The sequence below is a fragment of the Streptomyces drozdowiczii genome (assembly GCF_026167665.1).
Classification (GTDB): domain Bacteria; phylum Actinomycetota; class Actinomycetes; order Streptomycetales; family Streptomycetaceae; genus Streptomyces; species Streptomyces drozdowiczii_A.
In genome coordinates this window covers 6,922,431-6,980,101 of sequence record NZ_CP098740.1, presented here as the reverse complement: position 1 = coordinate 6,980,101, position 57,671 = coordinate 6,922,431, and the positions used below count along the sequence as shown (strand labels likewise).

At 72.1% G+C, this 57,671-nt stretch carries 46 protein-coding genes and 5 pseudogenes (2 of these 51 cut by a window edge); 31 read left to right on the top strand and 20 right to left on the bottom strand.

What is annotated here, in order from left to right; translation table 11 throughout:
* The 5 genes and pseudogenes from NEH16_RS34025 to NEH16_RS31605 all read left to right on the top strand — a co-directional run.
* Positions 1-2,311 (top strand): annotated as a pseudogene (locus NEH16_RS34025) (SDR family NAD(P)-dependent oxidoreductase) (its annotated part extends 9,893 nt beyond the left edge of the window); the annotation flags it as partial.
* A 552-nt stretch (positions 2,312-2,863) separates the two neighbouring features.
* Positions 2,864-4,258: a beta-ketoacyl reductase gene (locus NEH16_RS34020; protein WP_430523784.1), complete on the top strand. Its 1,395-nt coding sequence runs from the start codon at positions 2,864-2,866 to the stop codon at positions 4,256-4,258.
* A gap of 186 nt (positions 4,259-4,444) precedes the next feature.
* A pseudogene (locus tag NEH16_RS33760) lies at positions 4,445-4,762 on the top strand (3-oxoacyl-ACP synthase); the annotation flags it as partial.
* A gap of 362 nt (positions 4,763-5,124) precedes the next feature.
* A complete protein-coding gene (locus NEH16_RS31610) occupies positions 5,125-5,316 on the top strand; it encodes a 3-oxoacyl-[acyl-carrier-protein] synthase III C-terminal domain-containing protein (RefSeq protein ID WP_265546552.1) in 192 nt (63 codons plus the stop codon).
* On the top strand, positions 5,310-6,146 hold the full coding sequence (locus tag NEH16_RS31605) for an alpha/beta hydrolase (RefSeq protein ID WP_265546551.1): 837 nt from the start codon (positions 5,310-5,312) through the stop codon (positions 6,144-6,146). The genes NEH16_RS31610 and NEH16_RS31605 overlap by 7 nt, the downstream gene beginning before the upstream one ends.
* A gap of 78 nt (positions 6,147-6,224) precedes the next feature.
* Here the strand turns inward: NEH16_RS31605 and scpA are convergent, their stop codons facing one another.
* From scpA to NEH16_RS31585, 4 genes and pseudogenes are all read right to left on the bottom strand, one after another.
* The gene (gene scpA / locus NEH16_RS31600; protein WP_265546550.1) at positions 6,225-8,420 is read right to left on the bottom strand and encodes a methylmalonyl-CoA mutase; all 2,196 of its coding nucleotides are present in this window, start codon (positions 8,418-8,420) and stop codon (positions 6,225-6,227) included.
* Positions 8,410-10,278, bottom strand: a complete 1,869-nt coding sequence (locus tag NEH16_RS31595; protein ID WP_265546548.1) for a methylmalonyl-CoA mutase family protein — start codon at positions 10,276-10,278, stop codon at positions 8,410-8,412. The genes scpA and NEH16_RS31595 overlap by 11 nt, the downstream gene beginning before the upstream one ends.
* Before the next feature lie 81 nt (positions 10,279-10,359).
* The gene (locus tag NEH16_RS31590) at positions 10,360-12,630 is read right to left on the bottom strand and encodes an AfsR/SARP family transcriptional regulator (protein WP_265546547.1); all 2,271 of its coding nucleotides are present in this window, start codon (positions 12,628-12,630) and stop codon (positions 10,360-10,362) included.
* A gap of 176 nt (positions 12,631-12,806) precedes the next feature.
* Positions 12,807-13,004, bottom strand: a pseudogene (locus NEH16_RS31585) (AfsR/SARP family transcriptional regulator); the annotation flags it as partial.
* A gap of 244 nt (positions 13,005-13,248) precedes the next feature.
* Between NEH16_RS31585 and NEH16_RS31580 the strand changes: the two are divergent.
* From NEH16_RS31580 to NEH16_RS31540, 9 genes are read left to right on the top strand one after another with little or no spacing between them, the layout of a single operon-like run.
* Positions 13,249-15,033, top strand: a complete 1,785-nt coding sequence (locus tag NEH16_RS31580; protein ID WP_265546545.1) for a fatty acyl-AMP ligase — start codon at positions 13,249-13,251, stop codon at positions 15,031-15,033.
* Positions 15,027-16,775, top strand: a complete 1,749-nt coding sequence (locus NEH16_RS31575) for an acyl-CoA dehydrogenase (protein ID WP_265546544.1) — start codon at positions 15,027-15,029, stop codon at positions 16,773-16,775. Before NEH16_RS31580 ends, NEH16_RS31575 begins: the two co-directional genes overlap by 7 nt.
* Positions 16,776-16,811: 36 nt before the next feature.
* Positions 16,812-17,102 carry an acyl carrier protein gene (locus tag NEH16_RS31570; RefSeq protein ID WP_073969425.1) on the top strand — a complete coding sequence of 97 codons (291 nt, stop codon included), beginning with the start codon at positions 16,812-16,814 and terminating at the stop codon, positions 17,100-17,102.
* On the top strand, positions 17,099-19,849 hold the full coding sequence (locus NEH16_RS31565) for a type I polyketide synthase (RefSeq protein ID WP_265546542.1): 2,751 nt from the start codon (positions 17,099-17,101) through the stop codon (positions 19,847-19,849). The genes NEH16_RS31570 and NEH16_RS31565 overlap by 4 nt, the downstream gene beginning before the upstream one ends.
* A complete protein-coding gene (locus NEH16_RS31560; protein ID WP_265546541.1) occupies positions 19,834-20,085 on the top strand; it encodes an acyl carrier protein in 252 nt (83 codons plus the stop codon). The genes NEH16_RS31565 and NEH16_RS31560 overlap by 16 nt, the downstream gene beginning before the upstream one ends.
* Entirely contained in the window at positions 20,082-21,128 is a 1,047-nt protein-coding gene (locus NEH16_RS31555) for a 3-oxoacyl-ACP synthase III family protein (protein WP_073969423.1), read from the top strand. Before NEH16_RS31560 ends, NEH16_RS31555 begins: the two co-directional genes overlap by 4 nt.
* Positions 21,125-23,053: an HAD-IIIC family phosphatase gene (locus NEH16_RS31550; RefSeq protein WP_265546539.1), complete on the top strand. Its 1,929-nt coding sequence runs from the start codon at positions 21,125-21,127 to the stop codon at positions 23,051-23,053. The genes NEH16_RS31555 and NEH16_RS31550 overlap by 4 nt, the downstream gene beginning before the upstream one ends.
* Entirely contained in the window at positions 23,028-23,273 is a 246-nt protein-coding gene (locus tag NEH16_RS31545) for an acyl carrier protein (protein ID WP_265546538.1), read from the top strand. Before NEH16_RS31550 ends, NEH16_RS31545 begins: the two co-directional genes overlap by 26 nt.
* A 2-nt stretch (positions 23,274-23,275) precedes the next feature.
* Positions 23,276-24,136, top strand: a complete 861-nt coding sequence (locus NEH16_RS31540) for a 4'-phosphopantetheinyl transferase family protein (RefSeq protein ID WP_265547457.1) — start codon at positions 23,276-23,278, stop codon at positions 24,134-24,136.
* Here the strand turns inward: NEH16_RS31540 and NEH16_RS31535 are convergent.
* Together NEH16_RS31535 and NEH16_RS31530 are read right to left on the bottom strand one after the other, a co-directional pair.
* Entirely contained in the window at positions 24,116-24,964 is an 849-nt protein-coding gene (locus tag NEH16_RS31535; protein ID WP_265546536.1) for an AfsA-related hotdog domain-containing protein, read from the bottom strand. The two genes, NEH16_RS31540 and NEH16_RS31535, sit on opposite strands and share 21 nt — an antisense overlap.
* A gap of 184 nt (positions 24,965-25,148) precedes the next feature.
* Positions 25,149-26,105, bottom strand: coding sequence for a helix-turn-helix domain-containing protein (locus tag NEH16_RS31530; RefSeq protein WP_242442285.1), 957 nt, complete (start codon positions 26,103-26,105; stop codon positions 25,149-25,151).
* 206 nt (positions 26,106-26,311) lie between these two features.
* On the opposite strand from NEH16_RS31530, the gene NEH16_RS31525 reads away from it, so the two are divergent.
* From NEH16_RS31525 to NEH16_RS31500, 6 genes are all read left to right on the top strand, one after another.
* A complete protein-coding gene (locus tag NEH16_RS31525; protein WP_265546534.1) occupies positions 26,312-26,506 on the top strand; it encodes a hypothetical protein in 195 nt (64 codons plus the stop codon).
* A gap of 804 nt (positions 26,507-27,310) precedes the next feature.
* The gene (locus NEH16_RS31520; RefSeq protein WP_265546533.1) at positions 27,311-28,930 is read left to right on the top strand and encodes an acyl-CoA carboxylase subunit beta; all 1,620 of its coding nucleotides are present in this window, start codon (positions 27,311-27,313) and stop codon (positions 28,928-28,930) included.
* Between the two features lie 261 nt (positions 28,931-29,191).
* Complete coding sequence (locus NEH16_RS31515) at positions 29,192-30,949, top strand: acetyl/propionyl/methylcrotonyl-CoA carboxylase subunit alpha (protein ID WP_265547455.1); 1,758 nt, start codon at positions 29,192-29,194, stop codon at positions 30,947-30,949.
* 8 nt (positions 30,950-30,957) lie between these two features.
* Positions 30,958-32,856: a 2-oxoacid:acceptor oxidoreductase subunit alpha gene (locus tag NEH16_RS31510; protein ID WP_343299525.1), complete on the top strand. Its 1,899-nt coding sequence runs from the start codon at positions 30,958-30,960 to the stop codon at positions 32,854-32,856.
* On the top strand, positions 32,849-33,907 hold the full coding sequence (locus NEH16_RS31505; protein WP_265546532.1) for a 2-oxoacid:ferredoxin oxidoreductase subunit beta: 1,059 nt from the start codon (positions 32,849-32,851) through the stop codon (positions 33,905-33,907). Before NEH16_RS31510 ends, NEH16_RS31505 begins: the two co-directional genes overlap by 8 nt.
* A gap of 90 nt (positions 33,908-33,997) precedes the next feature.
* The gene (locus NEH16_RS31500; RefSeq protein ID WP_073969414.1) at positions 33,998-34,420 is read left to right on the top strand and encodes a MarR family transcriptional regulator; all 423 of its coding nucleotides are present in this window, start codon (positions 33,998-34,000) and stop codon (positions 34,418-34,420) included.
* 77 nt (positions 34,421-34,497) lie between these two features.
* Here NEH16_RS31500 and NEH16_RS31495 read toward each other — a convergent pair whose 3' ends face one another.
* The 5 genes from NEH16_RS31495 to NEH16_RS31475 form a co-directional block, all read right to left on the bottom strand.
* Complete coding sequence (locus NEH16_RS31495) at positions 34,498-34,719, bottom strand: DUF5988 family protein (RefSeq protein ID WP_265546530.1); 222 nt, start codon at positions 34,717-34,719, stop codon at positions 34,498-34,500.
* Positions 34,720-34,800: 81 nt separating this feature from the next.
* Complete coding sequence (locus NEH16_RS31490) at positions 34,801-35,127, bottom strand: hypothetical protein (RefSeq protein WP_265546528.1); 327 nt, start codon at positions 35,125-35,127, stop codon at positions 34,801-34,803.
* 8 nt (positions 35,128-35,135) lie between these two features.
* Entirely contained in the window at positions 35,136-36,254 is a 1,119-nt protein-coding gene (locus NEH16_RS31485) for a DHA2 family efflux MFS transporter permease subunit (protein WP_265546527.1), read from the bottom strand.
* 160 nt (positions 36,255-36,414) lie between these two features.
* Positions 36,415-37,644 carry a glycosyltransferase gene (locus NEH16_RS31480; protein ID WP_265546526.1) on the bottom strand — a complete coding sequence of 410 codons (1,230 nt, stop codon included), beginning with the start codon at positions 37,642-37,644 and terminating at the stop codon, positions 36,415-36,417.
* 200 nt (positions 37,645-37,844) lie between these two features.
* On the bottom strand, positions 37,845-38,162 hold the full coding sequence (locus NEH16_RS31475; protein WP_199879215.1) for a YciI family protein: 318 nt from the start codon (positions 38,160-38,162) through the stop codon (positions 37,845-37,847).
* Positions 38,163-38,350: 188 nt separating this feature from the next.
* Between NEH16_RS31475 and NEH16_RS31470 the strand changes: the two genes are divergently transcribed.
* Both NEH16_RS31470 and NEH16_RS31465 read left to right on the top strand, forming a co-directional pair.
* Entirely contained in the window at positions 38,351-39,796 is a 1,446-nt protein-coding gene (locus tag NEH16_RS31470; RefSeq protein WP_265546523.1) for a GMC family oxidoreductase, read from the top strand.
* A 188-nt stretch (positions 39,797-39,984) separates the two neighbouring features.
* The gene (locus NEH16_RS31465) at positions 39,985-40,413 is read left to right on the top strand and encodes an SgcJ/EcaC family oxidoreductase (RefSeq protein WP_073969408.1); all 429 of its coding nucleotides are present in this window, start codon (positions 39,985-39,987) and stop codon (positions 40,411-40,413) included.
* A gap of 47 nt (positions 40,414-40,460) precedes the next feature.
* Here the strand turns inward: NEH16_RS31465 and NEH16_RS31460 are convergent, their stop codons facing one another.
* From NEH16_RS31460 to NEH16_RS31445, 4 genes and pseudogenes are all read right to left on the bottom strand, one after another.
* The gene (locus NEH16_RS31460) at positions 40,461-41,777 is read right to left on the bottom strand and encodes an ATP-grasp domain-containing protein (protein ID WP_265546521.1); all 1,317 of its coding nucleotides are present in this window, start codon (positions 41,775-41,777) and stop codon (positions 40,461-40,463) included.
* Positions 41,758-43,227, bottom strand: a complete 1,470-nt coding sequence (locus NEH16_RS31455) for an AMP-binding protein (protein WP_265546520.1) — start codon at positions 43,225-43,227, stop codon at positions 41,758-41,760. The genes NEH16_RS31460 and NEH16_RS31455 overlap by 20 nt, the downstream gene beginning before the upstream one ends.
* 3 nt (positions 43,228-43,230) lie before the next feature.
* Positions 43,231-43,494, bottom strand: coding sequence for an acyl carrier protein (locus tag NEH16_RS31450; RefSeq protein ID WP_265546518.1), 264 nt, complete (start codon positions 43,492-43,494; stop codon positions 43,231-43,233).
* Positions 43,495-43,903: 409 nt separating this feature from the next.
* Positions 43,904-44,737 (bottom strand): annotated as a pseudogene (locus NEH16_RS31445) (condensation domain-containing protein); the annotation flags it as partial.
* Between the two features lie 298 nt (positions 44,738-45,035).
* Between NEH16_RS31445 and NEH16_RS31440 the strand changes: the two are divergent.
* A complete protein-coding gene (locus tag NEH16_RS31440) occupies positions 45,036-46,334 on the top strand; it encodes an MFS transporter (RefSeq protein ID WP_079193080.1) in 1,299 nt (432 codons plus the stop codon).
* 43 nt (positions 46,335-46,377) lie between these two features.
* Positions 46,378-47,799 (top strand): PLP-dependent aminotransferase family protein, encoded by a 1,422-nt coding sequence (locus NEH16_RS31435; RefSeq protein WP_265546515.1) that lies wholly within the window; start codon positions 46,378-46,380, stop codon positions 47,797-47,799.
* Between the two features lie 20 nt (positions 47,800-47,819).
* Here the strand turns inward: NEH16_RS31435 and NEH16_RS31430 are convergent, their stop codons facing one another.
* The 5 genes and pseudogenes from NEH16_RS31430 to NEH16_RS31410 form a co-directional block, all read right to left on the bottom strand.
* Positions 47,820-48,539: an SGNH/GDSL hydrolase family protein gene (locus NEH16_RS31430; RefSeq protein WP_265546513.1), complete on the bottom strand. Its 720-nt coding sequence runs from the start codon at positions 48,537-48,539 to the stop codon at positions 47,820-47,822.
* Positions 48,536-48,985 carry a cupin domain-containing protein gene (locus NEH16_RS31425; protein WP_265546511.1) on the bottom strand — a complete coding sequence of 150 codons (450 nt, stop codon included), beginning with the start codon at positions 48,983-48,985 and terminating at the stop codon, positions 48,536-48,538. The genes NEH16_RS31430 and NEH16_RS31425 overlap by 4 nt, the downstream gene beginning before the upstream one ends.
* A gap of 62 nt (positions 48,986-49,047) precedes the next feature.
* Complete coding sequence (locus NEH16_RS31420; RefSeq protein WP_265546509.1) at positions 49,048-49,866, bottom strand: AraC family transcriptional regulator; 819 nt, start codon at positions 49,864-49,866, stop codon at positions 49,048-49,050.
* Positions 49,867-49,935: 69 nt separating this feature from the next.
* Positions 49,936-51,809: pseudogene (locus tag NEH16_RS31415) on the bottom strand (vWA domain-containing protein).
* Positions 51,752-52,813, bottom strand: coding sequence for an ATP-binding protein (locus NEH16_RS31410; protein ID WP_265546507.1), 1,062 nt, complete (start codon positions 52,811-52,813; stop codon positions 51,752-51,754). Before NEH16_RS31410 ends, NEH16_RS31415 begins: the two are co-directional and overlap by 58 nt.
* A gap of 137 nt (positions 52,814-52,950) precedes the next feature.
* Between NEH16_RS31410 and NEH16_RS31405 the strand changes: the two genes are divergently transcribed.
* The 7 genes from NEH16_RS31405 to NEH16_RS31375 form a co-directional block, all read left to right on the top strand.
* Positions 52,951-53,316 carry a MerR family transcriptional regulator gene (locus NEH16_RS31405; protein ID WP_265546505.1) on the top strand — a complete coding sequence of 122 codons (366 nt, stop codon included), beginning with the start codon at positions 52,951-52,953 and terminating at the stop codon, positions 53,314-53,316.
* A 47-nt stretch (positions 53,317-53,363) separates the two neighbouring features.
* Positions 53,364-54,386 carry a zinc-binding dehydrogenase gene (locus NEH16_RS31400; protein WP_265546503.1) on the top strand — a complete coding sequence of 341 codons (1,023 nt, stop codon included), beginning with the start codon at positions 53,364-53,366 and terminating at the stop codon, positions 54,384-54,386.
* A 90-nt stretch (positions 54,387-54,476) separates the two neighbouring features.
* Positions 54,477-54,644 carry a hydrophobic protein gene (locus tag NEH16_RS31395; protein ID WP_073969395.1) on the top strand — a complete coding sequence of 56 codons (168 nt, stop codon included), beginning with the start codon at positions 54,477-54,479 and terminating at the stop codon, positions 54,642-54,644.
* A gap of 359 nt (positions 54,645-55,003) precedes the next feature.
* Positions 55,004-55,357, top strand: coding sequence for a PRC-barrel domain-containing protein (locus NEH16_RS31390; RefSeq protein WP_073969394.1), 354 nt, complete (start codon positions 55,004-55,006; stop codon positions 55,355-55,357).
* Positions 55,358-55,588: 231 nt separating this feature from the next.
* Positions 55,589-55,792, top strand: a complete 204-nt coding sequence (locus NEH16_RS31385; RefSeq protein ID WP_073969393.1) for a cold-shock protein — start codon at positions 55,589-55,591, stop codon at positions 55,790-55,792.
* Positions 55,793-55,923: 131 nt separating this feature from the next.
* Positions 55,924-56,346, top strand: a complete 423-nt coding sequence (locus NEH16_RS31380) for a hypothetical protein (protein ID WP_265546500.1) — start codon at positions 55,924-55,926, stop codon at positions 56,344-56,346.
* Positions 56,347-56,754: 408 nt separating this feature from the next.
* A protein-coding gene (locus tag NEH16_RS31375; RefSeq protein ID WP_265546498.1) for a DUF6531 domain-containing protein crosses the window boundary here: on the top strand, positions 56,755-57,671 show its 5' portion. 412 nt of this gene lie beyond the right edge of the window; only the first 917 of its 1,329 coding nucleotides appear in the window; its start codon is at positions 56,755-56,757; its stop codon lies beyond the right edge, outside the window.

Below are 57,671 nucleotides of genomic sequence, written 5' to 3'. Positions count from 1 at the left end.
TGCTGGAGCGGCTGTCCGATGCCCAGGCCAACGGCCACCCGGTGCTCGCCCTGATCAAGGGTTCGGCGGTCAACCAGGACGGTGCGAGCAACGGGCTCAGCGCACCCAACGGCCCCTCCCAGCAGCGCGTGATCCGCCAGGCGCTGGCCAATGCGGGCCTGACGGGTACGGACGTCGACGTCGTGGACGCGCACGGTACGGGGACCAAGCTCGGCGACCCGATCGAGGCGCAGGCGCTGCTCGCGACGTACGGGCAGGAGCACTCGGCCGACCAGCCGCTGTGGCTCGGCTCGCTGAAGTCCAACATCGGCCACACCATGGCCGCCTCCGGCGCCGCCGGCGTCATCAAGATGGTGCTGGCCCTGCGGGAGGGAATCCTTCCGCAGACCCTGGGGGTGGACGCGCCGACGTCGCACGTGGACTGGTCCCAGGGATCGGTGGAGCTGCTGACCGAGCAGCGGCCGTGGCCCGAGGTGGACCGCCCGCGCCGCGCGGCCGTGTCGTCGTTCGGTATCTCGGGCACGAACGCGCACATGATCCTGGAGCAGGCCCGGAGCTGGAGTCCCGGGTCGAGACGGAGGCGCCGGCGGATGTGCCGTGGGTGGTCTCCGCGAAGAGCCCGGCGGCTCTGCGCGAGCAGGCCGTGCGGCTCGCGGGCTTCGTCGAGCGCAATCCGCAGGAGCCGGTCGGGGCGGTGGCTGCCGCCCTGGTCGACTCGCGTGAGCGTTTCGACTACCGGGCCGTGGTGCTCGGCCGTGGGCGCGAAGAGCTTCTTGCGGGTCTCGGCGCACTGGCCGGGAGCGATGCGGCCGGCTCGGTGGTGACGGGTGAGGCGGTCACGGGCCGCACGGTGTTCGTCTTCCCGGGTCAGGGTTCGCAGTGGATCGGGATGGCGGCGGGCCTGTTCGAGGCGTCGCCGGCGTTCCGGGCTCGCCTGGAGGACTGCGCGCGTGCCCTGTCCGTGCACACGGACTGGGATCTGCTGCCGGTACTGCTGGAAGGCGATCCGGAGGGCCTGCTGGAGCGGGTGGACGTGATCCAGCCCGCGTTGTGGGCGGTGATGGTCTCCCTCGCCGAAGTATGGCGTTCTTACGGGGTGGTCCCGGACGCGGTGGTGGGGCACTCGCAGGGTGAGATCGCGGCGGCTGTCGTGTCGGGTGCGCTGTCCTTGGAGGACGGCGCGCTGGTGGTGGCGTTGCGGAGCCGGGCGATCAAGGCCCTGGCCGGCCGGGGCGGGATGCTCTCGGTCGCGCTGCCCGCCGACGCGGTGCGCCCGTATCTGACGCGATGGGCGGACGACCTGGGTGTGGCCACGGTCAACGGCCCGTCGTCCACGGTGGTCTCGGGCACGGACAGCGCCCTGGACGAGCTGGTCGCGGTGCTCGACGTGGACGGGGTGCGTTCGCGTCGTATCGCGGTGGACTACGCCTCGCACTCCCCGCATGTGGAGTCCATCCAGGCCGAGCTGGCGCAGCTGTTGGCGCCGGTTGCTCCCCGGATACCGGAGATCCCGTTCTACTCCACCGTCACGAACGAAGTGATCGACAGCGCGGCACTGGATGCGGAGTACTGGTACCGGAACCTGCGTCAGACGGTCGAGTTCGAGAAGACGACGTGGAAGTTGCTCGCTGACGGTTTCACCACGTTCATCGAGTCGAGCGCTCACCCGGTCCTGACGATCGGCCTCCAGGAGACCTTCGAGGCCGCCGGCGCGGTCGCCGCGCTCGCGGTGCCGTCGCTCCGCCGGGACGAGGGCGGCCTGGAACGGTTCCTGCTCTCCCTCGGCCAGGCATGGGCCCACGGCGTCCCCGTCGACTGGACCCCGCAGCTTCCCGAGGTCACCCACCCGGTCGACCTGCCCACCTACCCCTTCCAGCGTCAGCACTACTGGCTCTCCGCCTCCCGCGCCGCCGCCCCCACCGTCTCCGACCTGGGCCCCGGTGCGGTCCCGCACCCGCTCCTCGGCGCGGCGGTCGAGCTGCCGGGCTCCGGATCACTGCTCTACACGGGGCGCCTCTCCCTCACCGCCCAGCCCTGGCTCGGCGACGCGGAGACCCTGCCCGGTGCCACGTTCCTGGAGCTGGCCCTGCGGGCCGGCGAGGAGGCGGGCACCGGCCGGGTGGACGAACTCACGCTCCACGAACCCCTCGTCGTACCCCGCAGGGGCGGCGTGCAGCTGCGGGTCGAGGTCGGAGAGCCGGAGGACGACGGGCTGCGCAGGCTGTCCGTGCACTCCCGCCGCGAGGGCAGGGCTCCCGGCACCGCCTGGACCCGGCACGCCACGGCCGTCCTGGCCGCCGAAGAGCCCGCCCCGGGCTGGGACCTGGAGGTCTGGCCGCCGCTCGACGCCGAACCGCTCGACGCGGGTCCGCTGCCCGGCATACGGGCGGCCTGGCGGCGGGACGGAGAGCTGTACGCCGAGATCGTCTCCGGCGAGGGGCACGACCCGGCGGGGTACGCCCTGCATCCCGCCCTGCTGGAGGCGGCGCTCGGCTCCGCCGTCCTGACCGGTCTCCCGGCCGGGGCCACCCCGGTGCGGTGGCGCGACGTCACGCTGCACGCCGTCGGCGCCACCACCCTGCGCGTGCGCGTCAGGCCCACCGCCGACGAACCCCTCGGCGTCGCCGTCGAGATCGCGGACGGCAGCGGGGCGCCCGTCGCCACCGTCGGCGCGCTGCTGCTGGAGACCGGGGCCGACGACGGGACCAGGGCCGACGACCGGATCCGGCAGGCGGCATTCGCCCAGCGCGGCGGCCAGTACACCGTCGAATGGACCGACGAGAAGCCCGCCCCGGTGGCCGAAGCGGCCCCGCACAGCTGGGCGGTGGTCGGCGAGGACGTCTTCCGGGCCCGCTCCGGGCTCATGGCCGCGGGCACCTATGCCGAGGCCCACCCCGGCCTGGACGCCCTGGCGGCCCGGATCGAGGCGGAGGGCGCACCCGCGCCCGACGTCGTCCTGGTGTCCGTGGCGGCCACCGCCGACGGAGACATCGCCACATCCGTACGACGGGGCGTGGAAGAGGCGGCACAGCGCGTCCGCACCTGGCTCGCGGACACCCGGTTCGCCGGCTCCCGGCTGGTGTTCCTCACCAAGGACGCCACCGCGGCCTCGGCACCGCAGGGCGGCGACCCCGCCGCCGCGGCGGTATGGGGCCTGATCCGCGCCGCCCAGGAGACGGACCCGGACCGCTTCGTCCTGGCCGACACCGACGGGAGCAAGGCGTCGTGGCGCTCCCTGGTCAAGGCCATCGCCGCGGGCCACGACCAGCTGGCCCTGCGCCGCAGCACCCTCAAGGTGCCCCGGCTCGCCCCGGCGGTCGCCGGCACCTGGCCCGCGTACGACCCCGAGGGCACGGTCCTCGTCGTCGGCCGGCAGGCCGAGCCGTACGCCCGCCGGCTGGCGGAACGGCACGGAGTGCGGAACCTGCTGCTGGTCGGCGCGCGGGACACGGCGGACTTCGAAGCCGGGCTCACCGCCGCCGGCGCCCGGGTGACCGTGGCCCCGGCCGACCCGACGGCCCTGGCGGACGCCCTCGCCGCAGTTCCCCCGGCCCACCCGGTCATCGCCGTCGTCCACGCCGTGGACCCGAACACGGACGCATCGGCGGAGGCGGCCCACGCGGCCCGTACCGCCCAGGCACTGCGCGGGGCGGCCGGGCCCGACGCCGCCTACGTCATGCTCTCCGAGGAGGAAGGGGCCACCGGAGCCTTCCTGGAAGCCTGGGCGCGGGTGCTGCGCAGCGGCGGGACCACGGCCGTGGCCCTGTCCGGGCGCCCCGGGACGGCCGGACCCGTCGACGGGGAGCTGCTGGAGGCCGCGACGGCGGTCAACGCGGCCGGAGTCGTCGTGGCCGAGCCGGACTTCGAGGCACTGGCCGCCCTCGCCGCGGCCGACCGGCTGCCCGCCCTGTGGCGCGGCCTGGTCCGCGGACCGGCCCGACGCACCGTCAAGGAGGGCCCCGCCGGGGCCGGCGGCTTCAAGCAGCGGCTGCTCGCCCTCGACGCCGCCGGATGCGACGCCCTGCTCCTGGACCTCGTACGGGAACACGCGGCGAACGTGCTCGGCCACGGATCGGGCGACGCCATCGACGCCGACCGCAAGTTCCGGGACATGGGCTTCGACTCGCTCTCGGCACTCGCCCTGCGCAACGCCCTCAACGACGTCACCGCGCTGCGCATGCCGCCCGGTGTCGTCTTCGACCAGCCCACCTCGGCTGAGCTGGCCCAGCACATCAAGCAGCAGATCTTCGGCCGATAGACAGCCGAGTCACCAAGGAGACATGGCGTGAGAGTGGAAGGCGTGTACATCAGCTCGGTCGGGGTGTTCCTGCCCCGCCGGACGAGTGCCGAGGACGCGGTCGCGGACGGCCTCTACGACGAGGAGGTGTACAAGGCGAGCGGTCTGACCGGCACCCATGTGTCGGACGGGATACCGGCGCTCGACATGGCGGTCACCGCCGCCCGGCAGGCACTGGAACGGTCCGGCCTGGACGCCGAGGACGTCGAGTCGCATATACACAGCGGCGTCTACTACCAGGGGCCCGACGGGTCCTATCCGCCCGCGTACGTCCTGCGCGAACTCGGGGTCGGGCAGGTGCCGTCGCTGCACATCCGGCAGGGCTGCAACGGCATGCTCGCCGCGCTGGAGGTCGCGGTCGGGCAGATGACCGGCGCCGCCGAGGTGGAGACGGCGCTGCTGACCACCGCGCAGAACTTCGCCACCCCGCTGATCGACCGCTGGCGCGGCTTCGGCGACTCCTACATCCTCGCCGACGGGGCAGCCGCTGCCGTGCTCAGCAGCGAGGACGGCTTCGCCGAGGTGCGCTCGGTCAACTCCGGGACGCTGCCCGAACTAGAGGCGTGGCACCGCGGCGACGAGTCGCTGCTGCCGCCGCAGGACGGGGCGGGCGAACGGCTGGCCGTGGCCGAGCGGGCCGCCCTGTTCAACGAGCGGGAGATGTCGCTCGCGGAGACCGTCGAACGGATCGGCGCGTTCGACCTCGACATCGTGCACCGCTCGCTGGTCGACGCCGGGCTGAACGCCTCCGACATCGCCCGCGTCATCCCCATCAACCAGGACGGGCGCATGATCGAGTTCTCGGTCATGGCCCCCTCGGCCTCCCGATGTCCCGCTCCAGCTGGGACTTCGGCCGCTCCGTCGGCCACGTCGGCGCCGCCGACCTGGTCATCTCCCTCGACCACCTGGTGCGCACCGGCGAGCTCGCACCCGGTGACCACGTCCTGCTGCTCTCCCAGGGACCCGGCTGGATCAGCTCCGCCGGGGTCGTAACGATCAAGGAAGTTCCCGCATGGTGACCACGACCGCCCATGTGTCCGTACCGGGCACCGAGCTGTACTACGAGAAGACCGGGACCGGCCCGCTGCTGTTCCTGATGGACGGCGGCGGTGGCGACGCGCGCCGCACCGCGGCCCTCGTCGAGCGGCTCTCCGACCGCTGCACGGTCATCACCTACGACCGGCGCGGCATGTCCCGCTCCGCCGTGGGCGACCCCGCCCCCGAACTGGGCCCGCAGGTGCACACCGAGGACCTGGCGCTGCTGATGGAAGCACTCGCGGACGGGCCCTCGCTGCTGTTCGGCCACAGCGTCGGCGGAGTCATCGGTCTGCACCTGACCGCGCGCCGGCCCGACCTGGTGTCGGTGTACGCGGCGCACGAGCCGTCCGAACTGGCCCTGCTCACGGGCGCCGACCGGGAGGCGGCCGCCGGCCTGATCGCCGCCGCCGAGAGCGACTACCGCACCTCCGGCTGGGGCCCCGCACTGGCCCACATGGCCCGGTTCAACGACATCGACGTGACCGCCCAGGACGCCGAACCCGACGTCGTACCGGCGCCCATGACCCCCGAACAGCTCGCCAACATCGAGTTCTTCCTCGCCCACGAGATCGGCTCCTACCGCCACCACCTGATGTCCGAAGCCGACCTCGACGCCCTCAAGTCCGGACCGACCCGCATCGTCCCCCTGGCCGGCCGCCCCTCCGACCGCAGCTGGTCCTACCGCTGCGCCCGGAATCTGGCGGACCGCCTGGGCACCCCGCTGGAATCCGTCCCCGGCGGCCACAACGGCCTCAAGACCCACCCCACGGCCTTCGCGGTCCGCCTCCACGAGGTCCTGACCGCGTCCTGACTCCCGCCGGAAAGCGACTGCCGCTCGTGGTCACCGTCGAGGTGACCGCGAGCGGCAGTCGTCGTGGGGGCGGCAGCGCTACAGCTCGTGACCGAGTTCGGCGGCGAGCCGCTGCACCAGATCATGGGCCGCGTCGGGGATGACCGTCCCGGGTGGGAAGACCGCGGTGGCGCCCATGCCGAGGAGCGTGGGGATGTCGGCGGGCGGAATGACGCCACCGACGACCACCATCATGTCCTCGCGGCCCTCGGCCGCGAGCGCCTCCCGCAACGCGGGGACGAGGGTGAGGTGGCCGGCGGCCAGGGACGAGACGCCCACGATGTGGACGTCCGCCTCGACCGCCTGCCGGGCGACCTCGCCCGGGGTCTGGAAGAGCGGGCCGACGTCCACGTCGAAGCCCAGGTCGGCGAAGGCGGTCGCGATCACCTTCTGGCCCCGGTCGTGACCGTCCTGGCCCATCTTGGCGACCAGGACGCGGGGACGGCGCCCCTCGGCCTCCTCGAACCGGCCGACGAGGGCGCGGGTGCGCTCGACGCGAGGAGATCCGCCTGCCTCGTGGCGGTACACGCCGGAGATCGTACGGATCTGGCCCGCGTGCCGGCCGTACACCTTCTCCAGGGCATCGGAGATCTCCCCGACGGTGGCCTTGGCGCGGGCGGCGTCCACGGCCAGGGCGAGGAGGTTGCCGTCGCCCCGGTCGGCGGCGGCGGTCAGCGCGTGCAGGGTCGCCCGGCATGCCTGTTCGTCGCGTTCCTCGCGCAGTCGGCGCAGCTTCTCGATCTGCTGGGCGCGGACGGAGGTGTTGTCGACCTTGAGGACGTCGATCTGTTCGTCGGTCTCGACGCGGTATTTGTTGACGCCGATGACGGGCTGGCGGCCGGAGTCGATGCGGGCCTGGGTGCGGGCGGCGGCTTCCTCGATGCGGAGCTTGGGGATGCCGGCGTCGATGGCCTTGGCCATGCCGCCTGCGGCTTCGACCTCCTCGATGTGCTGCCAGGCCCGCCGCGCCAGGTCGTACGTCAGTTTCTCCACGTAGGCGCTGCCGCCCCACGGGTCGATGACGCGACCGGTGCCGGATTCCTGCTGGAGGAGGAGTTGGGTGTTGCGGGCGATGCGGGCGGAGAAGTCGGTGGGCAGGGCCAGCGCCTCGTCCAGAGCGTTGGTGTGCAGCGACTGAGTGTGGCCCTGCGTGGCGGCCATCGCTTCGACGCAGGTGCGGGTGACGTTGTTGAAGACGTCCTGCGCGGTCAGCGACCAGCCCGAGGTCTGCGAGTGGGTGCGCAGGGAGAGTGATTTGGCGTTCTTCGGATCGAACTGCTGCACGAGCTTGGCCCACAACAGCCGGGCGGCGCGCAGCTTCGCGATCTCCATGAAGAAGTTCATGCCGATCGCCCAGAAGAAGGACAACCGTGGCGCGAACGCGTCGACGTCGAGCCCCGCGTTCTGCCCCGCGCGCAGGTACTCGACCCCGTCGGCCAGGGTGTACGCCAGCTCCAGATCGGCCGTCGCCCCGGCCTCCTGGATGTGGTAGCCGGAGATGGAGATCGAGTTGTAGCGCGGCATCTTCTGCGAGGTGTACGAGAAGATGTCGGAGATGATCCGCATCGACGGCTTCGGCGGATAGATGTAGGTGTTGCGGACCATGAACTCCTTCAGAATGTCGTTCTGAATGGTCCCGGCCAGCTTCTCCGGCGGTACGCCCTGCTCCTCGGCGGCCACGATGTAGAGCGCGAGGACCGGCAGCACGGCCCCGTTCATCGTCATCGAGACCGACATCCGGTCGAGCGGGATGCCGTCGAAGAGCTGGCGCATGTCGTAGATCGAGTCGATTGCGACACCGGCCATGCCGACGTCGCCCGTCACGCGGGGGTGGTCGCTGTCGTACCCCCGGTGCGTCGGCAGGTCGAAGGCGACCGAAAGGCCCTTCTGCCCGGCCGCCAGATTCCGCCGGTAGAACGCGTTGGACTCCTCCGCCGTCGAGAAACCCGCGTACTGCCGGATCGTCCACGGCTGGTTGACGTACATCGTCGGATACGGGCCCCGCAGATACGGCGCGATCCCCGGATACGTACCGAGGAAGTCCAGACCCTCCACATCGTGCCCGGTGTACAGCGGCTTGACGCCGATGCCTTCCGGGGTCTCCCACACCAGGTCGGCCGGGGCGGACCCGGTGGTCTCCTTCACCGCCGCCTCCCACAGGTCCTCCGAGCCGGCGGGAGCGGGGGAGCCCAGGTCCAGGGTGGAGAAGTCGGGGATGCTGTTCCTACTGCTCATGGGTCACGTCCATACGGTCGAGGGCAAGGGCCAGTACGGCGACCGCATCGCATCCCGCGAAGACGTACGCGTCCACACCGCGATACGCCCGTGGGCGGCCGGCCAGGAACACCAGCGGCGCACCCGCCCCGACGAGCGCCTCGACGACCGCCTCGGCCTGCTCCTCGTACAGCGCGTCGCTGGAACACACACAGACCGCGTCCGCACCGCTCGCGAGGTACGCCTCGGCGACGGTCGAAGGGTCGACGGACACCGGCTCGTGGACGGGTTCGATGCCACCCGCCCGGAACAGGTTCGACGCGAAGGAGACCCGCGCGGTGTGCACCGCCGCCGGGCCCAGCGCGGCGATGAACACACGCGGCCTGCTCCCGGTCGCCGCCAGATGGGCGTCGCTCCGGGCGCGCAGCGCTTCGTAGTCCTCGTCGCACCGGACGCGGGGGAGGCCGCCGACCGGAGCCGCGGGTGCGGGCTCACGGATCACCGGCTTCTCGGCCAGGAGGGGGAACTCGCTGACGCCGGTGAGCGGTTCGCGGCGCTCGGCCAGGCCCTTCCGGCGTTCGGCCCAGGTGGCGGCGAGCCGTTCGGCGACCAGGCCCGAGCGCAGCGCGGCCGCCTGACCGCCCGCCTGCTCCACGGTCCGGAAGAACTCCCAGGCGGCGTGCGCGAGTTCGTCGGTGAGGCGCTCGACGTAGTACGAGCCGCCCGCCGGGTCGATCACGCGGGCGAGGTGGGACTCCTCCAGCAGGATGGAGGAGGTGTTACGGGCGATGCGCCGGGCGAACGCGTCGGGCAGGCCCAGCGCGTGATCGAACGGCAGCACGGTCACCGCGTCCGCGCCGCCCACCCCGGCGGCCAGACCGGCCACGGTGGTGCGCAGCATGTTCACCCACGGGTCACGCCGGGTCATCATCACCGGTGAGGTCACCGCGTGCTGGAGCTGGGCCCCGGCCGCCGGGGCGCCCGATGCCTCGGCGACCCGCGCCCACAGCCGGCGCGCCGCCCGCAGCTTGGCGATCGTCAGGAACTGGTCGGCGGTGGCCGCGTACCGGAACTCCAGTTGGCCCAGGGCCGCTTCCGCGCTCAGGCCGTGCTCGGTGAGGGCGCGCAGGTAGGCGACCCCGGTGGCCAGGGACAGGCCCAGCTCCTGAGCGGCGCTGCCGCCCGCCTCGTGGTACGGCAGGACGTCCACGGTCAGCGTACGGACCAGGGGATACCCGGAGGCGATGGTCCGGGCCTGCTCGGCGGCGGCGGCGAGGTCGAGCGGCTCGCCGGTCCGGGCCTCGTGGCCCAGCGGATCGGCCCCGAGGTTCGCGCGGACCGACGTGGCGGGCATCCCGCGCTCGGCACACAGGTCCAGGAACGCGCGTGCCGCCTCCGCGTGGGCGGCGCCGGCGTCCAGCACCACGGGCGCGAGGTCCAGGTGGACCCCGGCCAGGGCCGGGGCGAGGCCCCCGACCGGGATGCCGTCGGCGCCGACGGGGAGCCAGAGCGAGGTGCCGCCGTTCTCCAGATCGGCGAGCACGGCCTCGTTCACCCGCGCGGGGTCGGTGCCCGTGAGGCGCTGGCGCACGTCCCAGCCGCTCGCGGCGTTGCCCGCGGATCTGCCGCCGCGGACGAAGGGGGCGAAGCCGGGAAGGCCCACGGCGCCCGGTTCGGGCAGGCTGTCGCGCGCGGTGTACAGCGGACGGGCGGTGAGCCCGTCCTGGAGCTGGGTGGACAATGCTTCTTCCGCGCCGTCGCCGGAGGCGTCCCTGCCCGATTTGCGCAGCACGCCCTCTACCAGGCGCTGCCACTGCTCATGTGTCGGGTCGGGGAACTCGGCGGCCAGGGAGAGCCCGTCGTCAGGCAGGACCGTCATGGCGCGGATGCTAGGGCGCTCCGCTAAACCCGGGCCGTAGCCGACGAACGGACACCGCCCGGCCGGTCCCGCCCCGCCCGCCTACGCCGCCGAACGCAGCCGCCAGACCCCCGGGCGGACCTCCGAGCAGTCCGGGGCCGGGGCGCGCAGGGCCGCCAGCCGGCGCCGGGCATAGGACTCCAGACGGGCGTCCCCCAGGACCACCGCCTCGGACAGGCACTGGCCGAAGTGCTCCTCCGCGGTGGCCGGGCGCCCGCACTCGACCGCGAGCAGCCCCATCACCCGCAGCGCCTCGAACCGGGCGCGGGGGTCCTGCGCGGCCGCGTCCAGAGCGGGGGAGAGGAGGGCCGCGGCGCCGTCGACCGCGCCCGCGTCCAGCCGCAGATCGGCCAGGCCCGTCAGGGCACGGCTCCGTTCGAGCAGGTCGGAGGCGATGTCGGCGGCCAGCAGGGCCCGTTCGTACAGTTCGGCGGCGGCCGGCAGTTCGCGGCGCTGCCAGGCCCGGTCGCCCAGCGAGCGGAGCAACCGCGCCTGGGCCGGCAGATCGCCCAGCTGATGGGCGGCGTCCAGGGCCAGCCGGTGGCAGCTCTCCCAGTCGTCCCACGCGGCAAGGGTCTCCAGCAGACCGGTCAGCGCGTCGGCCAGACGTACGGTCTGCTCCCACAGCCCGGACCGGGCCGCCTGCCGGACCATCGCGACGAACGCGGGCCGTTGCCGGGCGGGCCACTCCAGGGAGTGCGCCCCGTCCACCTCCGCGGAGGTCTCGCGCAGCGCCTTCTCGTACGCGGCGCACAGCCGGCCGGTGGCCGTTCGTACCGAGTCCGCCGACTCGTGCGCGGCGAGCCGGTCCGCCGCCAGCAGCCGCAGGGGTTCGGACAGCCGGTAGCACGCCGGGCGACCGGCGCCCGGCAGTTCCTCCCGGACCAGCCCGGCCGCCACCAGCTCCGCCACCGCGGCTCGTGCGCCGGCCGCGTCCGTGCCCAGGACCGCGGCGGCCGACTCCGTTCCGAAGGGCCCCTCGGGCAGCAGTCCCAGCAGCCGGAACTCCCGCTGCCGCGTGCTGTCGACGTCTTCGTACGCCGTGGCCAGCCGGTCCAGGAAGCCGGGCGCCACCGCGTCGAGTTCCGCGAGGCGCCCCGCCGCGCCACGGAACCGGGCGGCCGCGCACGGTTCGGCGCGGGCGGCGGCGCGCAGCGCCAGCGGGAGCTGCCCGCACAGGTCGGCGATCTCCGCGGCCTCCGCCTCGTCCGGCGCGTCGGCCCCTCGGCGGGCGGCCACCAGCAGCCGCCGCGCCTCCCTGGGCGTCGGCACGTCGAGGTGGAGTACCCGCGCGTCCAGCCCGGGCGGCACCCGCCGGCAGGTGACCAGGAACCTGGCCTCGGGCAGGGCCGCCGCCAAGGGCTCGACCTGGTCCGCACGGTCCACCGAGTCCAGGACCACCAGCAGGCGCCGGCCGCCGGTCAGCCTCCGCAGCAGGTCCCGCAGCTCGCGGGCGTCCCCGGGCAGGGCGTCCCCGGGCAGGGCGCCCTCGGCGCCGTACAGCCGGGCGATCCGTGCGGCGGCCGCCGCACCGTCCAGGCCGTCACAGCCCTCGTGCGCGTCGGGCCGCATGCGGAGGAGGACCCGGCCGCCCGGGAAGCGCTCGCCCGCCCGGTGCGCCGCCTCCGTGGCCAGGGCGGTCTTGCCGACGCCCACCTGGCCGCTGAGGACCACGATCCGGCCACCGGGCGCGGCCAGCAGCGAGGCCAGCGCACCCAGCTCCTCCTCGCGTCCGGTGAACAGCCGGTCGGCGGGGGGCAGCTCCACCACGGGCCGGTGCGCGGCCGGGGCCTCGGGGCCGTCCGGCGTCCCCGGTCCCGGTCCTGGCGCGGCGCCCGAAACCGAGATCCGGGCACGGTCCGCCCCCGGGCCCCCGGCTGTGCCGCCGTCCCCCGTCGGCCGCAGCAGCTCGGGGTCGCCGCCCAGGATCTGCCGGTGCAGCGTCTGGAGTTCGAGCCCGGGATCGATGCCCAGCTCCTCCACCAGCCCGCGCCGCAGCCGGGAGAAGACCTGGAGGGCGTCCGCCTGCCGCCCCGACCGGTACAGGGCGACCATCAGATGGGCGAAGAACTCCTCCCGCAGCGGGAACTCCGCGACCACCGACTGCAACTCGCCGATGAGGGCCTGCTGCCGTCCCAGGTGGAGGTCGGCCCGGATCCGCTGTTCCAGTGCCGCCGTCCGCACCTCCGTCAGCCGTACCGCCGTACCGTCCAGCAGCGGACCGTGCGGGGTGTCCGAAAGCAGCGGGCCGCGCCACAGCGCCAGGGCCTGGCGCTGAAGCCGCGAAGCGGCCTCGTACTCGCGCTGCTCCATCCGCTCCTGCCCGCGCTCGTACAGCTCCTGGAAGACGGTGAGGTCCAGCTGCGCGGGGTCCAGCCGCAGTTCGTAGCCGGGGCCCGGGTCACCAGCGCGTCCCTGCCGTACTCGGCGTCCGCCTCGTCCAGCAGCTTGCGCAGCTGGGACACGTACACCTGCAACGTGGTGGTGGCCGTACGGGGCGGCTCCTCGCCCCACAGCTCGTCGATCAGGGTGTCCACGGAGACGATCTCGTTCGCCCGTACCAGAAGCGCGGCCAGGACCACCCGGATCTTCGCGGCGCGCGGTGTCAGATTTCTCGAGCCCCCGGAGTCCGGCCCCGGCCCCCCGGCCCCGCCGACCTCCAGCGGCCCCAGTATTCGAAAACGCATACGCCCTCCCCCGGCTGATTTTCGATGGCCAGGCTAGGCACGCCACCCACCCCGGCTCCGGACAGGTGCCCCCCTGAACCGGGCGCCGCAACCCCCGCACACGCACGCTGCAAGCCCCGCTTTAGCCGCGGAACGGACGATGCGGGCGCCCAGGTGGGAGCGGACGAGGGCGTACCGCTGCTGCCCCGAGCGCACCATGAGGGGGCCTACGTTGACCGAGTACCGAACGTTTACCGAGCTGATCATGGATCGGGCGCGGGCCCTGGGCGAGGCGGACGCGCACATCTTCCTGCGCGACACGGCCGCGGGCCCGGTCGAGGAACGGCTCTCGTACGCGGACCTCGACGCCGCCGCGCGCAGCCTGGCCGTCCGGCTGCGCTCCCACGGTGCCCAGGGCCAGCCGGTGCTGCTGCTCCACCCGCAGGGCCCCGAATTCCTCAAGGCCTTCGTCGGCTGCCTCTACGCGGGCGCCATCGCGGTGCCCGCCCCGCTCCCCGGCGACCGGGGCGAGCGCCTGCACCGGGTCTCCGGGATCATCAAGGACACCGGCGCGCGGCTCGTCCTCACCGATGCGGCGAGCGCCGCCGAAGTGTCCCTGTGGCTCGCCATGGAGACCCGCGCCGAAGCCGTCGTCCTGGCCTCCGACGTCGTCGGCGCGACCTCGGCCGCACAGGACTGGGAACCGCCCGCGACCGGCCCCGACGACCTGGCCTTCCTCCAGTACACCTCCGGCTCCACCTCCCGGCCGCGCGGTGTCATGGTCAGCCACCGCAACCTCCTCGCCAACGAGGCGGCCATCGGACGGGCGCTCGGCACCTCACCCGCCGACCGGTTCGGCAGCTGGCTGCCGCACTACCACGACATGGGCCTGATCGCGCACCTGCTGCACCCCCTGTGGCTGGGTTCCGCGTCCGTCCAGATGTCCGCCACCGCCTTCCTCAAACGGCCCGTCAACTGGCTCCGCATGATCTCCGAACACGGGGTGACCATCGGCGGCGGACCCAACTTCTGCTACGACCTGTGCCTGCGGCGGGTCACCGACGCCCAGCTCGCCGGACTCGACCTCTCCGGCTGGCGACTCGCCCTCAACGGTGCCGAACCGGTCCGCGCCGACACCCTCGACGCCTTCGCCGCCCGGTTCGCCGCCGCGGGCCTGCGCCCCGGAAGCATGTACCCGGCCTACGGACTCGCCGAAGCCACCCTCGTCGTCTCCGGAACCACCCCGGGCGCCCCGTACCGCCACCGCGCCTTCGACCCGGCCGCCCTCGAACGCGACGAACTGCGCACCCCCGGGCCCGGCGAACCTTCCCGCACCCTGGTCTCCAGCGGCCCGGTCGACCAGGACTTCGACCTGCGGATCGTGGACCCCGTCAGCGGCAGCCCGCTGCCCGGCGGCCGGGTGGGCGAGATCTGGCTGCGCGGCGACAGCGTCGCCCAGGGCTACTGGCGGCGCCCCGCCGAGACCGCGCACACCTTTCACGCGGTCCTGGCGGGCGGCGACTCCGGATTCCTGCGCACCGGGGACCTGGGCGTCGTCGAGGACGGCGAGCTGTACGTCACCGGACGCCTGAAGGACGTCATCATCCTCAACGGCCGCAACATCTACCCCCAGGACGTCGAATGGGCCGTCCGCGAGATCGACCCGGCGCTCGGAGCCGGGCACGGTGCGGTCTTCACCGTGGACACCGGCCGCGAACAGCTCGTCATCGTGCACGAGGTGCGCGTCCCCCACACCGACACGGCACGGCTCCAGGACCTGACCTGCCGGATCCAGACCCTGGCCGGACGGGACTTCGACGTGCCCGTCGGCAACGTCGTCCTGGTCCGGCCCGGCACCCTGCGCCGCACCACGAGCGGCAAGATCCAGCGCGCGCTGATGCGGAAGCTGTTCCTGAGGGGCAGCCTCTCCAGCCTCCACGAAGTCCTCGACCCCGCCGTGCGCGCCCTGGTGGACACCCCCCGCCCGCCGGCCGACGACGACGTCCTCCCCGCGTCGGCGGCCCGCCGGGCCCAGGACCTCCCGTGGTGAGCACCCTCGCGCTCGACCCCCGGCCCGGCACCCCCGGCGCGCCGACGGGGGACCGGGCCGCCGAGCTGGAAGTCCTGCTGGGAGACCCCACGGACGCCCGCAATCCCACCGGGTACGCGAAGCTGCTGGTCGCCGACCGGCTCGGCACGCTGTCCGCCGACGCCGAAGCCCTCCTCGACGCGTTCGGCCTGAACGCCGAGTACGTGCCGCGCGAACTCGGCGGGCGCTTCGACTCCGCCGAGACCCTGCTGCGCGTGATGCGCCCCGTCTTCCGGCGCGACGCCGCCCTCGGCGCCGGCTACGGCATGAGCACCTTCATGGCCGCGTCGGACGTGTGGATGAGCGGCAGCGGGACCCAGCGCGGCTGGCTCGCCGAGCTGCTGCTGTCCGGTTCCAAAGCGGCCATCGCCCAGCACGAGACCGCCCACACCAACGACTTCGTCCGCAGCCAGGTGGCCGCCACCCGCACCCCGGCCGGCCTGTCCGTGAGCGGCGCCAAGTCCGTCGTCAACAACCTGCACCGGTCCGACGCCCTCGTGCTGTTCTGCCGGACGGACGACCGCCCCGGCAGCGGCAGCCACTCCGCCCTCCTGCTGGACCCGCGGACCCTGCCGCCCGACCGCTACCGGGTCACCCGCCGCCGCCCCCGTACCGGCATGCGCGGCTGCCACTTCGACTCCGTCGCGTTCGAGGACTGCCCGGTGCCCGAGCAGACCCTGCTCGGGCCGCTCGGCAGCGGCGTGCCCACCTCCCTGCGGTCCTTCCAGATGAGCCGCACCCTCATGGCCTCCCTGGTCGCCGCCGCCGTGGACACCTGCCTGCGCACCGCCGTCCTCGTCGACCGCACCCAGAAACCCGGGCACGGCGCCCCCCTCGATCCCGAACACACCGCGACCACGCTGGCGAACGCCTTCGTGAACCTGCTGTTCTACGACTGCCTGGCCGTCGTCGCCACCCGCGCCCTGCACCTGCACCCGGCCGAGACCAGCGTCTACTCGGCCGCCGTCAAGTCGCTGCTGCCGCGCGTGCTCAGCGACACGATGTACGACCTGTCCACCGTCCTCGGCTCGCAGATCTACACCCGGGGCGGCACCGTCGGCGTCTTCCAGAAGCACCTGCGGGACGTGCCCGTGGTCAGCCTCGGACACGCGGGGACCGTCGCCTGCCAGGCCACGATCATCCCCCAGCTCCCGGCACTGGCCGCCCGGTCCTGGTTCCGCGAACAGCCCGCCTCCGACGCCCTGTTCGAGCCGGGAGCCCCGCTGCCCCCGTTCGGCTACGAGCAGCTGGCGCTGGCCTGCGGCCGCGACAGCCTCAGCGCCTCCCTCGTGGAGACCGCGGGGACGCTGACCGGCCGGAACCCCGTCGAGCGCGCCCTGCGCGCACTCGCCGGGCAGCTGGTCGACGAGCTGCGGGACCTGCGCACCCGGGTGCTGGCCCTGCCCCCGCCCGGCGGCGGAACCCCCGTCAGCCCGGTCTGGTTCACGCTCACCGACCGGTACGTCCTGGTGCTCGCCGCCGCGGCCGTCCTCGGCGTGTGGCGGCACAGCGACGCGGGCCGCGACCCCTTCCTCGCCGACCCCGCCTGGGCGGCCCTGGCCCTGCACCACATCGCCCGGCGCCTGGGCGCCCCCGTAGTCGAGGTGCCCGCCGAGTGCACGGCCCGGATCCACCAGGAGGTCCTCGCCCGCTTCGGCGACCAGCGCAGCTACGACCTGTACAACGTCCCCCTTCCCGGCTGACCCGGCCGGCCTGGCCTTGCACCGAAGGAGTCCGGCATGACCCTGCCCGCGCCGCCGCGCAACACGGCTGCCCCGCTGTACGGGTGGCTGACCGACCGGCTCGCCGTCTACCTGGACCGGGAGCCCGAAAGCATCGACCCCACCGTCCCGCTCGCGGTGTACGGCATGGACTCGGTGTGCGCACTGAGCCTCTGCGGCGACGTGGAGGACGAGTTCGGCATCCCGGTCGACCCGTCCATGGCCTGGGACCACTCCACGGTGGCCGCCCTGGCCCGGCACCTGGCCTCGCGCGGCGTCCGGGTACCGGCCGGCGGAACGCGCCCGTGACGGGCCCCGGCGCGGTGGCCGTCGTCGGGATCGACTGCGTCTTCCCCGGCGCGGTCGGTGCCGAGAGCTTCTGGGAGCTGCTCGTCCGCGGCGGCGACAGCATCGGCGAACTGCCCGCCGGGCGGCGCGAGGGGACCGGCTTCGACGCCTCCGTGCGCGGAGGGTTCATCGAGGACATCGCCACCTTCGACAACGACTTCTTCACCGTCTCGCCCCGCGAGGCCGCGGCCATGGACCCGCAGCACCGGCTGCTCCTCCAGTGCGCGTGGCGGGCGCTGGAGGACTCCGGCCAGTCCCCGGCCGCCCTCGCCGGCAGCGACACGGGGGTCTTCGTCGGGGCGATGGGCAGCGAGTGGGCCCAGCTCCACATGGCCGACCACTCCCGGGTCACCCCCCAGCTCGGCGCCGGCACCAGTTCCTGCATGGCCGCCAACCGGATCTCGTACCACCTCGACCTCAAGGGCCCCAGCCTCGCCGTCGACACCGCCTGTTCCTCCTCCCTCGTCGCCGTGCATCTGGCCGTCAACTCCCTGCTGGCGGGGGAGTGCGGCACCGCGCTCGCCGGAGGCGTCAACCTCGTGCTGACCCCGTCCATCGGCCGCGTCTACGCGCAGATGGGCCTCGCCGCCCCCGACGGCCGCTGCAAGCCGTTCAGCGCCGACGCGGACGGCATCGGGCGCAGCGACGGAGCGGGCACCGTCGTCCTGCGCAGACTGGAGGACGCGCTCGCCGACGGGCAGCGCGTGTACGCCGTCATCCGGGGCTCCGCCGTCAACCAGGACGGCCGCAGCAACGGGGTCACCGCCCCCAACCGGTGGTCCCAGCGCGAGGTCGTCGCCGCCGCCTACCGGCGCGCCGGAGTCACCCCCGACCGCATCCGCTTCATCGAGGCCCACGGCACCGGCACCGCGCTCGGCGACATCATCGAGTGCGCCGCCCTCGGCGAACTCCACGCCGTGCGGCGCCCCGAGCCCTGCGCCATCGGCTCCGTCAAGGGCAACCTGGGGCACACGGAGGGCGCCGCCGGCATCGCCGGCCTCATCAAGGTCGCCCTCGCCCTGCACCACCGCCTGGTGCCCGCCAGCCGCCACGCCGTCCGCGAGAACCCCCAGCTCCGGCTCGCCGAGCGCGGCCTGAGCCTGCTCAAGGCGCCCCTGCGGCTCCCGGCCGGAGAAGTCCTCGCCGGGGTCAGCAGCTTCGGCATGGGCGGCACCAACGCCCACGCCGTCCTCGCCGCAGCTCCGCGAGTGCGCCGCACACCCGCGCGCCGTACCCGTACCGCCGCCCCCGTCGGCGTGTTCACCGTCTCCGGCGACACCCCCGAGGCGCTGCGCCGCAACCTCGCCCGTCAGGCCGAGGCCGTCGCCCGCCGCCCGCGCGGCGACGCCGCTGCCCTGTGCTGGACCAGCAACAAGGTCAAGACGGGCCTGGGCTACCGGGCCGCGATCACCGCCCGCGACACCGCGGAACTGGCGACCGCCCTGAGAGCAGCCGCCGACGACGCCCAGCTGCGGGCCGGTATCGCGGACCGGGCCTGGCACCCCCCGGTCATCGGCTTCCTCTTCAGCGGCCAGGGCGCCCAGGAACCGGGCATGACCGCCGGCCTCTACCGCGACAGCGCCGCCTACCGCCGCCACCTCGACGAGGCCGACGCCGCACTCGCCCCCCACCTGGGCGGTTCGGTCCGCGACCTGATCCTCGACGAGGACCCGGCCGTCCACCGCACCGGCTGGGCCCAGCCCGCCCTGTTCGCCGTCGGCTACGCGCTGTGGCGCACCCTGGGCGACCTCGGTGTCCACCCCGACGCCGTGCTCGGCCACAGCGTCGGTGAGTTCGCCGCGGCCGTCGCCGCCGGCGCGCTCACCCTGGAGGACGCCGTCCGGCTGATCGCCGTACGGGCGCGGCTGATGGAGGAACTTCCCGAGGGCGGCGGCATGCTCTCCGTGCGCGCGGACGAGGCCGAGGCGCGGGAGGCGCTGAGAACCCTTCCGCACGCCGTCCGGCGGACGGTGTCCGTGGCCGCCGTCAACGGGCCCGGCAGCACGGTCCTGTCCGGTGCCCTGGAAACACTCGACACCGTCGCCGCCGCACTGCGCGCCTCCGGAATCCGCAGCAGCGGGCTGAGCGTCTCGCACGCCTTCCACTCGCCGCTGACCGAACCGGCCCTCGACCGGTTCGCCGAGTCCGCGGCCGGGGTCGCCTGCACCGCCCCCCGCATCCCCTTCGCCTCCACCCGCTACGGGCGCATGCTCGGCGACGAGCCGCTGGACGCCGCGTACTGGCGCGAGCAGGCCCGGGAACCGGTGCTGTTCCAAGCGGCCCTGGACGCCCTGATGGCCGACCTGATGCCCGGGGTGCTGATCGAGATCGGCCCCGCCCCCAGCTCGTCCAGCTCGCCGGCCGGACCGGACTGCCCGGAGGAGTACGGCTGCTGCATCCCGCGCCCGGCACCCACGCGGGCGGCGCCGACCTCGCCGAGACCGCCGCCGCCCTCTACCGCTGCGGACTCGACCCGCACTGGCAGGAGCTGTACGAGCCCGCGCACCGCGTGCTGGAGCGGCTGGCGCCGTACGCGTTCTCCACCGAGCGCCGGTACTGGCACGCGCCGGTGCCCCGCGCCGCCACCACGACCGCGGCCCCGGACCCCGCTGCCCCCGGCGGGCCCGGGGCCGCATCCCCCGCCGACGCCGGTACCGGAGCCCCTGCCGCTCCGGACGGCCCCGAGGACCCCGTGCTCGGAGCCGTGATCGCCGCCGTCGTCGAGGTCGGCGGGTACGACCCGGCCCAGGTCGGCCACGCGACCCGGTTCTACGCCGACCTCGGCTTCGACTCCGTGATGATCATGCAGCTCAAGGACCGCGTCGAATCGAGACTGCCGCAGACCGGCAGCGTCACCGTCCAGCAAATCCTCCCGGCCCTGCGGACGGTGGGCTCACTCGCCGCGTTCCTCGGCGAGTGGATCAGCGTAGGAGCCACCCCATGAACCGCCCCACGGGCATGCCCGCACCCGCCCTCCACATCGCCGGCACCGCCGCCGCCCTGCCCGGACCGGCCGTCAGCAACGCCTCCCTCGGCAAGGTCTTCGGGATCAGCGAGGAGTGGATCGACCTCTTCGTAGGCACCCGCACCCGCCACTTCGGCTGGGACCTGGCCACCGGCGAGGTCCTGCACTCCCTCACCGACCTGTGCGCCGAGGCGGCCGGCCGGGCGCTGGACGCGTCCGGCTTCACCGCCTCCGAACTCGACTTCCTGGTCCTCACCACCACCACCCCCGACGCCCTGCTCCCGACCACCGCCACCCAGGTCGCGGACCGGCTCGGGCTCAACTACCTGCCCGTGTACCAGATCCAGGCGGGCTGTGCGGGCGCCGTCCAGGCCCTCGACCTCGGCCGCGCACTGATCGCCTCCGGCCACCGGGCCGGGCTCGTCGTCGGCGGGGACGTCACCGACCGCTTCCTCGACCCCGCGCGCGGCGCCGCCACCCTGCCCACCCAGGAACTCGTCAACTACGTGCTGTTCGGGGACGGCGCGGGCGCGGCCGTCGTCAGCGCGGACCCCGAGGGCGAGGCCATCGGCGTGCGGGCGCTGCTCAACTGCTTCACCGGACAGGGCCGCGCCCCGGGCCAGACCATCGACTGGGAGGGGCCCGCCCGCCGCGACCCGGACCGCCGCATGCTCCACGAGGACTACAAGGCCATCGAGGAGGGCGTGCCCCTCATGGCGGGGGAGATCCTCTGGCAGCTGCTGGAGACCACCGGCTGGAGCCCGGACGAGATCGACTTCCTGCTGCCGCCACAGCTCTCGGGCCGGATGACCCGGCGCATCGTCGAGGACCTGGAGCTGCCCGGCCCCCGGGAGATCTCCTGCGTCGCCGACACCGGCAACACCGGAAACGCCCTGCCGTTCGTACAGCTCGACCGCCTCGTGCCGGAGCTGCGCCCCGGGGACCGCGCGCTGGCCCTCGTCGTCGAGTCCAGCAAGTGGATCAAGGCAGGTCTCGCCCTGGAGAAGGAGGACACACGGTGACCGCCCCGCTGGAGGAACTCCGCGCACTGCACACCACTGGGAGACTCGCCGCCCGCTACCCGCGGGTGCGTTCCCTGCTGGCCGAGATCACCGACGACCCCTCGCGGACCGAGGCCGACCTCCTGACCGAACTGCGCCGCTGCGGCCGCGTCCTGGCCTCCCTGCGCACCGAGGACGTCCTCGCCGGCCACCCGGCGACGCCCGTCGTCACCGTCGCCGTCACCGGCCACTCCACCCTGGCCCAGCTCACCGACCCGCTGACCGCCGAACTGGCCCGGCACGGCCTGCTCGCCCACCAGGTCCACGGCACCCACGGCGCCTACCTGCGCGATCTCACCGACCCCGGCGGGGAACTGCGCACCGCCCGCCCCGACCTCACCCTGTGCGTCCTGGACGCCGACGCCGTCCTCGGCCGGCTCCCCCTGCCCTGGGGCCCCGACGACGTCGAGACCGCCTGCGCGGAACTCACCGCCCACCTCACCCGCATCGCCGAGGCGCACACCGCCCACGGCACCGGCACCCTGGTCCTCAACACCCTGCCGCTGCCCCGCCACTGCGCCCAGCAACTCGTGGACCAACAAGGGCGCGCCCGGCTCGGCGCGGTGTGGCGCGAATTCAACGCCCGCCTGCTGCGCCTGACCGAGAGCCACCCCGCCGTCGCGGTCCTCGACCTCGACCCGGTCATCGCCTCCATGGGCCCGGCCGGCGACCCGCGTCTGGCCCTCTACACCCGCTCGCCCTTCAGCGACGAGCTGTTCTCCGCCTACGCCCGCGACGCGGCCCACGTCCTGCGCTCCCGGTCCGGCCTGGCCAAGAAGTGCCTCGTCCTCGACCTCGACAACACCCTGTGGGGCGGGGTCCTCGGCGAGGACGGGCCCGACGGCATCGCGCCGGGCGGCAGCCTGATCGGCGAGCCGTACGCGGCCGTCCAGCGGGTGGCGAAACAGCTCGCGGCCCAAGGGGTCCTGCTCGCCGTCAGCAGCAAGAACGACCCCGGCCCCGTCCACGACGTGCTCGCCGGCCACCCCGACATGACCCTGCGCCCCGCGGACTTCGTCGCCGTCCACGCCGGCTGGGAGCCCAAGGACGGCAGCCTCCACGCCATCGCCCGGCGGCTCGGCATCTCCGCCGACGCCCTCGTCTTCCTCGACGACTCGCCCGTGGAGCGGGCCCTGATCCGCCGCCACCTGCCCGGCACCGCCGTCGTCCCGCTCGGCCCCGAACCGGCCCTGCACCTGCACGCCCTGCTCCGCGACGGCTGGTTCGACACGCCGCAGATCACCGACGACGACACCCGTCGCACCGTCCGCTATCAGGAGGCCGCCGCACGCGAGAAGTTCCGGGGGAGCACCGGCTCCTACGAGGACTACCTGACGGAGCTGCGTACCGAGGTCAGCCTCTCCGGGCCCGAGCCGCACGAGATCCGCCGGCTCTCCCAGCTGTCGCTGCGCACCAACCAGTTCAACCTCACCGGCGAACGGGTCCAGGCCGACCGCGTCGCCGCCTTCCAGCACACCGACGGCCACCAGGTGCTCGCGGTCCGCGTCAGCGACCGCTTCGGCGACAGCGGGCTGGTCGGCGCGCTCTTCGTCCGCCGCGAGGGGGACACCCTGGCCGTGGACAACGTGTTCCTCAGCTGCCGGGCACTGGCCCGGGGCATCGAGGACGCCTGCCTGGCCACCGTACTGGCCCATGCCCGAGACCAGGGCCTGGCCGCCGTGCGGGCCCGCTACCGCCCCACCCGCAGCAACGCGAGGGTGCGCGGCTTCTACCCGTCCCTCGGCTTCACCCAGGAGGAGGGAACGGACGGGGACGGCATCTGGTTCCGGCACACGCTGGACCCCCTGCCACCCGTACCGGGTCACCTGACACTCGACGCCCGACTCGGAGGGACGGTGCATGGACACCACCTGCAACATCACTGACCTGCCCGGCTTCCTCGCCCACGTCTGCGAGGAACTGGGTCTCGACCTGACCCCGCAGCAAGCCGCCGCGGACTTCGACACCCTGCTGGACTGGGACTCGGTACACCTGCTGCGCCTGGTCATGCTCGCCGAGCGGGCCACCGGCCGGCCCGTCCCGGTCGCCCGGGTCCTCCAGGCACGCAACCTCGCCGAGGTCCACCGCCTGGTGGTCGCCCCGTGACCATGACCATCGGGGACCCCCTCGCCGTGACGGTGGCGGGTACCAACTGGGCCGCCGTGCGCACCGAACTGGCGGCGCACGGCACCGCGCTGGTCCACGGCCGCCTCGACGACTGGCGCCCCGCCGACCCCGGAGGGGCTTCGCTGCGCGCCACCCTCGGCCGGGACTGGGCGCGGTACCGGGACATCACGCACGAGGAGATACGCGACCAGTTCGCCGCCTCCCGCCTGCTGCTCAAACACGCCGCGGCCGCCGCGCTGCACGCCGAGCCGCAGGACCTGGAACTGATGTACGGACCCACCGGCCGGCCGTACCTGCGCGGCTGCGACCAGATCGACATCAGCCTCAGCCACACCGACGACCTGCTGCTGGTCGGCCTGACCACGCGCGGCCTGGTCGGTGTGGACGCCGAACGGTCCGACCGGCGCATCTACAGCCGCGGGCTCGACCGGCACATCTGCACCCCGCACGAGCGGCTGCTCGTCTCCGAGCTGCCGGAGGAGGAGCGCAACCCGAGCCTGCTGCGGCTCTGGACACTCAAGGAGGCGTACAGCAAAGCCATCGGGCAGGGCATGCGGTTCAGGTTCACCGAGTTCGGCTTCGGCCCCGACGGGCGGCCCACCCAGGTGCACCGCCCGGACGGGACACCGGGAGCGGGCGACGAATGGTCCTTCCGGACGTGCCTCCTCGTCAGCGACGGCCTGGAGTTCTGCGTCAGCGCCGCCGTCTACGACGCCGGGCTCGGCCGGACCGCGGACGCCCAGATCACCACCATGCTCGACACCGACGCGGTGGCCGCGCTCACCGAGGCGCTGGAGGGGGAGTGGTCGCATGACTACTGGTCACAGTTCCTCGACCACTGAGGTGGTCGTCTCCAGGACAGCCCGGTCGGCCTGGATGAGGCTGAGCGAGACCGGCGCCAGCCGCCGCCCGCTCCCGTCCTTGCCCAGCGGCTCCCACACGGCCGCGCAGCGCAGCGGCAGGTCCGGTTCCGCGTAGCCCCGGAAGTGCGCCCGCAGTGAGGCCAGCGTGATCCGCCCGGCCGCCAGCCCGTGCGCCCGCACGGCGGAGTACAGCGAGACCTGCCGCACGGCCTCCAGCAGGACCCGCGCCGGGATCTCCCCGTCGACGGGCGGGGGCAGCACCACGTCGACGGAGAGCCGTCCGTCGGCCGTACCGGGGTTGCGCAGCAGCACGTCACGGGGGTCCGCGTACCCGAGGGCAGCCGGTTCGACGGGAGCACCCGCAGAGGCGGTCGCGCCGCCCGTGCCGCAGGCGGCCAGCAGCGCCGCGCGGCTGTGGCGGCGGTGGTTGGTGTGCACGCCGGGAGCCAGGAAGACCAGGCTGGCGTCCCCGGCACCACAGGGACTGCCGTCGATCCGGATCGCCATCCGGAACTCCAGAACCCGAGGTACGCCGTCCACGACCTTGTCCGGGCGTACGCTCAGCCGGACGTCGAGCCGTCCGGGCGGCACACGGCTGCGCAGGGCCGCGATGTCGTCCGCCCACAGCCCGAAGCGGTAGAAGACCGCCACCCGGTCGGGGTTCACGGCGAAATGGCAGCGCCCGATGAACTCGGCGGCCTCCTGGACCGCACCGACCACGTCCAGCAGCTCGTGGAAGCGCCGCCCCTGCGAGTTCCCGGCCGGGAACTCGCAGACGAGGACGAACTCCTCCTCGGTGTCGGGCACGGCCGGGACCGGATGCTGCCACGACCTCGGCCGGTGGATCAGATGACGGACTGCGGGACTCCGCATACGTCACACCCCCTAGGAACCGGACCGGATACGGTCTCGGCCCGATTCAGGGTGCACCGACGGCGGGCGCCGGAACCAGCCATCCGTGATGGCAGCAAGTGGCCCGGCACGTAATGCCTTACGTCATGCCGCTGGGGTCGTCGAGCATCCCGCTCGCGGCCGCGCTCACGCCCGCCTGGAACCGGCTGGTGGACTCCAGTTCCTCCATGATCTGGGAGATGTAGCGCCGGCAGGTCCGCACCGACATGCCCAGCCGCCGCGCCACCACCTCGTCCTTGTGACCCTGGGCCATCAGCCTGACGATCGATCGTTTCAGGTCATCGGTCACGGCCGTGGGCTCCTCGGCCCCCGGCGAGAAGGAGGTGGCGGCCGTCCACAGGTGCTCGTACACCTTGTAGAGGAAGGCCACGAGCGTCGGCTCGCGGACCACCACCGCGCCGGGGGCGCGGCCGTCCACGTTCTGCTCGGGGAGGAAGACGATCTCCCGGTCGTAGATGATGATGCGGTCGATCAGCTCGTCCGTCGTACGGACCTCGGCGCCGGCGGCTGTCACGGCCCGCACGTACGCGGTGGTCGCCAGATCGCTGCGCACGGTGTGCTGGTAGAGGTGGCGCACCGTCACCCCGCGCGCCAGGCGCGTCAGTGTGAGCGGCCGGGCGTTGTCGAGGAAGTGACTGGGTCTGGGGCCGCCGGGCTGGGCGGTGAGCACCTCCGTACGGCACCGGGCGCCCCAGTCGTTGAGCATCGACTGCAGGACGCCGATGTCGCTGACGATGTCGAAGGCTTCCGCCTGGTTGCGGCGCTGGCGGCTCTCGAAGTACGTGGGTTCCAGGGCCCGCATCTGTGTGCGTACGTCGGTGACCGCCTGCTGGAGTTCACGGATCTGCGCCTCGGTGGGTCCGACGAGATCGGCGGCTGCCGCGTCCGGGCTGACCGGGACGAAGGTGCCCGGCTCGCCGGGCGTCGGGTGGAGCAGGCTCAGGGTCTGCAGCTTCTTCTCGATCTGCGCGGCCTCGTCGAGGCTGATCCCGAGGGCCTCGGCCACCCCGTGCCGGGTGTACCGGCCATGAGTCACGGCATGTTGATAAGCAATGGCGCAGTCGTCGTCGAAGGCATCGGAGTGCGGCAAGTAATGCGGTTCCCCGGCCATCCCTGTGGTCACTCCCCCGTATGTGGAACTAGCTGCCAGGCCACTTTACGTCATCGAGATTCGCTTGAGAGCGGCTTGAGCCGGTTGGCAGTGTGTACCTCGCACCGCAGGGATGTCTACAGGGGGTAAAGATGAACAAGGCAGCGGCGAAGCGCATATTCTCGGGTTTGCTCGTTACGCTCGGAATTTGGGGAAGTCTTGGAATGGGCTTGGCGGAAGCATCGACTCCGGATCTGCGAGCGAAGGTCGATATCTCCGGTTCGTCCCTCGGCGGTGACATGTGGCTCCAGGTTCTCGACGACCAGTGGGGTGTTGCCCACCCCTGACTCGGACCTTGGGTCGGAGTCGCTCGTCCGCTCCCCGACCGGCCGCCTCGGCCGGTTGCGGGAGCTTTGCCGTTCCTGGGGCAATTCGTGACCGATGAGGGTCTGCTCCTTGCCGCTCCGTCCGGCGGTGTACGTCTCTTCCGCGCGTAAATGCGAGCCGGATTTCCCGAATGCTTCACGCATATGTCCCGTACATGTGCACTCGGAAGAAAGCAAGGCCGTTCATTTGATGGCCACCCTTTTGATCCTGTCGGTTTCTTCCGGGGTGCGCTCGGTGTCGTCCGTATTTCCGTCCGGGCTGCGGGCTGTTAAGGCATTGATGAATTAAGTGCTCCGCGGCCGAGGTGCCGTCTCCGTCGGGAGGACGGGGCGTCCCGTGCTCGACGGGCCCCGCCCCTCGGGTCATGCCCCGGTGGAGGGCGTCGAGGGCGATCGACAGGACTCCCGCCCCCGGTCCGGTTCGAACGGCTGTGCGCGCAGTTCCGGAGAATCGCCGGCCCGTCGCTCAGCGTCAATTGAGGTACCCGGCACGAGGAGAAAACAGGACCGGCGTCCGGTTTCCCGGCCGGCGCGGGGAGCAGAGAAACCGATCATTCAGCCCCCTTCATGAGTTCATCAACAGACGCACGCGATAACCACACATGTGCCCGCACCAGGTACGGGTGCCGCACCCGGCTGTACGGCCGTCCCGGCCGCCAGGACACTGCGCCGCCCTGCGCGCAAGCCCGGCTTTAGGGGGTCCACCGAACCTCTGTGGCGCGCCAGCCGGCCCACTGGCACACCCGCGTCGAAAGGTGACCTTGAATGAGCATCGTCGAGGACAGGCCCGTCCGCCCCGCGGAGCGCCCGCCGACGCCCCAGCCCGTTCCGAACACCACCCTGCGCGAACGCACCGCCGAACTGAACGCCCTCCAGGAGCAGGTGCTCCGCGGCCCGAGCGACCGCGCCACCGAGGCCCAGCACGCCAAAGGCAAGCTGACGGCCCGTGAACGCGTCGCCCTCCTCTTCGACGAGGGTACGTTCGTCGAGATCGAGGGCCTGCGCCGTCACCGGGCCACCGGCTTCGGCCTGGAGGACAAGAAGCCGCACAGCGACGGCGTCGTCATCGGCTGGGGCACCGTCCACGGCCGCACCGTCTTCACGTACGCCCACGACTTCCGGATCTTCGGCGGCGCCCTCGGCGAGGCCCACGCGGAGAAGATCCACAAGGTCATGGACCTCGCCGAGGCCGCCGGCGCCCCCGTCGTCGGCCTGTGCGACGGCGCCGGCGCCCGTATCCAGGAAGGCGTCTCGGCCCTGGCCGGCTACGGCGGCATCTTCCAGCGCAATGTCCGCAACTCCGGTGTCATCCCGCAGATCTCGGTGATGCTCGGGCCCTGCGCGGGCGGCGCGGCGTACTCCCCGGCGCTCACGGACTTCGTCTTCATGGTCCGCGGCACCTCGCAGATGTTCATCACCGGCCCCGACGTCGTCCGGTCGGTGACCGGCGAGGAAATCTCCCAGAACGGCCTCGGCGGTGCCGATGTGCACGCCGCGGTCTCAGGAGTGGCCGCCTTCGCCTACGACACCGAGGAGAGCTGCTTGGAGGACGTCCGCCACCTCCTGTCGATGCTCCCCTCGAACAATCGCGAGCTTCCGCCGGTCGCCCCGGCCGACGACCCCGCCGACCGCCGGTGCGAACGCCTGCTGGACCTCGTCCCGTCCCAGGCCAACCAGGCGTACGACATGCGCCGGGTGATCGAGGAGATCGTCGACCACGGTGACTTCTTCGAGGTCCACGGGCAGTGGGCGCAGAACGTCGTCTGCGGCCTCGCCCGGCTCGACGGCCGGGTCACCGGCATCGTCGCGAACCAGCCCGCCGTCCTCGCCGGCGTGCTCGACATCGAGTCCAGCGAGAAGGCGGCCCGCTTCGTCCAGTTCTGCGATGCCTTCAGCATCCCGCTGGTCACCCTGGTCGACGTACCCGGCTTCCTTCCGGGCGTGGACCAGGAACACGGCGGAGTGATCCGGCACGGAGCCAAACTGCTCTACGCGTACTGCAACGCCACCGTCCCACGGATCTCGCTCGTCCTGCGCAAGGCGTACGGCGGCGCCTACATCGTCATGGACTCCCGCTCCATCGGTGCCGACGTCGCACTGGCCTGGCCCAGCAACGAGATCGCCGTCATGGGGGCCGAGGGCGCGGCCAACGTCATCTTCCGCCGCGAGATAGCCGCCGCCGACGACCCCGCGGAGATGCGCGCACAGAAGATCAAGGAGTACACGACCGAACTCATGCACCCCTACTACGCTGCCGAGCGCGGGCTCGTCGACGACGTGATCGACCCCGCCGACACCCGCGGCCGGCTGATCGCCGCTCTCGCCATGCTGCGGACGAAGCATGTGCCGCTCCCGGGCCGCAAGCACGGAAACCTCCCGCTGTGACGGCCGAGGAGCCCCGCGCCGGGGTGGAACTCTCGCTGGCCTCGCTGCGGATCACCGGAGGCAACCCGAGCGCCGAGGACGTCGCCGCGCTCGCCGCGGTGCTCGCCGCCCGCTTCGCACCCGGCGGGGAAGCCGAGTCCGGAGCCGCCGACGGCGTGCGGGGCGACGAGTCGCGCGCACCCGGGCGGGGCCGCATCCGCTGGGAACAGCCCGCGGGCTTCTACCGGGCCCCGGAGCGTGGGCGTCGTGACGACCGGCGGAATCCGCAAGGTGCTCGTCGCCAACCGTGGCGAGATCGCTGTTCGTGTTGCCCGGGCCTGTCGGGACGCGGGTATCGGCAGCGTGGCCGTCTACGCCGATCCGGATCGTGACGCTCTGCACGTCCGTGTGGCCGACGAGGCATTCGCTCTGGGCGGTGACACCCCGGCGGCCAGTTATCTGGACATCGCCAAGGTGCTCCAGGCTGCCGAGGACTCGGGGGCGGACGCGGTCCACCCGGGTTACGGCTTCCTCTCGGAGAACGCCGAGTTCGCCCAGGCGGTGCTGGACGCGGGTCTGACGTGGATCGGCCCGCCGCCGCACGCGATCCGGGATCTGGGTGACAAGGTCGCCGCCCGTCATATCGCGCAGCGTGCCGGTGCCCCGCTGGTCGCGGGGACCCCGGATCCGGTGGCGGGTTCGGCGGAGGTCGTGGCGTTCGCGGAGGAGCACGGGCTGCCGATCGCGATCAAGGCGGCGTTCGGTGGTGGCGGGCGCGGGCTGAAGGTCGCGCGGACGCTGGAGGAGATCCCGGAGCTGTACGACTCCGCGGTGCGTGAGGCGGTCGCGGCGTTCGGGCGCGGGGAGTGCTTCGTGGAGCGCTACCTCGACAAGCCGCGGCATGTGGAGACGCAGTGCCTGGCCGACACGCACGGCAACGTGGTCGTCGTCTCGACGCGTGACTGCTCGTTGCAGCGCCGCCACCAGAAGCTGGTGGAGGAGGCTCCGGCGCCGTTCCTGTCGGACGCGCAGAACGCGGAGCTGTACGCGGCGTCGAAGGCGATCCTGAAGGAGGCCGGCTACGTCGGCGCCGGGACGGTCGAGTTCCTGGTCGGGATGGACGGCACGATCTCCTTCCTGGAGGTCAACACCCGCCTGCAGGTGGAGCACCCGGTGACCGAGGAGGTCTCCGGTATCGACCTGGTGCGTGAGATGTTCCGGATCGCCGACGGCGAAGCACTCGGGTATGAGGACCCGGTCTCGCGCGGTCACTCCTTCGAGTTCCGGATCAACGGCGAGGACCCGGGCCGCGGCTTCCTCCCGGCCCCCGGCACCGTCACGAAGTTCGAGGCACCGTCGGGTCCGGGCGTGCGCCTGGACGCGGGCGTAGAGTCCGGCTCGGTCATCGGCCCGGCCTGGGACTCCCTGCTCGCGAAGCTGATCGTGACGGGTGCGACCCGTGAGCAGGCGCTCCAGCGCGCGGCGCGCGCCCTGGCGGAGTTCCAGGTGGAGGGGATGGCGACCGCGATCCCGTTCCACCGCGCGGTCGTGAGGGACCCGGCGTTCACCGCGGATCCGTTCCGTGTGCACACGCGCTGGATCGAGACGGAGTTCGTCAACGAGATCAAGCCGTTCGCCGCGCCGGCGGAGGCGGAGGCGGATGACGAGTCCGGCCGCGAGACGGTGGTCGTCGAGGTCGGCGGCAAGCGCCTGGAGGTCTCGCTGCCCTCCTCGCTCGGGATGAGCCTGGCCCGTACCGGTCTCGCTGCGGGTGCCAAGCCCAAGCGGCGCGCGGCCAAGAAGTCCGGCTCGGCCGTCTCCGGCGACACCCTGGCCTCCCCGATGCAGGGCACGATCGTGAAGATCGCCGTCGAAGAAGGCCAGGAAGTCAAGGAAGGCGACCTCATCGTCGTCCTGGAAGCCATGAAGATGGAGCAGCCGCTCAACGCGCACCGCTCCGGCACGGTCGTCGGCCTCACGGCCACAGTCGGCGCCTCTGTGACCTCAGGCGCCACCATCTGCGAGATCAAGGAGTCGTGAGAACCCTCATGTCCGTTGTTGACGACATCGCGCCCGCGGAGCTGCGGCTCACGCCTAAAGAGGTCCGGTCGGTCGACCGGGTCGTCATCCGTTTCGCGGGTGATTCGGGTGACGGGATGCAGTTGACGGGTGACCGGTTCACGTCGGAGACGGCGTCGTTCGGGAACGATCTGTCCACGCTGCCGAACTTTCCGGCCGAGATCCGGGCCCCCGCAGGGACTCTGCCGGGGGTTTCGTCGTTCCAGCTGCACTTCGCCGATCACGACATCCTGACTCCGGGGGACGCCCCGAACGTGCTGGTCGCGATGAATCCGGCGGCGCTGAAGGCGAACATCGCGGATGTGCCGCGCGGGGCCGAGATCATCGTGAACACCGACGAGTTCACGAAGCGGCCGATGGCGAAGGTCGGCTACGAGAGCAATCCGCTGGAGGACGGCTCGCTGGAGGCGTACAACGTCCACCCGGTGCCGTTGACGACTTTGACGATCGAGGCGTTGAAGGAGTTCGGGCTCTCCCGCAAGGAGGCCGAGCGGTCGAAGAACATGTTCGCGCTCGGGCTGCTGTCGTGGATGTATCACCGCCCGACCGAGGGCACCGAAGCCTTTCTGCGGGCGAAGTTCGCGAAGAAGCCGCAGATCGCGGAGGCGAACGTGGCCGCCTACCGGGCCGGGTGGAACTTCGGTGAGACGACGGAGGACTTCGCCGTCAGTTACGAGGTCGCCCCGGCCTCGCAGGCCTTCCCCACCGGCACCTACCGCAACATCTCGGGGAACCTGGCCCTGTCCTACGGGCTGATCGCCGCCTCCCAGCAGGCCGACCTGCCGCTGTATCTCGGCTCGTACCCGATCACCCCGGCCTCCGACATCCTGCACGAGCTGAGCCGGCACAAGAACTTCGGCGTGCGCACCTTCCAGGCCGAGGACGAGATCGCCGGCATCGGCGCCGCGCTGGGTGCCGCGTTCGGTGGTTCGCTTGCGGTGACGACGACGTCGGGGCCGGGGGTGGCGCTGAAGTCGGAGACCATCGGGCTCGCGGTGTCGTTGGAACTGCCGTTGCTGATCGTGGACATTCAGCGTGGTGGGCCCTCGACGGGGCTGCCGACCAAGACGGAACAGGCGGACCTGCTCCAGGCGATGTACGGGCGCAACGGTGAGGCCCCGGTCCCGATCGTGGCCCCGCGCACCCCGGCGGACTGCTTCGACGCCGCCATGGACGCGGCACGGATCGCGCTGACCTACCGCACCCCGGTCTTCCTGCTCTCCGACGGCTACCTCGCCAACGGCTCCGAGCCCTGGCGCATCCCCGAGCTCGACCAGCTGCCCGACCTGCGCGTCCAGTTCGCGAGCGGCCCCAACCACGAACTCGCCGACGGCACCGAAGTCTTCTGGCCCTACAAACGCGACCCGCAGACCCTGGCCCGCCCCTGGGCCGTCCCCGGCACCCCGGGCCTCGAACACCGCATCGGCGGGATCGAGAAGCAGGACGGCACCGGCAACATCTCCTACGACCCCGCCAACCACGACTTCATGGTCCGCACCCGCCAAGCCAAGATCGACGGCATCCAAGTCCCCGACCTGGAAGTCGACGACCCCGCCGAAGCGAAGACCCTCGTCCTGGGGTGGGGCTCGACGTACGGGCCGATCACCGCCGCCGTGCGCCGCCTGCGCGCCTCCGGGCGTTCCATCGCCCAGGCTCATCTACGGCATCTCAACCCCTTCCCCCGGAATCTGGGCGAGGTGCTGGGACGTTACGACAAGGTGGTCGTCCCCGAGATGAACCTCGGCCAGCTCGCCACCCTCATCCGCGCCACCTACCTGGTCGACGCCCACAGCTACAACCAGGTCAACGGCATGCCGTTCAAGGCCGAGCAGCTCGCCACCGCTCTCGAGGAGGCCATCGATGCCTGAGACCAACGAACTGCTCCAGCTCGTCCCCAAAGCCGAGACCACGCAGTCCATGAAGGACTTCAAGTCCGACCAGGAAGTGCGCTGGTGCCCCGGCTGCGGCGACTACGCCGTCCTCGCCGCCGTCCAGGGCTTCATGCCCGACCTCGGCCTGGCCAAAGAAAACATCGTCTTCATCTCCGGCATCGGCTGCTCCTCCCGCTTCCCGTACTACATGAATACGTATGGGATGCACTCCATCCACGGCCGCGCCCCCTCCATCGCCACCGGCCTCGCCACCTCCCGCCGCGACCTGTCCGTCTGGGTCGTCACGGGTGACGGCGACGCCCTGTCCATCGGCGGCAACCACCTCATCCACGCCCTGCGCCGCAACGTCAACCTGAAGATCCTGCTGTTCAACAACCGGATCTACGGCCTGACCAAGGGCCAGTACTCCCCGACCTCCGAACTCGGCAAGATCACCAAATCGACGCCCATGGGCTCCCTGGACGCCCCGTTCAACCCGGTGTCCCTCGCGATCGGCGCGGAGGCATCCTTCGTCGCGAGAACCGTCGACTCCGACCGCAAACACCTCACCAGCGTGCTCCGCGCCGCCGCCGACCACCCCGGCACCGCACTGGTCGAGATCTACCAGAACTGCAACATCTTCAACGACGGCGCCTTCGAAGTCCTCAAGGACAAGGACCAAGCCCAAGAGGCGGTGATCCGCCTCGAACACGGGCAGCCGATCGTCTTCGGCGCGGACGGTGCGAAGGGCGTCGTACGCGACCCCCTCACCGGCGACCTGAAAGTCGTCCCGGTCACCGAGGACAACAAGTCACAGATCCTCATCCACGACGCCCACGCCCCGAGCCCGACGACGGCCTTCGCCCTGTCCCGACTCGCCGACGCCGACACCCTCCACCACACCCCCATCGGCGTCCTACGCAGCGTGCAGCGCCCCGTCTACGACACCACCATGGCCGACCAACTCGACACCGCCGTCGAACGCCACGGCAAGGGCGACCTCGCCGCCCTCCTCGCCGGAAACGACAACTGGACCGTGGTCGGCTGACAGCTCTGCCCATTTGAACTGATACATCAAGCCCGATATAAGGTCGTCCGTGTGAATGGAGTACAGCTTTTCCTGCTGGGGCGCACCCTCATGAAGATCGGTGAGGAAGCCATTCCCACCGAAAGCCTTGGCAAGCGGCAGATGAGCACACGGTCGGTCCTGATCGTGATGCTCGACATCTACGCGCACCCGGACACGACGGTCGGTGAGATCGCCACCCGTTCCGGTCTGCCGCAGAGTGCTGTGTCCGCCTGCGTGGCGCGGTTGCGGGAGACCGGCTCGGTGGTCACCCGGACCGACGCCCGCGACCGCCGCCGGACCCTGGTCCGCCAGAACCCCGAGGTGACCGACCGCCGTGCGGAGGTCGCCGCGACGCGGGTGGACGAGGCCCTGGCCACGGCGCTGGGGACCGAGGACCCGGTGGAGGTGACCGAGGTGATCGCCCTGCTGGAGGCCCTGGCCCGGCGGCTGTCGCCGGAGGTGCTGGCCCGGCTGGCGCCCGATCCGGCCTGACCTGCGGAAAAACGGAAAGCGGAAGCCGCCCGGGTGCTCGGTGCCCGGGCGGCTTCGGTGTTCTCGGCGGTGGGTTTCTACTCGGCGACGTAGGTGTATCCGCTCCATGCGTAGACCAGGAGTTCCAGCTCCTGCTCCGTGGTCATGCCGTTCGTGGGCTCGAAGTGCTCGTACCGGTTGCCCTTGAGCAGCTTCACCTTGGAGGTCGTGTCCTCGACGTAACGGATCCGGTCCTCGAGCTTGAGTTCGAGCGTCGCGGGTCCACCGCTGAGGATCACGTTAGGGGGCTGTGTTGTCATGGCGTCGTCTCCTTGGGTCATGGATCCGGAGGCAGTGAACGGCACTGTGCGGACAGGATCAGCCGTCCGGCTAAAGCCGTTCTAAACGCCTGTCGCCGCAGCCGCCTTTCCGGGGCCCGCCCCGGCGGGCGCCTCCGCGGTCTCCTCGGTCCGGCCGCGGATCAGCAAGCAGGCCAGCGCCCCGGCCAGTACCACGGCGATCGGCAGCACCGCCGTTACGTGCAGGGTGGCGATGAAGGCGTCCGCGTACGCCTTTCCGCCGGCCAGTTCCGCGGCGAGGCGGCTCTGGAGCAGCGCGCCCACCGCGGCCGCGCCGATGACCGAACCGGTCTGGCGGATCGTGTTGTTGACGCCGGAGGCCGCTCCTGCGAGCCGCGGTTCGACGTTGCGCATCGCTTCCGCGGACATGGGCGCGATCACGCAGCCGATGCCGAGACCGGTGATGAGGGTGGCCGGGACGAAGGCGTACCAGGGGAGGCCGGGCCGGCGATCAGCGCGATGGCCGCCATCCCCACGGCGTAGAGGGTGAGCCCCGCCATCAGCAGGTACTTGCCGCCGATCCGGTCCGAGAGCCGGCCCGCGAAGGGCCCCACCGTCATCGACACCAGCGACGACGGGGCGAGTACGAGGCCCGCCTTGATCGCGCTCAGGCCGAGGACCGACTGCAGGTAGAGGTTGAAGGGGAGGACCAGCCCGATCATCGCCATCGAGACCAGGGCGACCAGCACCGTCAGCACGGAGAAGTTGCGGTCCTTGAACAGGGCGAACGGCACGAGCGGTTCCCGGTCCTGCCGGCCGCGCTGGTGGACGAGGAAACCGGCGGTCAGCACGGCGCCCGCGGCGAGCAGCCCCCAGATCTTCGGGCCCCAGTGGTAGTGCTCACCCTCCTGGAGCGCGAAGGTCAGGCAGAACAGCGCACCGGTGGCCAGCAGAACGCCGGGGATGTCGAAGGTCCGGGTCCGGCCCGTCCGCAGGTCGGGCACCACCAGGAAGGCCAGCGCCAGCGCCGCGATCCCGATCGGCACGTTCACCAGGAAGATCCAGCGCCAGCCCAGGGTGGAGACCAGCACCCCGCCCACGGTCGGGCCGGACAGCGTGGCCAGGCCCGCCACCATGCCCCAGATGCCCATCGCGGTGCCGCGCCGCTGCGCGGGGAAGACCGACATGATCAGCGTCATGGTCTGCGGTGTGAGCAGCGCGGCGCCGAGACCCTGCACCCCGCGGGCGACGATCAGCATCACGGGGCCGGTGGCCAGGCCGCACGCGATGCTGGCGGCGGTGAACACCACGACGCCCGCGATGAAGAGGTTGCGGGGGCCCCAGACGTCGCCGAGCCGCCCCGCGGTGATCAGCAGAACCGCCAGTACGAGGGCGTAGCCGCTGATCACCCACAGGGTCTGGTCGAGGGTGGCTCCCAGCCCGTCGATCATGTCGGGGATCGCGATGTTCACGATCGTCAGGTCCAGCAAGGTCATGAAGAAACCCAGCGACATGGTCGCCAGTACCGCCCAGGGGTTCCCGGCCCACTTCCGCATGTGTCCGCTCCTCTCGCGCCGTCTGCTGGGCCTCAGCGTAATGCATCTTCTTTGATGTATCAAAAAGATGTGTTTTTGGACGGGGGAGTGCGATGCCCGGCCGGCCCACGCGCACACCTCGCCGCGCAGCCACCCAACCGGTATGCCGAAGCCCGGCCTCCTAGCCCGCCAGGTTGATCACCCGGCGGCCGACGCGTCCGGCCTCCGCCGTCAGGTCGTCGCCCCAGCGCTTCCAGAGCCCGGACAGGCGCGAGGTGATCACCACCGTGTCCACCGCGCCGTCGGCCAGCGGCGTGCGCAGCCCGATGCAGTGATGGCCCTCGTGCACACCGTCGGCCAGGGCGGCGTCGAGCAGACCCCGGTCGAACTCCACGAGGACCGACGGCGGAAGATCCGACGGGATGTCACCGCCCGACCCGAACACCGCGATCCGGCCCCCGGCCCGCACCTCCCCGAGCGACGCGGCCAGCTCACCGGCCACGGACACCCCGTCTACCTCGGCGGTCCACGCCTCGAAGGCGCGGTACTCCTTCTCCCAGTCCCAGAAGGGCCGGGTCCAGCCGACCAGCGCCCAGCCCAGCTCCATCGCGGGCTGCGGGTGCTTCGCGAGGATCTGGGCCATGTTGGAGATGAACTCGTTGAACGAGACGTCCATGTTCCGCTCGTGCGAGGACTCGATCACCCAGCCGTCGTACGTCGAGTGGAAGGCCACCCCGTCCCGGTACAGCCGGTAGCCGAGCTCCAGGTCCTCCCCGCCCCAGCCGCTGATGTGCTCGTCGAACCCGTCGATGGCCCAGAAGGCCGCCCGGTCCACCGAGAAGTTGATGGTGAAGAGCATGCTCCACGGCGTCCGGCGCCGCGACAGGTCGAAGTCGCACCCCGTGAACTGCTCGTGCCGGATGTCGCGGAAGGCCGGGTCGTCGCGGAAGCGCTCCCATACCGCCTCCGGCTCGCTCAGATCCAGCGGACCGGCGAGCTGGTGCATGGGGTCCGAGGGGTTGTAGCCGAACGCGTAACCGATGACCGCCCGGGGCCCCGGCCCGTCGTGCACGGCGAGGTGCGAGCGCAGGAAGTCCGGCCCGACCATGGCACCCGTGTCCAGGAAGACCAGGATCCGGCCGGCCGCCAGCCGCGCCCCCTGGTTGCGGGCGAGCGCGATGCGCGCCCCCCGGTCCTCCTGGAAGCAGTACCGGATGCGGAGCCGGTCGGTGAACTCCCGTACCACGTCAGCCGTTTCGTCGCTGGAGCCGTCGTCCGAGACGATCACCTCGAAGTCCCCGGCGGGCACGGTCTGCCGGGTCAGCTGACGCAGGGTGTCCCTGAGGAGACCGGCCCTGTTGTACGTGGGAATGACCACGGAGGCTTTCGGGGCGGCGTCGTTCTCGTACACGGGGCCTCCGCAGGGGCTGGGTCGCTGGCTGCCGGCGGACCGGCCGGGGGTCCTGGCACCGACCGGTACGGGCGTCGGCAACCACGCCCGACGCTACCGAGACGGCGCCGGGCGCCCCAACTCCCTGCTTGCTCAGTCGAACTGCTTGATCAGTCGGACTGCTCGCTCAGTCGAACTGCTTGCTCAGTGGCACTGCTCGCTCAGTCCAGATCCACGAAGTGGCGCAGTTCGAGCCGGCCGATGCGGGCCATCGGGTGCTGCCGCGCCACCTCGACCGCCTCGTCCAGGTCGGCGCACTCCAGGATGTCGAACCCCACGATCACGTTCTTGGACTCCGCGAACGGGCCCGGCGTGCGCAGCAGCTCACCCGCCCGCACCCGGACGGTGACGGCCTCCTCGACCGGCGCCAGCGCGCTGCCGGTGACCCGCCGTCCGGCGGCGTCGTTCTCGGCCGCCCAGGTGTCGCAGTCGTCGGTGCGGTCCTCGTCGGGCTCGGAGTCGGTACACACGAACATCATGAACTTCACGCTGCGGACCTCGATTCGTTCCGGGGCCCCACGGTGGGGCCGGGCCGATCCTAAGTGCGGGCACTGACAACGGCGGCCGTTCCCGGACAGGACAGCACCCTGAAAGTGGCTGCCGCGCACACGCCGCCGACAGGATGGGCGGCCCTGTTCCGTGGCGAAGGCGAGAAGGAGGTGACGGCGTGTCCCCAAGACCCGACGTCATCGTGGTGGGAGCGGGCTCGGCCGGCTGCGTGGTGGCGAGCCGGCTCTCCGAGGACCCGGACCGCTCGGTGCTGCTCCTCGAAGGAGGCCCCGACCGGCGCGCCCCCGGACTGGCCCGCGCCATCGCCTCCCGCAACGGCATCGGCATCTTCGCCCACCACCGGGCGTTCTGGCCCGACCAGCGGGCGACCCACCTCGCAGGCGGCCGGCTCGGCTGGTACCTGCGCGGATACGGGATCGGCGGATCGTCGTCCGTCAATTCGATGCTCGCCCTACCGGGCCTGCCCCGGGACTACGACCGCTGGGCGGACGAGCTCGGCTGCACCGGCTGGTCCTGGGCGGACGTGCGGCCATGGTTCGAGGCCCTGAAGCCCCGGCTGACCGCCTCCACGGACGCCGAACTGACGCCCCTGGACAGCGCGTTGCTGGCCTCCGCCGCCGAGCTGGGCCTCAAGCGCGACCTGGACACCTTCGACGACCCGTCCGACGGGGCCGGCGTACTCCTGCGCAACGCCACCCCCCACGGCAGGCACTCCAGCGCCGAAGACTGGCTGCGGCCCGCGAGGGACCGGCCCAACCTCACCGTCCGCCCCGACACCCCCGTCGAACGGCTGCTGTTCGACGGCACCCGGTGCGTCGGCGTACGGACGGCGACCGGCGAGGAGCTGCACGCGGACGAGGTCGTCCTCAGCGCCGGCGTCATCGGCAGCCCCGCCGTACTGCTGCGCTCCGGCGTCGACCGCCCCGGCATCGGCCACCACCTGCGCGACCACCCGGCCGTATCGGTCGGCCTGGTCCTGCGCCCCGCATACCGTGAGGCGCGCGCCGACCTCCCGTGCATCGGTACCGTCCTGCGTACGTCCTCCGGGGCGGGGGACGGCGACATCCACCTCCTGCCGATGCACGGCGACTCCAGCGGGAGCGGCGAGGTGCACGGCGTCCTCATGGCCGCCCTGATGACCTCGCGCTCCGACGGCACCGTCCGGCTCGACCCCGACGACCCGTCCGGCCCGCCCCGGATCGACCTGCGCATGCTGGAGGACCCCGCCGACCGGCGCGCCATGCACGAGGCGCTGCGCTGCCTGGTCCGCGCGCTGCGGAGCTCCGCCTTCGCCGAGGTGGTGGAGGCGGTACGGGTGGACGACCGGGGCAGCGACCTCACCGCCCTGCTGGACGAGGACTTCGCGGACGCCTGGCTGCCGGACCACGTCGGCGACTACTTCCACGCCACCGGCACCTGCCGGATGGGCCCGGCGTCCGACCCCGGATCCGTGGTCGACCTCCAGGGACGGGTGCACGGCCACACCGGCCTCCGGGTCATCGACGCGTCGGTCATGCCGGACACCCCCTCGGCCAACACCCACACCCCGACGGTCATGATCGCGGAGCGCCTGTCCGCCGCGCTGCGCGGCCTGCCCTGGTGACGGCCCGCACTTCTCGCAACGTGCCCGATCCGCCCGCGCCGGGCCCGAACGCGGTCGGTCCGGAAGGTGCGGCCCGTGCCCCCGGAATGTGACCGTTGACGCACAGCACGGCCGGCCCCTCCGCAGCGCTCGCGCGACGGCCGGAGGACCCCGCCCGGCCACCACGGCCCAGCCTCCAGGGAGCACATATGACCACGCAGACCGCCCCGATCAGCGGCCCCGTAGCCGACGAGGACAAGGCGGAGGTCGCCGGACTGCCGCGCCGCATCGTCGAGGCGTGGGCGCGCTACGACGCCGACGCCTTCGCCGCCGTGTTCACGGACGAGGGCACCATGATCCTTCCCGGCGTCTTCCAGAAGGGCCGCGAGTCCATCCGCGCCTTCACCAGCGCCGCCTTCGCCGGCCCGTACAAGGGCACCCGCGTCGTCGGCACCCCGATCGACGTCCGCTTCCTGTCGCCCGAGGTCGCCGTCCTCATCACGCGCGGCGGCATCTGCGTCGAGGGCGAGACCGAACCGGCCCCCGAGCGCGCCGTGCACGCCTCCTGGCTGGCCGTGAAGCAGCCGGACGGCTGGCGCCTCGCCGCATACCAGAACAGCCCCCTGAACAACGGCTGACCCAAGCGTCCGCGCCCGGACCGGACGGTCCGGGCGCGGACGGCTGTTCAGGCGCGCCGCGCGACGGCTCTGCCGCGTACCGGGGGAGCGGACTCCGCGGTCTCCACGGTGAACGTGCGGGCCGCACGCTCGCAGGTCTCGTAGAGCCCTTCCTCGGTGTCCGCGCCGAGCACCAGATGGAAGTACCAGTCGGACGGGCCCGAGATCCGCGCGCGGTCGCCTACCTCGCGCCTCCGGTGCCAGGCCACCGCGCCGGGGAACGCCGCGAGTTCGTCGTCGCCGGGCATCGACACGATGACGCCCGGGGCGGCCGGCCGGATGTGGAGCCCGCCGATGTGCGGCCACGGCGCGCCCGGCAGGGTCACCGACCCCGTGTGCGCCGCTTCGGCGATCAGGTCGGACGTGGAACGCCCGTGATAGGCGCCGATCATGAGCTGGATCCACCCGCCGCCCGGCCGCGTGGCGACCTCGGAGAACACCAGCTCGCCGTCCTCCCGTACGAACACTTCGAGGTGGCTGGGCCCGTCGTGGATGCCGAGCGCGGGGTTGAACCGCTTGTGCATGTCCTTGATACGGGCGTACAGCCCGGGATGCTCGGCGGGCGCGAGGATCAGCGAACCGTCCAGGGCGCCGCCCAGCACCTGCATCCTCGGGTACAGATAGCGGTGTACGACGAAGGTCAGCGGTTCGCCGCCGGACCAGATCGCGTCGATGGCCAGCTCCTCGCCCGGCACGAACTCCTCGACCATCAGCTGCCCGGCCCGCTGCCCCACCTCGAACTTCAGCCCGGCCGCTACCGCGCCCAGCTCCTCCCCGCACTCCACCTTCTCCGTGGCGCTCGCCCCGTACCCCGCCACCGGCTTCACGATCAGCGGCGCGGACAGCTCACGCGCCACCGCGGCCACCGCATCGGCGTCCCGCGGATCCGCCAGCGAACGGAACCGGGCCACCGGCACGCCCGCCCCACCGACCAGCTCCTTCATCAGCCGCTTGTCCCGCAGCGCGACATGGTGGCGCGCCCCCGGCACCGAGGGGTCGAGCAGCAGCCGCAGATAGCCCGAGCCGAACTGGCTGCGCTCGTCCTGGTTGTGCACCTGGACGACCGGCGGACAGGTCTGCCGCAGATCCACGGCCACGGCCGACAGCTCCGCCAGCGAGTCGAAGCCGGAGACGGTGTACACCTTGCGGCACCGGCCGAGCAGCCCCGGGTCGGGGCTCTCGTACAGGACGTCGGACCGCTCGATCACCAGGCAGACGTCGGCGGTCCGCGCCTCGTGGTCGAGCAGCGCGGCGAGCAGTTCCGGCTGGTACTTGCATACGACGATGGTGCGGTCGCTCGTACGGTCACGATGCCCGGCGTTCATCGGTCTCCTTCCGGTCCAACAGGTCTGCGACGGCCCGCCGGTCCGCCTTGCCGCCCGGCAGCAGCGGCAGGACGGGCAGGGCCGTGACACGGTCGGGCATGCCGTCGCCCAGTGCGGTGCGCAGCGGACGGCGCAGCGCCGCGGCGGCGGCCGGGCCGAAGCCCTGGACGGCCAGGACGACATCGCCGTCCGCGAGCTGGACGCAGCACGCCGCCGTCACCCCGGCCAGACCGGCCGCCGCCGCCTCGACGCGCGCCAGGTCCACGAACACGCCCCGCCGCTTGACCAGCGAGTCCAGCCGCCCGACGACCACCAGATTCCCGTCGTCGTCCAGCACGCCCCGGTCCCGCGTACGGAAACAGGTCGTCCCGGACTCGGGGGCGTACCGCAGGCGCTCCGCGTCCTCGGCCCCGCAGGTGCCCGGCAGATAGCCGAGCGAGCCGTCGGGCGAGGTGATGACGATCTGCCGCACACCGTCCCCCACCGGCCCCGTCGCCTCGGGGTGTACGAGGGAGAGCACCGTCCCGTCCAGGGGCCGGCCCACGGGCAGCAGCCCCGGACCGCAGTCCCCGGGCACCCGGTGGTGGAACTTGGCGAGCGTGGTCTCCGAAGGCCCGTACAGATTGACGACCTCCGTCGACGGCGCCGCCGCACGCCACCGCCGCACCAGCCGCCCGTGCAACGGCTCACCCGCGAACAGCGTCCAGCGCAGGGAGTCCACGCGCCCGTCCGACCCGTCCGCGGCGAGCCAGCGCGCCGCCAGGCTCGGGACCGCGTGCACCACCTCCACGCGCCGTTCCGCGAGCCAGCCCAGCACGGCGGCCGGGGCGGCGCGCACCGCACGCCCGGCGAAGTGCGCCTCGCCGCCCGCACACAGGGGCAGCAGCAGATCGCGGAAGACCACGTCGAACGACGGCGACGTCAGCACCGCCACCCGGGTGCCCGGTCCCGCGCCCACCGCCGCGATCTCCCAGTCGATGAACGCCAGCAGCCCCGCCGCCCGCCCGACGATCCCCTTCGGCGCGCCCGTACTGCCCGAGGTGAACACGACGTAACCGGCTTCCGGCGGCAGCACCCGGGGCGCCGGCTCACCCGTCCGCTCGGCCTCCCCGGCCTCGGACCGCAGCACGGCGGCGGGGCGCGCCGCCGCGAGCAGCGCGCCGGTGCGCTCCACCGGCTGCTGTACGTCGACGAGCAGCGGGACCAGCCCCGCCGCCCGCGCCCCGAGGAACGCCGCCGGCCAGCGCGCCCCCGGCCCGGCGAGCACGGCGACCAGGGCGCCCGGCGCCAGGTCCAGCGCCGCGCACCGGTCCCGCCAGCCGAGTACCTGCCGCCACAGCTCCCGGTAGGTGAGCCGGCCCGCGTCCGTCACCAGGGCCGGGCGGCCCGGGTGGCGGGCGGCGACGCTCCGGACCCGGGCGACGACCGGGCACTCCGCGCCCGTGGCCACCGGTTACCGGCCGCCGGCCCGGTCGACCCGCTCGGCCAGCAGATCGGCCAGCTCGCCGAGGGACGGCATGTCGAAGACATCGGCGAGCGTGCACTCGACGCCCAGCCGCTCCTCCAGCGCCACGGCCATCTCCGTCGCGGCCAGCGAGTCGAAACCGGCGGCGACCGGGTCGAGCGCGTCGTCCACCTCTCCGGCGAACACCTGCCGTGCGGCGTCGAGGACTTCGTCCCGTACGCGCTGTGCGAGGTCGTCCTGAGTCGTGGTCACGTTTCATCCCTCCAGGGTTGATCGGGGTGGGTGGCGAGGTGGGAGACCAGGGCGGCGAAGTCGGCGGTCCAGCGCTCGGCCGTACCGCTCCGCAACCGCTCGGGGCGTACTCGAAACAGCCGCGCAGACCGCCGGACGGCGTGTCCCACATCGCCCAGATGCAGAACCCGCCCCGGTCGAGCGGCATCTCGTGCCGCATCGTGACCTGCTCGACCCGCCCGGCGAACTGGATGTCGTCGTCCCCGACGACGGCCCGGGCGTAGTTGAAGAGGAACATCATGTTCTCCGGCTGCGCGCGCGGCTGCATGAAGTCCGGGTTGTCCTGCTCCAGCACCCGGTGCGGCAAGGGGTGCCGGGACGCGTCCAGACAGGCCCGGCGGGCGCTCAGCAGCACGTCCCGGTAGGTGACACAGCCGCTCAGGTCCACCCGGAGCGGCAGCACGTCCGCGAAGAACCCCACTGTGTCGTAGAAGGACCGGTCGTCGCGGGCGGCCGTGTTGGTCATCAGCGCCGCGTCCGGCACCCCGGTGACCCGGGCCGCGAGCAGCACGCCCGCCGCGACCAGCACATGCCACGGCGTGCCGCGCACACTCCGGGCCACCGCGCGGACGGCGCCCATCTCCCGCTCGTCGAGGTCGAACACGGCGTTCCCGTACACGGCCCCGCCCCGGTCGGCGCTCCCGACCTCCTCGGCGGCCGGCGCGAAGATCCGACCGCCCGCCAGCTCCGCCTTCCAGAAGTCGCGGACGGCCCGCGCCCTCTCCCCGGCCAGCCCCTCCTGCTGCTGCGCCGCGTACTCCCCGTAACTCCGGACCGGCGGCAGTTCCGGCGCCTCGCCGCGCACCCGGGCCCGGTAGCAGGCGGCCAGATCGCGGCGCAGGATGCCGGCGGACCAGGCGTCGACCGCGAGGTGCGACGACAGGACCGTCAGCACCGCGTCCCGGTCGTCGAACCGGTACAGCACCGCCCTGAGCAGCGGAGTCTCCGTACGCGGCATGGACTCCGCGTGCAGCTTGACGAGCAGCTCCTCGGCCGCGTCCTCCCGCGACTCACCGGGCCCGGGCACCAGCACCTGTTCGGTGAACGGCACCGGGACCGGCGGCAGCACCGACTGGTACGCCTCGCCGCCGTCGTCGCAGCCGCAGGCCAGGACCGTACGCAGCGACTCGTGCCGGACCACCAGGTCGTCCAGCGCCCCGCGCAGCGCGGAGGAGTCCACGGGGCCCCGTATCCGCAACGCCATCACGGCGATGAACTTCGACATGTCGAAGCCGTCGCGCTCGTTGGCGCAGCACATGGCCAGCTGGGCGGAGAGCGGATAGCGGGCGGCTTCCTCGACGTCTGGCATGGGCAACGCCTCCTCATCGGAACGGTGAAGCTAGGCGCCCCGCGAGAAGCCGGACAACTCCGAGCTTGCCCGTACGCGCGGCCCCTTCCGGGCCGCGCACGCAAGGAGATGCCCGGCCACCGGACCGGTCCTAGGTTGGCCGTCCACCAGAGCCGTCACGGAAGACCGACCCACGGGCGACAGAAGGCAGGCCATGTCCGCACTCAGTCCGTTGACCTTCGCCAAGAGCCTCATACCCGAAGCCGGCGCGCAACGCGTCTACGTCACCTCGTCGTTCGTGGGGACGGTCGGCGGCGGCATCATGATGCCGATCAGCGTCCTCTACTTCACCCGGATCGTCGGGCTCCCCACGGCCCGGGTCGGACTCGCCTTCACCGTGTCCAGCCTGATCGCCATCCTCGCCTCCATGCCCGCCGGCACCCTCGCCGACCGCATCGGCCCCCGCCGGGTCGTCATGGGCTCGCTCGCCGGCCTCGGCGCGTCCGGCCTCGCCTACCTGGCCGTCCAGGGCTTCTGGACCCTGCTGGTCGTCAACGCGTGCATGAACATCAGCTTCGCCGCCTACTTCCCGTCCGTCGGCGCCCTGCTGCGCCGGGTCGGCGGCGAGAACACCGTCACCATCCGCTCGCAGTCCCGGGCGGTCTCCAACATCGGCGTGGCCCTCGGCTCCCTGATCAGCGGCGTCGGCATCCAGATCGGCACCGAGACCGCCTACCAGGTCCTCATCGTCCTGTTCGGCGCCGCCCAGACCGCCGCGCTGCTCCTCCTCTTCCGGGTCCCCGACTACCGGCCCCTGCCCCGGCCCGCCCCCGCCACCGGCACCGGCAGGACGCCCGCCGTCGCCACCCGGAGGGCCGCGCTGCGGGACACGGCGTTCGTCCTCTACGCGCTCGTCGGCGGCGCGATGACTGTCCAGGTCCTCGTCCTCGAAATCATGATCCCGGTCTGGATCGTCTCCCACACCGACGCCCCCACCTGGGGTGTCACCGCCGCCTTCCTCATCAACACCGCCCTGGTGGTCCTCCTTCAGGTCCGGCTCGGCAGCGGGGTCCAGACCCTCACCGACGGAGGGACCGCCCTGCGCCGCTCCGGAACCGCCCTGCTGCTCGGGTGCGCGGCGATCAGCCTCATGGCCGGGGTGTCCGCGTGGGCCGCCGTGCTCGCCCTCGTCGCCGGCATGGTGCTGCTCACCCTCGGCGAGATCTGGTACTCCGCGGGCTCCTTCGCCTTCGAGTTCGGCCTCCCGCCGGCCCACGCCCAGGGGCAGTACCAGGGCCTCTCCGGCACCGCGTCCTCGGCGGTCCGCGCCGCCTCGCCGGTCTTCCTGCTCGGAGTCGTACTCGGCCTCGGCAGCCTCGGCTGGATCGGCCTCGGCGTCATCATGCTGCTCCTTGGGCTCACCGGCCCCGCCCTGGCCAGGTTCGGCGCCCGCACCCGGCCGGCCGAGCCGGACGACGACACCGCCGGAGTCCCGGCCCCGCACCACGCCTGAGCCCGAGCCCGCGCCCGCGCCCGCGCCCGAAGGAAGGGGAAGCATGGACACCGAACCACCGCTGGGCCGACCGGGGACGGCGATGCCCCCGCTGGACCGGACGGACCTGCACCCCTCGGTGGACGACCCCGTCCTGACGTCCATGACCACGCTCAACGACATCGCCGGACGCTTCCCCGACGCCCTGTCGTTCGCCGCCGGACGCCCCTACGAGGCCTTCTACGACGCCGAGTCGCTGCCCCGGTGGCTCCGCCGCTTCCAACGCCACCTGGAGCAGGACCAGCACCGCACCCCCGCCGAGATCAACCGCACCCTCTTCCAGTACGGCCGCACCAAGGGCTTCATCCACCACCTCATCGCCCGCCAGCTGGAACAGGACGAGCACATCACCGTGGACCCGGAAGCGGTCCTCGTCACCACCGGCTGCCAGGAGGCGATGGTCCTCGCCCTGCGCGCCCTGCGCCGGGGCCCGCAGGACGTCGTGCTCGCGGCGCTCCCCGCGTACGTCGGATTCCTCGGCGCGGCCCGGCTGGTCGACCTGCCCGTCCACGGTGTCCGCGAGGACGCCGACGGCATCGACCCGGACGACCTCGTCACCCGGGTCCGGCTGCTGCGCGCCCGGGGACTGCGGCCCCGCGCCTGCTACATCGTCCCCGACTTCGCGAACCCGAGCGGCGCGACCCTCCCCGAGGAGCGCCGCCGGCGACTCCTGGAGATCGCCGACCGCGAGGACCTGCTCCTCCTGGAGGACAACCCGTACGCGTTCTTCGGGGCGGACGGGGACCGGCGGCCCACGCTCAAGTCGCTCGACCGGAGCCGGCGCGTCCTCCACTTCGGCTCCTTCGCCAAGACGGCCTTCGCGGGCAGCCGGGTCGGCTACGTCGTCGCCGACCAGCCGATGTCCGACGGCACCCTCCTCGCCGACGAACTGGCCAAGCTCAAGAGCATGCTCACCCTCAACACCTCCACGGTCTCCCAGGCCGTCATCGGCGGCTACCTCCTGGAACACGGATGCAGCCTGGTCCGCGCCACGGAACGCGAAAGGGCCGTCTACCGGCGCAACCTCACCGCCGTACTCGACGGCCTGGAACAACGCTTCGGCGACGACCCCACCGTCACCTGGACCACCCCGCGCGGCGGAATGTTCACCGTCCTCACGGTCCCCTTCACCGCCGACGAGGAGACCCTCGAACACTCCGCCCGCGCCTTCGGAGTCCTCTGGACCCCCATGCACCACTTCTACGGAGGCCGCGGCGGCCACCAGCAACTCCGCCTCTCCTTCAGCGTCCTGGACCCGGACCGCATCGCCACGGGCCTGGACCGCCTGGCGGCACTCGTCGCCGAGCGGAAGGAGAAGCTCCGCGCACAGGGCGGTGCGGGCTCCACCCCGGTCCGGGTACGCGGCGCACTGACCCGTACACCCGGAATCGGCGCCCTGGAGGAGACGGCGCGGATGACCGCGTGAGACGCGGCCCGGAGCGCCGACTACACGCTCCGGGCCAACAGACCGGCATCGATGACCTCGGCGATCAGGCCCGCGCCACGGCTGTTCTGATGGATGTGGTCGGTCGTGAGAACGAGCCCCCGCCGTCGCGAGATCGTGTCGAGGCTGCGGCGCAGCACGGCGTGCTGGAGAAGGACACCGAGGCCCGCCGCGGGCGTCACCTCCCGGTACGGGACCGGCGGCGGGTCCGCTTCACGCAGCTCCTCGGTCTGGCGTTCGTGGAGCGGCAGATAGGCCACCCCGCCGGTGGCCGCGACCTCCGCGATCATCCGGCTGTACGCCAGCGAGGCATGGGCCGCCGCCCCGTCGAGCCGCTGGCCGAGCACCGGCAGCGACAGCAGACCGATCGCCGCGTCGGTCTCCGCCCGCAGCCGCGCCACGACGTCCCCCAGGCACTGCTGGAACCAGCTGGCCGACGGGCGCTCGGGGAGTTTCTTACGCTTCATGGCCTGCTCGACGGCATACCCGGCAAGGCTCGCACGGGCGTCGTTGGTCCCGACCAACACGGTGATCACATCGGGCGGGTCCGCCACGACAGCGTCGAGGCGCTGCAAGAGGTTGTACGCGAAGTCCCCGTTGACGCCGAAGCGGGCGAGCCGCACATCACCCGGAGCGTGGCACCGTTCCAGAGGCCCCAGGTAGTCGACGCTGAACTGCGCCCGGGTGAGGCTGTCGCCGAGGCACGCGACGCGCGTCGTCACGACGCGTCCGCCGGGTCGGCGCCGGTCCGGGGGCGGTGGTCGGTGCCGAGGGTCGCGGTGATCGCCAGGACGGACGCCGCCTCCTCCATGTCGACCGTGTGCCAGACCCCGGCCGGATTGACGGTGGCCTCCCCGGGCCCGAGCCGCACATGGTCGCGCACCCCGTCCACGTCGCGCGTGATCGTGACGGACCCGCCGAGGCAGATGACCAGCTCGTCGCCGGCCGGATGGCTCTCCCAGTGCTCACCCCGTCCGTCGCTTTCGAAGATCATCACGATCCGGCCCTCGGCGCCGTCCGCCGCGACCGCGGCGCCGTAGGCGTGAAGCACCTCCGGATCCCAGGCGAATCCCTCGACGGGTTTCGCGCTCGATCCCAGCCCGAGGTGCACGGGTGTGGTCCGCAGGTCTATGGCAGGAGCATTGCGTTCGTGGTCGACGAGTCTCATGCCGACGATCGTCCACGGCGGCGAACGGACGGTCTTGAAGAAATGGGAAGAGCAGCCGGCGGCTACCCGGCTCCGAGGAGGACTTCGCCACGCCGCCAGGCCGTCGGCGACCGGCCCGTGAACTCCCGCCAGTCCCGTACGAGATGGGCCTGATCGGCATAGCCGGAGGCGGCTGCCACCTCGCCCCAGGGGAGCGGGTCCCGCGCCGCCGCCAGTCCGTGCGCGTGCTCGAAGCGCAGGACCCGGGCGACGGTCTTCGGCGAGAGGCCCACCTCACCGCGGAACCGCTCGGTGAGATGCCGACGGCTCCACCCGAGGTCCGCGGCGACCGCACCCACCCGGACGCACCCCCGCGCGGCGACGAGGCGCCGCCACGCCTCCGCCACCTCGGGCCGCACCCCGCGCACAGGTCCGACGACCCGCAGCAGCACTTCGTCCAGCACGGCGAAGCGCGCCGCCCAGGTCCGCGCCGACCGGAGCCGTTCGACCAACTCGACGGCGACCACTCCCAGAAGCTCGTCGAGCGGGACCAGCCGATGGGCCAGCGCGGCGGCGGGCACACCGTAGAGGGCCCGGGCCCCGAGCGGCGTCAGCGCAATCTGAACACCCTGCTGGCGCCCGTCGTGATGAATCGCGACGGACCGGCACATCAGACCACCGGCCACACCACCGAACCGGCCGACCGGCGACCCGTCATCCACGCCCGCCGCCACCTCCAGAGGATCGGACAGGCTGACCACCGCGGTGAGCGCACGGCTCGGCGGTCCGCGATGCACCCCCGCGGGGAGCCTGCGGAGGTCGAAGCCGACATACGAGTCGACGTACTCGCGCAGGGCGGGCGCCGGACGCGCACTGATCCCGGTGGCCGTGTGGTCCTCCATGCTCCTGAGCGTACGATCCGCCCGGCCGCACACGACGCGCGGAGCCGGGTCAGCGGGTGCGCTCCCTTCCTAGGCCACCCGGAACACCGGGCCGCGCGGGGTGAACGGCAGCGACGCGCCCTGCGGGATCAGGTAGGCGTGCTCGCGCCGGATGCGCAGGACATCGCACCAGCCGTCGGTGATGACGAGCACCGGCGCCCCCGGCGGGAAGTCGTCCGCCCGCTGCAACAGGTCCACGCCCGGCTGGAGTTCGGTGCCGCCGCGGCCGCGTACCCGCACCCGGCCGGCGATCTCGGTGGGCGGCAGATAGCCGGCGTCGTAGGGGCGGCGTCGCAGAAGACGACGCGCGCCGCGGGCACGTCGCGGGCGTCGGCGTACGAGGCGATGGCGCCGAGCGCCTTGCCGAGCAGGGTGCTGTTCATCGAGCCGGAGGTGTCCAGGACGACGCCGAAGGTGCAGCGGGCCGTCTCCTCCGGCGGGAAATACCGCCCGGCGCGCGGAATGTCGGGGGTCGACGCCTGCCGCCGTGCCGGACGCGCGTACGAGCGTACGGGCACCGGCCGGGGAACGTACTCGTCGAACCAACGGGCCAACCGCGCGTCCCACGGCACGGGCGGGTGCGACAGGGCGCGGATCTCCTGGATCAGCCCGGCGGGCAGGAGGCCGCGCTCCCCGTACTGGTGCAGATCGAGGCCCTGCACCAGCCCGCGCCGGTAGAACTCGTCCAGATCGGTGTACGGCCGGGCACCGGCATGCGGCAGCGGCTCGCCGAGAATGTCCCCCACGCCCTTGCCCCGCAGCGTCGCGAGCCTGCGGCGGCGGCGCAGATCGTGCGCGATGCGGTCGTACACCTCCTCGGCGGACAGACCCCGCAGCTCCGGGTCGTACAGCAGCCCTTCGGGCATGTCGCCGACGCGCATCTGGACGAGCCAGTCGTTGACCACGTAGTCAGCGGCGACGTTGAAGAGGAACGGGTCCCGGCCCCCTCGGCGTTCGCCGTGCCGCAGCGCGGCGTGCAGCATCTCGTGCGCGAGGACGAAGCGCCATTCCTCGTCGGTGAACGCGCGCAGCGGGTTGATGTAGATCTCGCCCGCGACCGGACTGACCGCCGCGATCGCGATGCCCTGCGTCCGGGCCAGCTCGGCGTCGGCCACGATCCGCAGACCCGCGGCGAGCCCGCCCAGCAGGGGGTAGGAGGAGACGAACCAGTTCAGGGCGCGGTCCCAGGGCCGCTGGGGCGCGCGCTCCCCGGTGACCCGGTCGCGGCGGCCGCCGGCCACGTCCATCGCGGCGGACACACTGCGGGTCAGCGCGTGCGCGAAGGCGGTCTCCCAGTCCGGGACCGCGGAGTTGTTCCAGGCGTTCCAGGTGGTGAGCACCTGGTCCGGGTGCTCGCCCGCGGTGCCGCAGTGTTCGTAGCCCGCGGGGATGCCGTCGCGACGCCACCGCGCGGCGAGCGTGTCCTCGTCGCCGCCCGGGAACGACTCCGGCAGGGCGAAGGGCGCCCGGCCCATCGGGTGGCTGACCAGGAAGCGGTTGACGACCGCGCAGCGTGCCGCGACGTCGAAGCGGTCCGGCTGTTCGCGCGCCTCGTCCGCCGAGGCGGGCACATGGCCGAAACCGAGGTGCAGCAGACAGTGGGCGAGCACCCACGCCCACTCCGCCGGATCGGCCCGTTTGGTGGGGTGTACGTGGATGGCGCCGTTCGAGGTGACGGCGGCCAGACCTCCGGCCGGCGTCACCGCGCACTTGTCCTGGCGGCACACGGACGCCTCGACGGCCGCGAACGCCGGGTTGCGCTTGACGAGCGCGAGCCCGGCGGCGAATGCCTCGGTGGCCGGATCGACCGTGTTCTTCGCACCGCCCCCGCGCTTGCCGGACCCGCTCACCGCCGGGCCTCGACCAGCCGGGGCATGTCCCGCGCGGCGTCCACGAGGAACCATGCGGGCAGCACGGGCAGCCCGTCGGCGTCGTCCGCGATGACGGTCTGCGCCACCTCCACCGAGATCTCGGCGAGCTGCACGAGCAGCGACTTGGCCCGGTAGGCGGTCTGCCGCAGCGACGGCGAGACGTGCTCCTTCCGGCGCGGCAGCTCCTTGACCAGGCGCCCCCGGAACGCGTCGGCGAGGTAGTAGAGCAGGTCGCGGTCCTCGGGCCGCCCCGGCCACGAGGCGTCGCCCTTGAGGATCGCCTCGATGCCGAAGGCGTGACGGACGATCTTCGCGTAACCGCAGAACGAGACGGCATGAGCGGGCGTCAGCGTGCCGTGCACCACGACCTTCAGGGTCTCCTCGTCGATCTCCGGCCCGAAGGAGTGCAGGGCGTCCGAGAGCATGTGCCAGGACCGGGGCGTGGAGAACGGCTCCTCGGTCTTGGGCGGCTGCGACCACAGGTGGTCGGGGCGGTCCACGAGGTAGTCCGTCACCCACGGATGGACCCCGTTCTCGCCCGCCCACACCAGCCAGTCCGCCGCCGAGGCCCGGAGGTGGACATGGGTGAGCCGGTTGACCAGGGCGGAGGCGATGGGCCGCGCCAGCGCGTTGTCCGTGGCACGGTTGCCGGCCCCGATGACGATCGAACCGGCGGGCAGCTCGTACGACCCGATGCGCCGGTCCAGGATCAGCGAGTAGAAGGCCTTCTGCACATCGGGCGTCGCCGCGTTGAGCTCGTCCAGGAACAGGCAGTACGGCTCGTCCCGGGCGATGGACTCCGGCGGGCAGAACACGGACCGCCCGTCACGGATCTGGGGCACCCCGATCAGATCCTCCGGCGCGAGCTGCGTCCCGAGGAGGCTGACGCACTCCAGCCCCAGGGACTCGGCGAACTTCCGTACGAGCGACGACTTGCCGATCCCGGGCGCACCCCACAGGAACACGGGCCGCACGGTGGCGAGGCCCAGCAGCAGTTCGGGAATCTGAGCGGGAGTGACGGTGACGGCAGCCTGCACGCGGGAACGTTCCTTCGAATTTCGGGGGTCGGAGACCGCCAGTATGCGAAGCCGCAAAGGCGCACGCAGCCCAATTTCGCCGCCCGCGGCAGCGAGTTGCCGGAAGATCGCGGTGCGGCCGGACGTTGGCTGTAGGCATGAAGATCAGCGAGGCTTCCAGAGCCAGCGGGGTGAGTGCGCGGTCGCTGCGGCACTACGAGGACGAGGGCCTGATCGTCCCCGGACGGTTCAGCAACGGGTTCCGCGACTACTGCCGGTCCACGATCGACCGGGTGCTCGTCATACGGTCGCTGCTGGAGTCCGGGCTGCCGGTGCGGTTGATCAGGGAAGTCCTGCCGGGCCTCACCGACGGAACCGCCGACGGGCCCAAGGCGGTGTGCGCGGAGTTCCTGCACGAGGTGCAGGACTATCGGGATCGGCTCGCGGCGCACATCGCCGCTCTCAGCGATCAGCAGGCGGCTCTGGACACCTACCTTCGGGAGGCCCGTCGCACCGGTCCCTGAGAGCTGCTTGACCTTGACACATGTGTCAGGTTCCTACGTTGTGGCGCATGGAGATCAACGAGCGGCAGCAGACCGCTGACCAGACGATGCGAGCCCTCATCCAGCAATCCCACCGAGGGCCGAAAGACCTGGCCCTCACCACCGGTCACCGTCGCCCCTCCCCAGGGCCGGGTGAATACCTGATCCGTGTCGGGGCGGCCGGGGTCAACTTCGCCGACGTCATGCAGACCCGTGGCACCTATGGCGGAGGGCCGCAGGCACCCTACGCGGCGGGCTTCGAAGCCGCTGGAGAGATCGTCGGAACCGGCGCGGACGTCGAGCGTCCGTTGCCGCTCGGCACCCATGTCATCGGAGCCGGCCCGGGGGCCTTCGCGCAGTACATGACGATGCCGGCTGCCGGCGTCCTGCCTGTTCCGACCGGCTGGAGTGACGCCGAAGCGATCGGCATGGTGCTGAACTGGGCCACCGCGCTGGCGGCGTTGAAACCGCTGGGTGAGATCGAGGCCGGCGAGGTGGTGCTCCTGCATGCCGCTGCCGGGGGTGTGGGACAGGCTGCGGTCCGCCTCGCCCGGCACTACGGCGCCCGCGTGATCGCCACGGCTTCCCCGGCCAAGCATCCCGCCGTCACAGCACTCGGTGCCGACGAGGTCCTGGACAGCCGCCGGCCCGATCTGGCTGAGGTGATCACCCGGCTGACCGACGGGGCCGGGGTCGACCTGGTCCTGGAATCGGTGGGCAAGGCCACGTTCGCCACCAGCCTCGCGGTCGCCAAACCCTTCACGGGCCGCATCGTCGTCCTGGGCGCCGCCTCCGGCGATGCCGCCGTCACCACGCACGACCTGGTCTTCACCCACCACGCGGCGATCAAGGGCCTGCACATCGGCGCGCTCGCGGCCCAGGCCCCGGCCCTGTATCAGTCGCTGCTCGCCGAGATCGAGGCACTCGTCTCCCACGGCGTCTATCCGCCGGGCACCCCCCAGGTTCATCCTCTGTCCGAAGGACCCGAGGTGCTACGCCAACTCGAGGACGGTGCCACCCACGGCAAGCACGCCCTCGATCCTTGGCGCTAGTCGGTGCGGTTGCTCCCATAAGATTTCTGTAAGACCGGGGGGAGTGAAGTCAGGCTTTGGGGGCACAGGGTGTCTCGGAGGTTGATAATCATGGTTCCCATTCTTCTCGTTCTTCTGCTCGCCCTGATTCTCTTCGGCGCGGGTTTCGCACTGAAGGCACTGTGGTGGATCGCCATCATCGTGCTGGTGGTCTGGCTGCTTGGTTTCGTGATCCGGCCGACGGCAAATGGCAAGCGAGGCCGCTGGTATCGCTGGTGAAAACCACTGATTGAATAGAACGCTCATGACCTGCGGGTGGGCCGCGACGATGCGTCGTCGCGGCCCACCCGCAGGTCATGAGCATGCCTGCCACCTCAGGACGAGTGAGCAGGGCGGGCATGGGCGAGGAGTCGCGGGGCACCCGGGGAAAGGGCCGGGGATTCCGTCAAGAACCGTGACCTCCAGTGGCGGGATCCCCGGTCTCTCGGAAATCGAGCGAACAGCGGGGATCGGGATGAATGAGGGCCATGATCCCGGGCACGCGAAGTTCTGAGAAAGGGTCGCCGGTTCTCCGGAGACGTCGCTCCCCTTGCAGATCGAATCGAGGGAGCGGCAGCTATCGATGAAGGAGCTGTCTTATGAGTGACAACATGTGGGGCTACCAGCCGACCGCCGGGCATACCGCTGGAAACGACCTGATCGGATACAAGGTCGAGGCCACCGACGGCAGCATCGGCAAGGTCGACAAGCACTCGGACGATGTCGACTCCTCGTACCTGGTCGTCGACACGGGCGTCTGGATCTTCGGCAAGCACGTTCTGCTCCCCGCCGGCACGGTACGCAGCATCGACGCCGCCGAGCAGAAGATCTTCGTCGACCTCACCAAGGACCAGATCAAGGATTCCCCGGAGTTCGACAAGGACAAGCACGTCGGCGATGCCGGCTACCACGAGCAGATCGGCAGCTACTACCACAGCCACCGACGCCCGTAGCACCACAGCATCTCCCCGCGGTGGGGGCGCCCAGGATCCCTGGGCGCCCCCACCGCGCTGTGTGGAGGCTCCGCCGCCGCGCCGCAGCTGCCCGGACGGCGCCGGAGTGGGCGTGTCGTCTGCCGGAGAGTCGGGTGGATACGGGGTACAACGAGTGCGGCTCCTGCTCCAGGGGCCGGAGCACGCCCGGACGGCCGGGCCGCTCCCGGGTAACGGCAAAGGAGCGACAGCATGGCCGGCGGCACCGTGAAGTGGTTCAACTCCGAAAAGGGCTTCGGCTTCATCGCGCAGGACGGCGGAGGCCCGGACGTCTTCGCGCACTACTCCGAGATCCAGGGCAGCGGGTACCGCGAGCTGACGGAGGGCGAGCACGTCACCTTCGACATCGGCCAGGGCCCGAAGGGCCCGCAGGCGCAGAACATCAACCGAGGCTGACCCCGCGTCGCCCTGCCGGCAACCAGCGGTGAAGTCCTCCCCCTCTCGGCACGGCGCCGGTCCGAGGACGGCCGCCGATTGCCCCCTGGGGGCGGAGACGGACCCGCTACTCGAAGAAAGGCAGACGGTCGATGGCCGACAACGTGCAGGAAGAAGAGGCCCGGGGCCCGCGTCGGCATGAGCGGCCGCCGGGCATGGACGACGCGACGGTGGAGGCGCTGGGGCTGCTGTCCCAGGCCCTGGAGACCACGCAGCGGGCCCGCGGGCGCCTGTACGACTTCCACCAGCTGACCGGCGGCGCGGACAAGACGGTTGGCGAGGCGGTGCACCGGCTGCGGGAGGCCGGACACGGCGAACAGGCCGACCTGGTCGAGCGCGAGGTCCAGGGCACCGATGTCCTGCCGGGCATGTGGACGTACCAGATCGTCGAAGCGTACGACGACGGCTACCACCGGCGCTTCACCCAAGTGGAACGCCAAGTACGCGCCGCCCTGAGCGACGGCCGCGACCACATCGCCGAAGCCGAGATGAAGCAACGCCGCAAGACGACCTGACGCATTGAGGCCGAGGTCCAGGCTTGCGAGGTCGGCCGGGCGGCCCCGGCGTACGGAAACCAGCGCGGCGGGCAGTTCGATCACACCGTCCTCGATGTCCCTCCGGCGAGGAGACGTACGTTTCGGATCCGGCCATCTCTGAAGAATTCCTTCGTGGACCTTTCTCCCTCATGCGGCTTTTTTCCGGCCGTTTTGTCCCGGTTGCCGGTATGCGGGTGAGGCCGGTTTCGAGGGCGTGTGCGGGGGATTTCAGGGCATACCCCCGGGTTCTGTGTGGAAGCCGTGTGAGTCTGTGTGCGCCTAGTGGCCGCTGGGGCTGCTGGGATTGTCTTCCTGTGGGGGAAGTTGATGTCTTCACATGCCTTTGGCATGCCCTCTCGGCGTGCCCGCACGACCGTGCGCCATACGTTGACCGCGACTGCTGTCGTCCTCGCCCTGGGCGTGGCGGCTCTGCCGGCGGCCGCGGCCGGTCAGCCGGACGCCCCGGTTTCCGTCTGGGGGAAGAAGGAGCAGAAACTGGAGCGGCCGCAGGTGAAGGCCGGTGTGAACCGGGCACCCGCCTCCGAGCCGTCGGGAAAGCCTTCCGGCGAGCGGGCGGCGTGGCTGAACGCGCAGCGGGAACGTACCGACCGTGCCCGGGATGCGGCCGGAGCAGCAGCCTTGGCCCGCAAGCAGAACAAGGCCGCTCCGAAGACGGCGCCTTCGGTCGAGACGGCCGAGTCGGGCGGGGTGGTGCCGTTGGTGTGGGTGCCGCGGGGCCAGGGGGACGTGCCCTGGCACCGGATAGCGGATACGCGGCTCACGGACGCGCTGGTGGCTCGGGTGGACTACTCGACGGGCAACCTGATGCTGGCCGGGACGGACTTCGATATCGCCGGGGTGGGGCAGAAGCTGCAGCTGGCGCGGACGTACAACTCGCTGGACGCGCCCGCCGGTGCGATGGCGCAGCGGGCCTGGTTCACCTACGAGCGGAGCCTGGACACCTTCTTCACCGACGAGGTCGTCTGGTACGACTCCACCGGTGCCACGGTGTCGTTCAAGAAGAAGAGCGACGGCACGTTCACCACGCCGGACGGGTACTCGCGTGACCTGGTCAAGAACAGCGACGGCACGTACACGCTGACCGACCGCAAGTCCGGAACGAAGGACACCTACACCTCGTCCGGTGCGCTGTCGAAGGTCACCGACCGCAACGGAGGCGTGATCACGGTCGCGTCGCACGGGGAGGGCGCCGGATTCAAGGTCACCGAGAGCCGGTCGGGGCGGTGGGTGGACGTCACCAACGACGGCGGCGGCTGGTGGCACGCCACCGACCACACCGGCCG

Excerpts from the sequence above, each read along its gene's own strand:
- NEH16_RS31390 (WP_073969394.1), top strand. The coding sequence starts at position 55,004 with ATGAGTGACAACATGTGGGGCTACCAGCCGACCGCCGGGCATACCGCT.
- NEH16_RS31405 (WP_265546505.1), top strand. The coding sequence starts at position 52,951 with ATGAAGATCAGCGAGGCTTCCAGAGCCAGCGGGGTGAGTGCGCGGTCG.
- NEH16_RS31590 (WP_265546547.1), bottom strand. The coding sequence starts at position 12,630 with ATGGAGCAGCGCGAGTACGAGGCCGCTTCGCGGCTTCAGCGCCAGGCC.
- NEH16_RS31605 (WP_265546551.1), top strand. The coding sequence starts at position 5,310 with ATGGTGACCACGACCGCCCATGTGTCCGTACCGGGCACCGAGCTGTAC.
- NEH16_RS31510 (WP_343299525.1), top strand. The coding sequence starts at position 30,958 with ATGTCCGTTGTTGACGACATCGCGCCCGCGGAGCTGCGGCTCACGCCT.
- NEH16_RS31540 (WP_265547457.1), top strand. The coding sequence starts at position 23,276 with ATGACCATCGGGGACCCCCTCGCCGTGACGGTGGCGGGTACCAACTGG.
- NEH16_RS31555 (WP_073969423.1), top strand. The coding sequence starts at position 20,082 with ATGAACCGCCCCACGGGCATGCCCGCACCCGCCCTCCACATCGCCGGC.
- NEH16_RS31465 (WP_073969408.1), top strand. The coding sequence starts at position 39,985 with ATGACCACGCAGACCGCCCCGATCAGCGGCCCCGTAGCCGACGAGGAC.
- NEH16_RS31595 (WP_265546548.1), bottom strand. The coding sequence starts at position 10,278 with ATGACGGTCCTGCCTGACGACGGGCTCTCCCTGGCCGCCGAGTTCCCC.
- NEH16_RS31570 (WP_073969425.1), top strand. The coding sequence starts at position 16,812 with ATGACCCTGCCCGCGCCGCCGCGCAACACGGCTGCCCCGCTGTACGGG.
- NEH16_RS31385 (WP_073969393.1), top strand. The coding sequence starts at position 55,589 with ATGGCCGGCGGCACCGTGAAGTGGTTCAACTCCGAAAAGGGCTTCGGC.
- NEH16_RS31425 (WP_265546511.1), bottom strand. The coding sequence starts at position 48,985 with ATGAGACTCGTCGACCACGAACGCAATGCTCCTGCCATAGACCTGCGG.
- NEH16_RS31380 (WP_265546500.1), top strand. The coding sequence starts at position 55,924 with ATGGCCGACAACGTGCAGGAAGAAGAGGCCCGGGGCCCGCGTCGGCAT.
- NEH16_RS31395 (WP_073969395.1), top strand. The coding sequence starts at position 54,477 with ATGGTTCCCATTCTTCTCGTTCTTCTGCTCGCCCTGATTCTCTTCGGC.
- NEH16_RS31545 (WP_265546538.1), top strand. The coding sequence starts at position 23,028 with ATGGACACCACCTGCAACATCACTGACCTGCCCGGCTTCCTCGCCCAC.
- NEH16_RS31485 (WP_265546527.1), bottom strand. The coding sequence starts at position 36,254 with ATGCGGAAGTGGGCCGGGAACCCCTGGGCGGTACTGGCGACCATGTCG.
- NEH16_RS31475 (WP_199879215.1), bottom strand. The coding sequence starts at position 38,162 with ATGATGTTCGTGTGTACCGACTCCGAGCCCGACGAGGACCGCACCGAC.
- NEH16_RS31610 (WP_265546552.1), top strand. The coding sequence starts at position 5,125 with ATGTCCCGCTCCAGCTGGGACTTCGGCCGCTCCGTCGGCCACGTCGGC.
- NEH16_RS31520 (WP_265546533.1), top strand. The coding sequence starts at position 27,311 with ATGAGCATCGTCGAGGACAGGCCCGTCCGCCCCGCGGAGCGCCCGCCG.
- NEH16_RS31500 (WP_073969414.1), top strand. The coding sequence starts at position 33,998 with ATGAAGATCGGTGAGGAAGCCATTCCCACCGAAAGCCTTGGCAAGCGG.
- NEH16_RS31490 (WP_265546528.1), bottom strand. The coding sequence starts at position 35,127 with ATGTCCGCGGAAGCGATGCGCAACGTCGAACCGCGGCTCGCAGGAGCG.
- NEH16_RS31460 (WP_265546521.1), bottom strand. The coding sequence starts at position 41,777 with ATGAACGCCGGGCATCGTGACCGTACGAGCGACCGCACCATCGTCGTA.
- NEH16_RS31435 (WP_265546515.1), top strand. The coding sequence starts at position 46,378 with ATGGACACCGAACCACCGCTGGGCCGACCGGGGACGGCGATGCCCCCG.
- scpA (WP_265546550.1), bottom strand. The coding sequence starts at position 8,420 with ATGAGCAGTAGGAACAGCATCCCCGACTTCTCCACCCTGGACCTGGGC.
- NEH16_RS31495 (WP_265546530.1), bottom strand. The coding sequence starts at position 34,719 with ATGACAACACAGCCCCCTAACGTGATCCTCAGCGGTGGACCCGCGACG.
- NEH16_RS31505 (WP_265546532.1), top strand. The coding sequence starts at position 32,849 with ATGCCTGAGACCAACGAACTGCTCCAGCTCGTCCCCAAAGCCGAGACC.
- NEH16_RS31580 (WP_265546545.1), top strand. The coding sequence starts at position 13,249 with ATGGATCGGGCGCGGGCCCTGGGCGAGGCGGACGCGCACATCTTCCTG.
- NEH16_RS31420 (WP_265546509.1), bottom strand. The coding sequence starts at position 49,866 with ATGGAGGACCACACGGCCACCGGGATCAGTGCGCGTCCGGCGCCCGCC.
- NEH16_RS31525 (WP_265546534.1), top strand. The coding sequence starts at position 26,312 with ATGAACAAGGCAGCGGCGAAGCGCATATTCTCGGGTTTGCTCGTTACG.
- NEH16_RS31440 (WP_079193080.1), top strand. The coding sequence starts at position 45,036 with ATGTCCGCACTCAGTCCGTTGACCTTCGCCAAGAGCCTCATACCCGAA.
- NEH16_RS31400 (WP_265546503.1), top strand. The coding sequence starts at position 53,364 with ATGGAGATCAACGAGCGGCAGCAGACCGCTGACCAGACGATGCGAGCC.
- NEH16_RS34020 (WP_430523784.1), top strand. The coding sequence starts at position 2,864 with ATGGCCGCGGGCACCTATGCCGAGGCCCACCCCGGCCTGGACGCCCTG.